This window comes from Nocardia sp. NPDC003726 (assembly GCF_053586955.1).
Genome location: NZ_JBSFNF010000014.1, coordinates 1 through 55,440 on the forward strand (window position 1 = coordinate 1; position 55,440 = coordinate 55,440).

The window sequence follows — 55,440 nt, forward strand, 5'->3', positions numbered from 1 at the left end:
CTCGGCCACCGCCTCCAACGCATCCTCACCACCATCGCCACCAACCCCCACACCCCCATCGGCGACATCGACATCCTCGACGACACCGAACGGGAAATGGGAAGGGCCGCAACGGTTGCCACCCCATCGCCGAGCGCGGCGGCGACCGCGGGCACCACACTCACCCAAGCGCTCGTCGCCGCGGTCGAGGACGACCCCGACGCCCCCGCCATCCTGTCCGACGACGAGCTGTCCTACCACGATCTGGAGACCCGCTCCTCGCGTTTGGCGCGGGTGCTCATCGCGCGTGGTTGCGGCCCCGGCGCGGGCGTGGCGCTGCGCTTGGACCGCGGCATCCAGGCCGTCGTCGCCACCTGGGCCGTGCTCAAGACCGGCGCCGCCGTCGTCCCCGTCCCCACTGACGACGCCGCACTACCCGACCACCTCGAGATCAAGACCGGCCTGACCGCCGGCGGTGCGTTCCCGACCGCCACGGTCGACTGGCTGGCCCTCGACGACCCCGCCCTGACCGCCGAAATCGCCGCCGAATCACCACGACCGGTCACCTACGCCCACCGCACCCGCCCACTGCGCGGCAGCGACCCGGCATTCGCCGGACAACAGGTCCTCAGCTACGACGACCTCGCCGCGGCAGCCGCGCGATTGCGCGACCGGGACGAACTCACCTACGAATCCGAGATCCCCTACCGCGACGAAGCGAGATCCTCCGAGGGTGTGATCGCGCTGGTCGCCGCCGGGATGGTCGGCGCTGCGGTCGTCCTCGACGCCGAGGGCGAGGTGCTCACCGGCGAAGACGTGACCGGTTGATCGTCGCGGCCGGGCAGCGCTCAGCTGAAGTGGACCACCGAGAGCGTGCCCGCCGCAATGCAGTACGTGGCGAACGGCAGTAGGGTCCGAGTCTGGAAGTAGCGCTCCAGGAACCGTACTGCCAGCCACGACGACACCCCGGAAACCACGGCGCCGAACAGCACCGGTCCACGGATGCCTTCGGTCTCCGGGCCGACCAGTTCCGGTAGCTCCAGCACTCCGGCGCCGAGAATCGCCGGAGTGGCCAGCAGGAACGCGAATTTGGCCGCGTGCTCGCGCGCGAGCCCGCGCCACAAGCCGCCGACCATGGTCAGGCCCGCCCGGCTGAAACCGGTCAGCAGCGCACCGGCTTGGGCGAAGCCGATACCGAGGGCGTCGGCCGTCCCCAGGGCGGCCAGCGGCCGGTCGGACTGGCGGGGAGTCCGCGCCACGGCGGTGACGGTGCCTCTGCGCGCTTCCTGCCGAGCGAACCGCCGGCCGTATTCGGCCAGCGACGGCTCGTTCCGCCTGCGCAGACCCTCACCGATGATCAGCACGACACCGTTGAGCGCGAGGAAGATTCCGGCGTAGAACGGCGTGCCGAACAGCGCGTGCAGCGGATGTTCCAGCAGGAAGCCGAGCACGCCGACCGGAATGGTGGCGATCACGATCAACCATGCCAGCCGCTGCGGGATGGTGTCGAGGCGCCCGGTGCGCAGCGTGGTGAAGAAGCCCGCCACGATGACGCACCAGTCGCGCCAGTAGTACCCGAGCAGCGCCAGCGCGGTGGCCACGTGCAGCGCCACCACGAACGCCAGATACGGTGTGCCGGAATCGGCTTCGCCCTGGCCGGTCAATCTCTCCCAATCGCCTCCGAGCCATGCCGCGACCAGCACGGAGTGCCCCAGGCTGGAAATCGGGAACAGTTCGGTGACCCCTTGTACCGCCCCGATCACAGTCGCTTGAAAGTATGTGAGCATCGTTGCGAGTCTCGCACGCGCGCAACGCAACTGTGTGCGGGCCTCTCCCGGCAGTCGCCGCGACGGTTCCGACGCGGCGAGGAGGGGTGATGACCGGGACACGCGAGTCGGCCTCGCCGACGGTGAAAACCACTGTCGGCGAGGTCGATGCCGCTCAGGCGGTGGCGCCGGAGGATTCGGCGAGCATGTCCAGGGCGATGTCCACGATGAGATCCTCTTGTCCCCCGACCAACCCCCGACGTCCCACTTCGAGCAGGATCGTGCGCACGTCGATGCCGTAGCGCCGGGACGCGGTTTCGGCGTGCCGCAGGAAGGACGAGTAGACCCCGGCGTAGCCGAGCGTGAGTGTTTCGCGGTCCACGCGCACCGGGCGGTCCTGTAGCGGGCGCACCAGATCGTCGGCCGCGTCCTGCAGCGCGAACAGATCGCAGTTGTGTTTCCAGCCGTGCAGGTCGGCGACGGCGACGAAAGGTTCGATCGGGCAGTTGCCCGCGCCGGCGCCGTGGCCGGCGAGCGAGGCGTCGACCCGGGTGACGCCTTCTTCGACCGCTACCACGGAATTGGCCACCGACAGGGAGAGATTCTCGTGCGCGTGGATGCCGATCTCGGTGCCGGGGTCGAGCGCATCCCGGTAGGCGCGGACCCGGTCACGGACGCCGTTCATGGTCAGCCGGCCGCCGGAGTCGGTGACGTAGACGCACTGCGCCCCATAGGATTCCATCAGTTTCGCTTGTTCGGCCAGGCGAGCGGGTTCGGCCATGTGCGACATCATCAGGAATCCGGAGACGTCCATGCCGAGTTCCCGCGCGGTCGCGATGTGCTGGGCGGACACGTCGGCTTCGGTGCAGTGGGTGGCCACGCGCACCGATCGCACGCCCAGCCGGTAGGCGTGCTTCAGTTCTCGAATGGTGCCGATGCCGGGCAGCAGCAGCGTGGTCAGCCGGGCGTGGGTGAGGTTGGCGGCGGCGGCTTCGATCCACTCCCAGTCGGTGTTGCTCCCGGGACCGTAGTTCAGGCTGCCGCCGGCGAGACCGTCGCCGTGGGCGACTTCGATGCCGTCGACACCGGCCGCGTCGAGCGCCGCCACGATCCGGCCGACGTCGGCGGGAGTGACGCGGTGGCGCACCGCGTGCATGCCGTCGCGGAGGGTGACGTCTTGGATGAACAGTCGGGTGGTCATCGCAGCGCTTCCTGTCCCGCCGGGGCCGCGGCGATCGTGTCGGCGATGGATTCGGCGTAGCGCACCGCCGCCGAGGTCATGATGTCCAGATTTCCCGCGTAGGCCGGGAGGTAGTGGGCGGCGCCTTCGACCTCGAGGAACACCGTGACCTGATGGGTGGGCGCCGCGGCCGTGCCCGGCGCCAGGAGGGTGTGCACCGGCTGGTCTCGCGGGACGGCCGTGATCTGGACTTGTTGCTTGAGGCGGTAGCCGGGGACATAGGTGGCCACGTCGGCGATCATCTGCTCCACGGATTCCCGGATCGCCGCGTGCACGCCGGGATCCGGCGTGGTGATCAGGCACAGCACCGTATCGCGCATGATCAGCGGCGGATCGGCCGGATTGAGGATGATGACGGCCTTGCCGCGCGCCGCGCCGCCCACCGTTTCGATCGCGTGCGCGGTGGTCTCGGTGAACTCGTCGATATTCGCGCGCGTGCCGGGACCGGCGGACTTCGAGGCGATGGACGCGACGATCTCGGCGTAGGCCACCGGTGCGACGCGGGAGATGGCCGCGACGATCGGGATGGTGGCCTGCCCGCCGCAGGTGACCATGTTGACGTTGGGCGCGTGGCGGTGCTCGTCGAGGTTCACCGCGGGGACGACGAATGGTCCGAGCGCGGCGGGTGTCAGATCGATCAGGCGTTTGCCGAGTGGTTGGAGCACCGCGGCGTGGGCGGCGTGGGCTTTGGCGGAAGTCGCGTCGAAGACCACGTCGATCTCGTCGAAGTTCGGCAGTTCCAGCAGGCCCTGGACGCCGTCGGACGTGGTGGGGACGCCGAGTCTGCGCGCGCGGGCCAGACCGTCGGATTCCGGGTCGATGCCGACCATCGCGCCCATCTCCAGGACGGTCGAGTGCCGGATCACTTTGATCATCAGATCGGTGCCGATGTTGCCCGATCCGATCACCGCGACTTCGAGGGTGGCGGGGTTGTCGTTCATGGTCTCACTCCCGAATGAAGGTCGCGGTCACCGAACCGAGTCCGGTGATGTCCGCGGTGACGGTTCCAGGGCCCTCGATCGGGGCCATCGGTCCGAGCGCTCCGGAGAGCACGATCTGCCCGGCGCGCAGCGGACGACCGAACTCGCGCGTGGTCCGCGCCAGCCAGGCCAGGGCGTGCAGGGGATCGCCGAGGCAGGCCGCGCCGGTTCCCGTCGAGACTTCGACGTCGTCGATCGACATCCGCATCCTGGTGGAAACGGGCTCGAAGGAATCGAGGGTGCGGCGTTCGTCGCCGAGGACGAACAAACCGCTGGAAGCGTTGTCGGCGACGGTGTCGCCGAAGGTGATGTCCCAACCGGCGATGCGGCTGTCGACGATCTCGAGCGCGGCCACGGCGTAGTCGACCGCGCCGCGGACCTGCTGGTCGTCGAGTGGTCCGTCGGCCAGGTCCGCGCCGAGCACGAACGCGATCTCGGCTTCGGCCTTCGGCTGCAGCAACCGGCTCAGCGGCACGGGCGTGTCCTGCCGGTAGCGCATGTCGTCGAACAGCACTCCGAAGTCCGGTTGATCGACACCGAGCTGCCGCTGCACCGCCGGGGAGGTCAAGCCGATCTTGCGGCCGACCACCTCGGCGCCCGCCGCGATGCGCTCGGCGGTCAGCAATTCCTGCACCGCGTAGGCGGCGGCCACGTCGCCGGAACCGATCAGATCGCGTACCGGGGCGCACGGGGTGCCGGAGCGGGCGGCCGCGCCGAGCAGGTCGGCGGCGGCGATCGTGGCGGTGTCCGCGGAGCGTTGGTCGAGGTCTGGAGGTAGCGGCATCGGAAGTCCCGGCTCTCGTGAGAAGTGAACGGTGACCTCACTGTCGCCGCGGAAGGAATCCGTCCGCCAGCATCGCGTTCCACTGAGCCGAACGCCGCCGCGATAGAGTCGGCGCGGCGAAGGAGGTGAGCGGTGCCATCCGCGTTCACTGGCCGTGCGGTAGACGGTTCGACCGTGCTGGGCAAGATCATGGCCGTACTCGAGGCGTACTCGATCGACGACACCACCTTGACCCTGGCCGAGCTGGGGCGGCGGACCGGCATTCCGAAGGGGACCCTGCACCGGGTCCTCGCCGACATGGTGAGCGTCCGGCTGCTGGACCGGACCGACGCCGGGTATCGGCTCGGCGGGTACCTGTTCGAACTCGGGATGCGCGCCTCGGTGGAGCGAAGTCTGCTCGAGGTGGCCATTCCGTTCCTGGAGGAACTCAACGCACGGATCCACGAGACCGTGCATCTGGGCGTGCTCGACGGCACGGATGTCGTGTATCTGACGAAGATCGGCGGACGCAGGCAGGCCAGCGCCCCCTCCCGCATCGGTGGCCGCATGCCGGTGCACTGCACCGCCATCGGCAAAGTGCTCCTCGCCAACGCCGACGCGGCGCTTCGTGACCAGGTGCTGGCCGGACCGCTGCGCCGCTACACCCCGCGCACGATGGCCCAGCCGGGCACGCTGCGCAACCAGCTCGATCGGATCGCGGCCGACGGCGTCGCCTTCGAATTCGAGGAATCCGCGCCCGGCATCGTCTGCGTGGCCGCCCCGGTTCGCGAGTCGGAGGACGTGGTCGCCGCGATCAGCGTGGCAGGCCCGTCCCATCGGTTCCAGCCCGAGACCCACGCGGCATCGGTCCGCGCGGCCGCCGACGGCATCGGAGCCACCCTGACCCGGCGGGCCCGGTTGTTGTCCGCGCCTCCTTCCTGAGCCACGAGGAAGGCCCCGCCCGGCACGGATGCCGGACGGGGCCGGGTGAGCGAACGCTCGCCGGGGTTGCTCCCCCACTACCTACTTGGCCGGTGCGATCGGCGGCTGATTGACAGTGGCGAAGTACTGGATGGCGGCGCCCAGCGCCACCGGAGCCGTGACCAGGATCTGACCGGCGAGGGTGCCCAGCGCGCCGACGGCGATGATGCCGCCGAGGCAGCCGATGGCCGCGGCCGGGATGAACGCGCCGAACAGGCCGACGATCGTGGAGGCCGCGACCGTCGCGCCCGCGATGCCACCCAGGATGCAGCCGACGGCGCCGCCGCCGAGACCGCCGACCAGGGTGCCGAGGGTGGCGCCCATGGTGATGGTGCTGGTCATGCGGGTCCAGGCCGCCTGCTCACGGTCGTAGTCGGTCTTCCAGGGCGCCTTGTCCTCGAACGGAAGGGCGACCGGCTTGTAGGTGGCGTGCGCCAGGTCGAACTGCGGGGTCAGGGTGGCGGTGTGGTCCGCGATCTCGGCAGCGATCGGGAACTCGAAGTCATCGACCCGGAAGGTCAGCGGCATGCCGGTGAGCACCGTGCCGTTGGCGGCCTTGACCTTGAACACGCCATCCTCGACGACCATGGAACCGGCATCGGTCGTGATGATGGACTGGGTATCGGTGGCGCGAGCCGTGAAACCGACCGCGTCCTCCGCTTCGGGCTGGGCGCCGGCCGAGCCGGAAGCGATCCCGACCGCGGCGACGAGACCCGCGGCCACCGTGACGATTTTCCTCATCCTTGTTTTCTTTCCTCTCGGCTCTTCCTGGGTGTCGGCGCGCCGAGTGCACCGGATGCCGAGCGCGGACAGCGCCCGGCAGGTTGTTGATGATGTGCTGTGTGGTGTCGGTGCGACCCACGTCACTTCCGTGTGGGAAGTAGTGGAACGGTGCCTGAGCGCGTCAGGCCAGGTCAACCGATTCGGTCCACTCAGCTGACCAACCGATCGAAAAATTCGCGAGATCTTCGCCGCGGATTTGCTAATCCGGGGCACGCCTCGACTCTTCGGTATGCGTCCGCCGCGCGCTATGCCGAACGCGCGAGTGTCCGGTTGATCCCCATGGCCGCGGACTTCAGCGGGCCGGACATCCGGTCGAGGTTCATCCGAGCGGTGGTCGTGGACATCCCGACCGCCCCGATCAGAACCGACTGCGGCCCGAACACGGGCACCGCCGCGCTCACCACGCCGAGGGACATCTCCTCGGCTTCCACCGCCAGCCTGTTCTGCCGGACGATGTCCAGTTGGCGGTACAGATGCGCCGCCGAGGCGACCGTTCGTCGGGTGAACGCCGACAGCCCGTTCTCCACCACCTGCGCGACCACATCGGTCGCGGAGAACGCGAGAATCGCCTTGCCCGTCGCGGTCGCGTACAGCGGCAGCCGTCCCGCGACCCGGGACGGTATCTCGACCGCGCCGTGGCCGGAGAGCTTGTCGATGTAGAGCACGTCGAGACCGTCGCGGATGGCGAAATGGACCGTCGCGGACGTCGCGGCATGGAGTTCCTGCAGGTACGGCAGCGCCGCATCGCGCAGAACCCGTTGCGTCGGCACCAGTTGCCCGAGCTCGAACAGGCGCAGGCCGAGGCGGTATTTCGTCCCCGAGCGTTCGAGGACACCCCACTCCACCAGGGCGTTCGCCAGCCGGTACGTCGTCGCCTTGGCGACTCCGCTGCGGCGGGACAGTTCGGTGAGCGACAACGCCACCGACTCGGCGTCGAAGGCTTCCAGCAGCAACCTTGCCTTGCCGAGTACCGATTGCATAGTCGAGCGCCTCCAACTAACCAGGCGGTCCACAGGCCGGACCAAAATCTGCAACACCATACCGTTGCGTATTTTTCGCTGAACCGCGGCCGCCCACCCGCCGCGCACCCCGGAAAGCAGGCGTGGGCAGGCGGAAATCCCGGCTGATTGCCGTTCGCTGACGGGTTCCCAGCGAGTATATCCATCTGTTACATTACCGATGCGGAGCCTATATAAAGCCGTGCTGCTCCCCATCCGGACGACAACGCAGTCAGCGGACATCCGTCCCGACAAAGACGTCGGCAGGCCGACAACGGCGTCGGCCGCAAACGGATCCACACATCACGAATCGCCGCGAGCCCGCCCGTGCCTCGCATGCGACGGCCCGAGATCGGTCGACGTCCGCCCGCCCGGTCGTCCGATATCCGGGCCGATTCGCGCCGCGCGGCACGCCGGAACACTCGTGGCGACGCCCCGCCCCGATCGGACTTTTCAGCTGGAGGAACCCATCGACATGCCGATCAATTTCCTGAGCGGGCTCGATCTGATCGCCGCACTGGATGTGCGCAATGTCGAAGCTCATCTCGCCGATGCCGTCGAGAACTGCTCGGCTTGCGCCACCACCGCCAATCCGGGGCCCGGCTGCCCCGCCGGCCTCGCCGCCCGGATTCGCGCCGCCGCCGCGGGCAGCACCGCATCGGCTCCGCTGACGGCGATCGAGATCGTCGACAAGCTCCTCGCGCTGCGCAGGACACCCCAGCCCGACAGCGCGTAGCGCACGGTCACGACGCGACACCTCAGCGGCGTGATCGGCGCATCCGGACTACCCTCCGCTGACCGGTGCGATCGTGCGCGGAGAGGGGGATCAACTCGATGTGGCCTGGGTTCGGGGGAAGCGGTGACCCATGACATCCGCCCACCATGCGCTCAAACGGGACTCGGGCCAAATGATCCGGTCTCGATCCTCGTCGTCGGTGCTGGGCATGTTCGCGTCCTCGATCACGATGTAGTTCCTTTGCGCCGTCCAACCTCGGAATGGGGCCCTCGTCCTCGGGTGCGGCGCAAGCTATTCATGACATCGTTGTCCAACCGGCCGGTGGTCGAGCAGCGGGGATACCCCGAATCGCGTACCGGCACGACCGCGCTGTCGAGCCGATACGTGCACCGGGTACCACTCGCGACCATAAACAAACCGTTCTTTCGGTACCGCTTCGCGGAACATGCCGCGCCGTTCGCGCGCGGCCGAGTTCTCGGTGCCGACACGGCCGCGATCCGGCCGGGCGCAGGCTACTCGTGGACCTGGGCGTCGATTGTGGGATGCGCGGCGCCGCTGTCCGCACCAAGGCCGGCGAGCAGGCGCAGCCCGTCCTCGGCGGGGCTGCCGGGGGCCGCCGACAGCACCAGCAGCTCCATGCCCGAGGCGTCCGGTAGGGCGAAGTTCTCCTGGTGCAGTTCCAGCAGTCCGACCAGCGGGTGCCGGTACGCCTTGCGTCCATGGGTGCGGGCGCGCACGTCCGCGCGAGCCCACAGCCGGCGGAAGCGCTCGCTGCCCATCGCCAGCTCGCCGATGAGTGAGGCAAGCCGGGGATCCTCGGGGTACTTGCCCGCGGCCAGGCGCAGGTGCCCCACCACGTCGAGGGTGCAGGTCTCCCAGTCCGCGTAGAGGCCGCGCTCGGCCTCCTCGAGAAAGATGTGCCTGGCGGTGTTCAGCCCCGGCATGGGCCGGCCGTAGAGCAGGCCGGCGAGGCGGTTCCCCGCGCGCACGTCCAAGCGATGGTCCATGATCAGCGCGGGCGCGTCGGTGACCAGGTCCAGCACGCGCAACAGTTCCGGCCGGATTCGCCCGCCCGGCGCCTTCGCCCGGCGGCGGCGCTGGCGGGCCAGCCGGTAGAGATGCTCGCGTTCGGTGTCGTCGAGACCCAGGACGCGGGCGAGCGCGTCGAGGACCTGTTCGGACGGCTCGGTCGCGCGGCCCTGCTCCAGGCGTACGTAGTAGTCGACGCTGACCCCGGACAGGTGCGCGACCTCTTCGCGGCGCAGCCCTTCGACCCGGCGGCGCCTGTCGGTGGGGATGCCGACGGTCGCCGGATCGACCCGGGAACGCCGGGTTCGCAAGAAGCCCGCGAGATCGTCCATGCCCCCAGTATGGCTGCGGCCGTGCCCGTGAAGGTGGTCCTGCTGTTACCAGGAAGTCCCGTCCGACGGAAGCGGAGCCCCTGAACGCCGGGCGCCGTGCCGCCCAGGATCGAAGGCACCCGATCCCGAGGAGTTCTGATGAAGACATTGATCGTCTACGCCCATCCCGAGCCGAAGTCGCTCAACGGGTCGCTGAAGGATCTCGCGGTGTCCGCCTTGGAGGCCGCGGGGCACGAGGTGCGGGTGAGCGATCTGTACGCGATGCAGTGGAAGGCGGTCGTGGACGCCACGGACTACGGCCCCGGAGCCTCGAGTCCGCTACGGGTCGCCCGTGACTCGGGGCGGGCCTTCGACGCGGGGACGCTCACCCCGGATGTGCGCGCCGAGCAGGAGAAGCTGCTGTGGGCCGACACGATCATCTTCCAGTTCCCGCTCTGGTGGTACACGATGCCCGCGATCCTCAAGGGCTGGGTGGACCGGGTGTTCACCTACCACTTCGCCTACGGCGTCGGCGAGCACAGCGACACCAGGTACGGCGAGCGCTTCGGCGAAGGCACTCTCACGGGCCGGAAGGCTCTGCTGTCGGTGACCGTAGGCGGCCCGGAGCCGCATTACGCCGCGCGCGGGATCAACGGGCCCATCGAGGATCTGCTGTTCCCGATCCACCATGGCATCCTGTTCTACCCCGGCATCGAAGTGCTGCCGCCGTTCGTGCTGTATGGCACCGACCGGATGACCGGCGAGGACTACGCGGACGTCGCCAAGGCTTGGGAGCAGCGCCTGCTCACCTTGGAGTCGACCGAGCCGATCGCCTTTCGCCGGCAGAACTTCGGCGACTACGAGATCCCCTCGCTGCAACTGAAGGAGGGATTGGAGTCCGCAGGCCGCACGGGTTTCGGCCTGCACGTGCGGAGTTGACCCCGGTTCGTGTCCGTCTGTACGGGCAAGGGTCGCCAGGTCCATGGCGGAGCGTGTCGAGTGATACCCGAAGTCCTACGCCTTCTCGGGCTGCCCGATCTGCGCGGGCTCGTCGCGGACCCACGCATCGGTCTGGGTCAGCCAGAACAGGTAGGCCAGAGCGGGCAGCACCGTGACGGCGGCGACGGCGACGACGGTCAGCAGCCCGATCAGGGTCGAGCGTGCCCCTGCCGCGTCGGCGATGAGCGTCTCGTCGACGAGGATCCACGGCGTCTGCGCGACCGCCCATCCGATGACGATCGCGGCGACCGCGATCACCGCGGGGACGCGCGCCCACGCGAAGCGGCGACGGTACACCATGATCAGGGTGAGCACGCCCGCGGCGGCCGAGAGCGCGATCAGCGGCAGGGCACGCCCGAGTAGTCCGGCGCCCAGGGTCGGTGCGTCGTGACGGATCGGGGCGATCGCCGCGATCGCGACCGCCCCGGTCACGCCGCCGACGATCAGCGTGCGGATGCGCAGGTATCCCGCCAGCGCGTCGTCGCCCGAGCGCGCGGCGTCCGCGGTGAGGAAGACTCCGGCCAGGAACGCCGAGGTCCCGACGGCCAGCGTGCCGCCGATCAGCGAGGTCGGATTCAGCCATGACCCCACCCGGTCGCCGTACCCCTCGGCGGGCACTCGCCCGGACGCGATCGCGCCGGCCACGGTGCCGAAGAAGAACGGCGTGATGAGCGACGCGCCGGCGAACAACGCGCCGAACAGGCGCGCCTGGCGCAGGGTCGCGGAGTACTTGCGGAACGCGAAGTTCGCGCCGCGCAGCACGATTCCCAGCAGCGCGAGGCTCATCGGGATGAACAAGGTGGTCATCACGGCGGCGAACACCGCAGGGTAGGCGGTCCAGAGGAAGACCAGGATGTAGATCAACCAGACGTGATTGGCTTCCCACACCGGTCCGATGCTGTGATCGATGAGCACCCGCAGGCGGCTGCCGCGCCGCGCACCGCCCGCGGTCAGGTCCCAGAATCCGGAGCCGAAATCCGCGCCACCGAACAGCCCGTAGAGGACAACCCCGGTGAACATCGCCGTCGCCACCACGTCGGAGAGATCCATCGGTCACGGCTTTCCGACGCTGCGGGCCCGCTGCGCCTGGTCGACCGGCGATGCTCCCGGTCCGTAGGGGGCGGTGATGGTCGCGGCGCCGGCGCGCCAACGGCGAGCCATGGAACGCAAGACGACGATCGCACCCACCGTCATCCCGACGTACACCAGCAATACGCTGGCATAGCTCCACCACAGGCCGGTGCTCGTGCTGGCGGCGTCGGTGGTGCGCAGCACCTGCCACACCGTCCACGGCTGACGGCCCACTTCGGTGGCGATCCAGCCGCATTCCAGCGCGAGGATCGCCAGCGGGCCCGCGGCGACCGACGCGCCCAGGAACCAGCGTTCGGTCAGCGGGTCACGGCGCCGCCAGCGCAGCAGCCAGAACACGATCACCAGGAGCGCGAGCAGGGTGCCGATGGCCACCATGCCCTGGAAAGCGAGATGGGTGACGTTGACCGGCGGCCGGTCCCCGATGGGCACCGAGTCCAGACCGGGGACAGGTGCGGTCAGGGAATTGCGGGCGATGATCGAACCCAGCCGGGGGATCTCGAGCGCTCCCTTGACTTCGCCGTCGACCAGGACGCCGCCCAGTCGCAGCGGGGCAGGCCCTTCGGTGGTGGCGGCCAGCTCGAACGCCGCCAACTTGGCCGGCTGCGTGTCGTGCACCCGCATGCCGAGCACATGCCCGATGAGCGGTTGCGCGAGCGCCGCGACCGTGGCGAAGACGAACGGAACGGTGAATCCGAGCCGGTGGTTGGCGTCGCGGCGGCCGCGCAGCAGACCGGCCGCGTAGACACCGGACACCAGGAAGCCGACGACCATGAAAGCGCCGACCCACATGTGCGCGAACTGCAGGTAGACACCGTCGTTGAACATGGCTCGCCACGGATCGACGTCGGTCACCTCCCCGTCGACGAGGCGGAAGCCGGTCGGGTTGTTCATCCACGCGTTGACACTGACCACACAGAAGGTGCCGACCACCCCCGCCACGCCCATCGGGATGAGCATCGCCAGGTGCCTGCGCGGCGCCATGCGACCCCACCCGTAGAGGTAGATGCCGAGAAAGATCGCCTCGATGAAGAACGACAGCCCTTCGAAGGCGAACGGCAGGCCGAGCACGTCACCGTAGCGGCCCATCAGCCCCGGCCACAGCAGGCCCATCTCGAAGCTGAGCACCGTCCCGGAGACCGCGCCGATGGCGAACAGGATCGCCGATACCGTCGCCCACCGCTTGGCCAGCGCCGAGGCGACCGGGTCGGTGCGGACGATGCCGCGGCGATGCACGACGTAGATCATGGCGGGAAAGGCCACCCCGAAACAGGCGAGCACGATGTGCCAGCCCAGCGAGAACGCCATCTGCTGGCGCGCGGGAAGCAGACCGGGTGGCCCCTCCGCCGACGCCTGGGACAGCGCCGCGAGCGTGCTCGACACCATGGCAGCCCCTTCCTGCGGTCTCGGGAGCCGCATGCCTGCGCCGCACGTCGGCTCTCGAGCGGGGTATCCCCTTTGCGCCGCGCCAACCAGGGCGCCACCGGCGCTGCCGCCGCGGCGGAGCTGTCATGCGCCCGGACACGTGGGTGCCGGTCTCAGCCCGACGGGCGAAAGCGTGTCGAGTTCGCTCGTTCCGGTCACCTCACCAGGTGAGCACCGGTTTGACGACCGTGCCCGCCCGCTGCTCCGCGAGCGCGGCATTGATCTCGGTATGCGGATACCTCGTGATCAGCCGGTCGATGGGGAATCGTCCGGCGGCATGCAGCTCCAGCAGCTGGGGGATGAAAGTCGCGGGCACCGCGTCGCCTTCGAGGCAGCCGCGAATCGCTTTGCCGCCCAGGACGATATCCCGCAGATCGATCTCGGGGACCCCGGCACCCAGACCGACCGCGACCACGGTGCCTCCGATCGCCGATGCGGCGGCCGCGGTGGCGAGCACACGCGACGATCCCGTGGTGTCGATGGCGTGGGTGGCCCCGCCGTCGGTCAGCTTCCGGATCGCGGGCACGATGTCGTCTGCCGCGGGATCGAGGGCCGCGGTGGCGCCCAGTTCCAGCGCCAGTGCCCGTCGCGCCGGTGACGGTTCCACCACGACCAGCTCGGCGACCTCGCGCACCAGTGCCGCCAGCACACCCGCCATGCCGACCGCGCCCGCGCCGTAGACCGCCACGCGGGCGTCCCGGTCCGGCCGCAGCACATTGAGCACCGCCCCGGCTCCGGTGAGGAAACCGCAGCCCAGTGGGGCGAGGACGGCCGGATCGACCTCGGTGTCGACGACCACCGTGTTGTCGGCGGTGGTCAAGGCGTACGCGGCGAAGCTGGACTGACCGAAGAAACCGTCCCGCACCGGAGTGCCCGCGACGGTGACCCGAGCCGATCCGTCGGCCCGAGCGCCGAACTGATTGAGTTTCGCCGCTCGCAGGCAATACGCCGGGCGCTCCGCCCGGCAGTTGCGGCATGTTCCGCAGTGCCGGAAGGTCAACACCACCCGATCGCCTGGCCGCACGCCGGTCACCGCCGCGCCGACAACCTCCACCACGCCGGCGCCCTCGTGCCCGAGCAGGACCGGACGATCGGCGGCGCCCGCCGCCCGGGTGACCAGATCGGTGTGGCAGATGCCGGTGGCCTGGACCCGGACCAGGATCTCATCCGCACGCGGGCCGTCGATCTCGACCGCTTCGACGGTGAACGCAGCGGCGGGGTCGCGCGACAGCACGGCGGTGGTGGTCACCATCGCTCAGCTCCGCTCGAGCAGGAAATAGAAGTACTCGCCATCTGCCAGCACCAGTTCCGGCCTGCCGTTCATGATGCCCATCAGCGTGTTCTCATCGAGCCATTTGAAGTGGTCGAAGACCGGTCGCTTGTCGTAGACCATGGTGGCGGTCACCTCACCGCGGAACTCGATGTTCCACAGCGTCGCTTCCCCGCCGCCGCCGAGTTCGACGTTGGAGAACAGCGATCCGTCCTCGGCGCGGCAGATCAACGGCTTGGCGTCCAGCACGCTGTGGAACGTCTTGCCGTGCCAGCGGCTCGCCGACAGCGCTTTGCGCAGCGGATGCCGGGTGGGGAACGCCGCGCCCTTCCATTCGCCCAGGATGTCCTCGGCGCGCGCCACGGGCAGACCGGCCCACAGCGCATCCAGCTCCGCCGCCGTCACCCCGCCTTCCCGTGCGAGGAATTCTCGCCAGCCAGTCCCCACAGCGCCCATGACCATCCTCGTTTCCGATGCGGTTTCCAGAACCTTTTGGTTCGGCAACTGTATATCCGAACCAAAAGGTTCGGCAAGATAGGATGCGGCCATGCGCGCAGCAGGTCAGGCCACCCGCGAACGAATACTCGTCGCGGCCAAAGCGGAGTTCGCCAGGTACGGCATCGCGGGAGCGCGCATCAATCGCATCGCCGACGCGGCCAAGGCCAGTAAGGACCGGCTATACGCGTATTTCGCGAGCAAGGACGAGTTGTACGCCGCGGTCACCGAGGAGTGGGTCGCCCAGACCACGGAGGAGACCGCCCTCGACGCCGCGGACCTGCCCGGTTACGTGGGCCGGCTCTTCGACCACTACATCGCCCATCCCGACAACGCCCGGTTGCAGGCGTGGGCCGAGATCGAGCAGACCCACATCGCCGCCGCCGAGGACGCCATCCGCCGGATCATCGCGGGAAAGCTCGCCGAGATCCGCCGCGGCCAGGAGCAGGGATTGATCACCGAGGCGTTCGCGCCCATCACCCTGATCGTCATGCTGACCGACCTCGCCCGCACCGCGGCCATGCACGCCACCCGCACCACCCAGCACAACATCACCGAACGCCGCGCCGCGACCGTTCTGGCCGCCCGGCGGCTGGTCAGCCCGGAGGCGTCCGCCGCCGAAGCCGGTCGTTAGCTCGCAGGGCTTGCCGAGCCGGCCCACCAGGTGGTGGGCTGGTGGCAGCGTTGCATCTCACGCCTCGATACCGCGCACAGTGTTCCCCCGAAGAAAGGCGGCGCAGCAGGTACTCGCCGGTGCACGGCCACCGGCCGGTAAGCCCCGAGACGACGACGGAGAAACGCATGGACGAGATCGATTGCACGCCGCGGCTCACGGCCTTCCCGCGCATCGACGATTACGGGTTCATCTCCGATTGCGAGGTCACCGCTCTGATCGCGCCCAGCGGAGCCATCGAGTGGATGTGCCTGCCGCGCATGGACTCCCCCAGCGTCTTCGCCGCGATACTCGATCGCTCCGCGGGTTCGTTCCGGTTCGCTCCCGCCGACTTCGTGGTGCCCACCGATCGCCGCTACATCCCGGGCACGATGGTCATGGAGACGAGCTGGCGCAGCGGCGAGGGCTGGGCGACGGTCCGTGACGTGCTGCTGGTCGGGCCGTGGCGGCACCAGAAACCCGGCCGCAGCGCGCACCGGCGGACGCCGACGGACTACGACGCCGAGCACATCCTGCTGCGCACGGTGCACTGCGAGACCGGCCAGATCCAGTTCGGGCTCGATTGCCAACCGGCCTTCGACTACGGCAGGCATCGCGCGCGATGGGAGTACCTCGGCAGTTATCACCTCGCGCAGGCCTGCGCCGACGGGATCGATCTGCAACTGACCTTGAGCACGGACATGCGCTTGGGGCTGGAGGGCACGCACGCGGTCGCCCGGACCCTGCTGAAGAAGGGCGACACCCGGTTCTGCGCGCTGGCCTGGGGCAGTCGGGACGCGCCCGGCGACGTCGCGGAGGCCGAAGAGCGACTGCTGCGCACGATCCACCACTGGCGGCACTGGCTGGCCGGCGGGCGATTCCCGGACCATCCGTGGACCGCGGAACTCACCCGCAGCGCCCTCACCCTCAAGGGATTGACCTTCGCCCCCACCGGCGCCGTCGCTGCCGCCGCCACCACCTCGCTACCGGAAACCCCTGGCGGGGAGCGCAATTGGGACTATCGCTATTCGTGGATCCGCGACTCCGCCTTCGCCCTGTGGGGCCTGTACACGCTGGGGTTCACCTGGGAGGCGAACGACTTCTTCTCCTACATCCTCGACCTGACCGAGGAAGCCGGGGACATGCAGATCGTCTACGGCATCGGCGGCGAGACCGACCTCGCCGAACAGACCCTTCCCCACCTGCGCGGCTACGACAACGCGGGCCCGGTGCGCATCGGTAACGAGGCGTACCGGCAGCGGCAGCACGATGTCTGGGGCGCGGCGCTGGACGCGGTCTATCTCTACGGCCGTCATCAAGATCAGATCGATGCGCGGGCATGGCCGCTGCTCGGCCGTGCGGTCAAGAGCGCCCTGACCTACTGGCGCGAGCCCGACCACGGCATCTGGGAGGTGCGCGGGCAGCCCCGGCACTTCACCTCGAGCAAGGTGATGTGCTGGGTCGCCGCCGACCGCGGCGCCCGGCTGGCCCGTATCCACCAGGACTTCGCCCGCGCGCACCGGTGGCAACAGGCCGCCGACGAGATCCACGCCGACATCTGCGCACACGCGGTCGATTCCCGGCGGGTGTTCACCCAGTACTACGGCAGCACGTCGCTGGACGCTTCGACCCTGCTCATCCCGCTCGTGCGTTTCCTGCCACCCGACGACGACCGGGTACGCAACACCGTGCTGGCCATCGCAGAGGAACTGACCGAAGACGGCCTCGTCTTGCGGTACCGCGTCGCGGAGACCGACGACGGATGCGCTGGTGAGGAAGGCGCTTTCACGATCTGCTCGTTCTGGCTGGTGTCGGCGCTGTCGGAGATCGGCGAGAAGAAGAAGGCCAAACAGTTGTGCGAGAAACTTCTCGGCTACGCCAGCCCGCTCGGCCTCTACGCCGAGGAGATCGATCCCCGCACCGGCAGGCACTGGGGCAACTATCCGCAGGCGTTCACCCACCTCGCCTTGATCAATGCCGTCATGCACGTCATCCAGGACGAGCAAGCGCTCCTGCGGCAGGCACTCGGCGGTGAATCGATCGCCCCGCGGCTCGACGACGCACCGCTCACTCGCGGGTACATCCACCGCTGACCCGGCCGGTGAAATCCACTGCACCCCAACGGTGGGCGCCCTTTCGTGCCGCCGCGGAGGCGGACTCAGTACTATCGCCTTCGACTGTTAACAGGACTAAGGATTTCATTGAAGGGCTCGACGATGGCGATGCTCGGCATCGCCGCGACCGCGGCATTCGGCCTGACGGCCGCCCCCGCGACCGCTGATCCGGTGGCAGACAAGTCTCGCGTGGTCGACACCGAGGACGGCTGGCAGTTGCGGATCAGCAAGACCGCCGAAGACGTGCAGCGCGTGCCCAATCTGGCCGCGACGCCGTTCACCAGGGAAGGGTTCGTCACGCTGTCGGCGGCGGCCGACATCGCCGGCGAGGGCCGGGAGGCGGTGAACTCGGGGACGCTGCAGCTGGGATACCAGATCGGCTGCCAGGGGGACGTTTCCAACGGCCTGACCATGGGCCTGTCCGCCGCCATCGGCCCGAACGCCATGGTGACCGTCGCCCCGTCGCCCGGCCTCGCCGTCGGCGGCAGCGCGCTGGCCCTGCCGAGCATGTCGACGACCATCAAGCCGGGCACCATCAACAGCATCACGCTGGGGACCAAACCGCTTGCCGGGCCGCACGGCTCGATCTCCGTCGATCAGATCCAGATCAAGATCGATGCGTGTGCGGGCGCGGTGAGCCTGCGCTCGTTCGCGATCGTATCGATATCCACCGCGACGGCCGACAATTCCGTCGCGGTCTACGGTGATCCGATATGGCTGTGATCCCCGCGCCTGCGCTGCGACGCTGGCTGGCGCCGATCGGGGTGTCGGCCGCACTGATCATCGCCGCCCCCACCACCTGCGCCGAGCCGATCGTGCCGGTCGGACCGAGCTGCGGCGAGACACCCTCCCCCGCAACGGCTTGCGGCGACGACAAGCCCGCGACGCGCGGCGCGCCCGCCGCGCCACCTGCACTGCCGTTGCAAGTGCTCGCGCCCCCGCCCGGGAGGTCGGCTCCCAATACCGGCACACCCGCCGGTGCACTGGTTCCTCCCGCGCCGGGACCGGGCTCCGGCAAGCCGATCGTGCCGATCCGATAACGATCAGTCGGGGGCCGCTCGCCCCGCGAGCGGCCCATCGATTCCAGCGCGAGCAGTGATCGCCTCGGCGCGTGTGCTCGCATCAGCTCCTATCGTTCGCTTCCTCGCGCAGCGGCGCGATTCCACTGCCTGCGGCCCGCGACGGGAAGTCTCGGCCTCTAAGTCCACCCGCGCACCGGTATCGCGACAGGCGCATCGGCCGTCGCTGGAATCTGGATGAATTTATGTCTCATCACAGCGCATCACCGCAGTTCAGGGCCGGTTCCTCAGGGTGAATGGCGCGGGCGGCGAAGGACTTACGGCGCCGGGTGCGGTCGATAATTTCGGTGCCCGACGGCTGGCCGACCCGCCAGCCGGGTGATTCGCCCGTTGATCACGCCCACCGAACAGGATTCAGCGCCGATGAGTTCCGAATTCCTTTGGTACATCCCGAATCAGGTCACGCCTGGACATCGCGGTGACACCGTCGTGGCCGATCACAACAGCCTGGACACCCTGACCGCCCAGGCGAAGGCACTCGAGGAACACGGCTGGCAGGGCGCTCTGCTCGGCACCGGGTGGGGCCGCCCGGACACCCTCACCGTCGCCACGGCTCTCGCCGCGAGGACCACGACGTTCGAGCCGCTGGTCGCCATCAGGCCGGGCTACTGGCGTCCGGCGAACTTCGCATCGGCGGCGGCGACCCTCGACCACCTCTCCGGCGGCCGGGTGCGGGTGAACATCGTGTCGGGCAAGGACGATCTCGCGGCCTATGGCGAGACCGAGAGCGATCAGGCCGAGCGTTACGCCCGCACCAAAGAGTTCCTGCAACTCGTCCGCCGGCTGTGGACGGAGGAGAACGTCACCTATCGGGGCCAGTACTACCAGGTCATCGATTCCACCGCGCTGCCGAGGATCGTCGCGCGCGGCGAGCGCCGCCATCCGAAGCTCTACTTCGGCGGTGCCTCGGAGGCCGCGGAGCGGGTGGCGGCGACCGAGGCCGATGTCCAGCTCTTCTGGGGCGAGCCCCTGTCGGGCGTCAGGGAACGGATCGAGCGCCTGCGGTCGCTGAGTGAGGAACTCGGCCGCGAGCACCCGCCACTGGAGTTCGGCCTGCGGGTCACCACCTTCGTCCGGGACACCACCGAGCAGGCCTGGGCGGAGGCGGAGGCGAAGGTCGCGGCGATGGCCGACCACCACCACGCGCCCGTGCCGAACCCGCATCGCCGAACGGCGGTGGGCCAGCAGCGATTGCTGGAGCTGGCCGCGCAGGGCGAGGTGCTCGACGACAACCTGTACACCACGCCGGGGAAGTTCGGCGGCGGTGGGGCAGGGACGACCTGGCTGGTCGGCTCCCCCGACGACGTCGCCAAATCGCTGCGCAAGTATCAGGACCTGGGCATCACGCATTTCGTGCTGTCCGACACCCCGTATCTGACCGAGATCGAGCGTCAAGGCAAGCAGCTGCTGCCGTTGCTGCGGGAGTGAGACGGGCAGCGCGTGCGCTGCCCCTCCCGATCCGCGTGGCGCGGGCTCAGAGTTTCAGGCCGGTCCCGTGCACGCCGTGCTCGTCGATGAGGGCGAGTTCGTCGTCGGTGAGGGCGGGGAAGCTCAGCGCCGCGATGTTGTGATCGAGCTGTGCGGTGGAACTCGCGCCGATCAGCGCCGAGGTGACCTCCTGGCGCCGCAGCACCCATTGCAGCGCCAGCTGCGCGAGCGACTGGCCGCGCGCTTCGGCGATCTTGTTCAGCGCGGCGGTGCGCTGCCGGTAGGTCTCGTCGATGACATCCGGCGACAGGAAGCTGCTGTTCTGCGCCCGCGCCCCGTCGGGAATCGTCTCCAGGTACTTGTCGGTCAGCAGGCCCTGCGCCAGCGGCGAGTAGACGATCACGCCGAAGCCGTCCTCGCGGGCGGTCTCCAGCAGGCCGCCGCGCTCGGGGCTGCGGTCGTAAATCGAGTAGCGGGCCTGGTGGATCAACAGCGGAACGCCCGCCTGCCGGAGCAGCTCGGCGGCCTCGTGAGTGCGGTCGGGCGCGTAATTGGACAGGCCGATGTAGAGCGCCTTGCCCTGTTGCACGGCGCTGACCAGCGCGCCGACCGACTCCTCCAACGGCGTGCTCGGATCCGGGCTGTGATGGTAGAAGATATCGACGTAGTCGGTGCCGAGGTCGCGCAGGCTGTGCTCGAGCGAGGTGAGGATCGACTTGCGCGAACCGCCCCGGAGATAGGGGCTCGGCCCGATGGGGTTGCCCGCCTTGGTCGAGAGGATGAGTTCGTCACGGTAGGGAGCGAGGTCCTTGCCGAGCACCGCGCCGAAGTTCTTCTGGGCGGCGCGATGCGGCGGTCCGTAGCGGTCGGCGTTGTCGAAGTGCGTGATGCCGAGATCGAAAGCGCGCAGGATGATCTCGCGTTGCGTCGCGAACGGGTAATCGGTGCCGAACTTCTGCCACAAGCCGAACGAGAAGGCAGGAAGGTCGAGGCCGGAGTTACCGGTGCGGCGGTACGGGACTTTTTCGTACCGGTCCGCCGCGGCAGCATAGGTCGGATCGAAGGGGCCATAACTCATCTGTGCGTGTCTTCCTTTCGCTGCGTGATCACCGAGAGTGCACCACTTCGGCCCCCTCCGGTGCGACCGGTCGGCTCACGCTGATCGAAACCCGTCGTGCCATGCCGCCCCCCGCGTGCCGCGCCTCCCGCCGGACCGATCAGCCTCGGCTCTCCGCGCTCGAAGCTGTCGCACTCACCGGGGGCCGATCGTCCTTCCGTGCCGCCACGATGACAAGCGCCCCGGAAACGATTCCGACGAAGAATGGCGACGGCACGAGCAGGACACCGCCCAGCAAGCACCATGCCGCGAGGCCCCAGCCGATTACAGCGGGCACGGCCACCCCGCGTCCGGCGAGGTGCCAGATCAGCAGACCCAACAGCATCAACGGCACGGCGAAGCTGCCCGGGCCGGCCCAGAACGTCAGCTTGTTCTCCAAGGACTCCGCCGTCTGCACGATGTCTTCATCTCCGAGCGTGAGCGGGACGGCCGCCCATATACCGCGCTCGGCCCAGCCGGTGATGTTTCCCCCGGAGGAGAGTGCCAGCAGGATCAGGTGCCCTGCGCCCAGCACGAGCAGGATCGCACCGGACCAGCGGAGCAATCGCTTTCTGTCCTTCATCTCGTGACCTTTCCTGTTCCGACGAAGTTCCGGCGTCGTCACGGTTCCGCCGGGGCCCCTCACGCTGGGGTCGACGATCGCGAGGTCGACTTCCCGTATCGCGGCGCGACATTCGCTTTTATACGATTCCGTACAATTGATCTATACGGTAACGTACAGAATCAGTCCGATCAATGGAGGTGGCCAGATTCCTGCCGTGCCCCGCACCACCCGCGACCGCTGGATCGAGGCGGGTCTGGAAGCACTCGCCCGCGGTGGACCCGATGCCGTCCGCGTGGAGACGCTCGCCGCCCAGCTCGGCGTGACGAAGGGCGGGTTCTACGGCTACTTCGACGGCCGTCCCGCGCTGCTCACGGAAATGCTGGACGAGTGGGAACGCCGCTGCACGACAGCCGTCCTCGCCCAGGCCGAAGCCGAAGGCGGCGACGCCGCCGACCGGATCCGGCGCGCCGGACGATTGACCTTCACCGAGGACCTGCACCGCATCGATCTCGCGGTGCGCGCTTGGGCCCGCCACGACGAATCGGTGGCCACGCGCCTGCGGCGCATCGACAACGAGCGGATGACTTTCCTGCGCAAAATGTTCGGGGCCTTCATCACCGACCCCGACGAGGTCGAGGCACGCAGCACCCTGACCTTCGCCCTCGCGATCGGCCGTCACTTCATCGTCGCCGACCACCCCGGCTACACCACTCGCGAAGCCGTCGAACTCGCCGGAGAATACCTTCTGCGTCCGCCGCGCTGAACGCTGCGCACGTTCGGCAGGCCGGGCTTTCGCGTGAGAGCTCGGCCCCGTTCCGGGCCGCAGCACACCGGTCGCGCCGCCGTATTTCCCATCGATCGAGCTGATCTGAATCGTTGACACTCCGCGTGCGATGGCGAGCGTGTGCGCACATTCTCCGCCGTGGCCACGCGTTATTCCTTCCCGGTCCGTCGAGCCCGGTGACACAGCCCGTCTTCGGCCGTGCTCGCAGCCCCCGTCCGGTCCGTCGCAGAGCGGTTTCGGGCGTTGCACCGCACGATATTCGCGCATGGAGAGAAACGGGAGACGATGGCACCGAACCCACTGCATATCGGCGTCGCGCTCGACGGGGCAGGCTGGCATCCGGCCGCGTGGCGGGAGCCCAACTCCCGTCCTGCCGAACTGTTCGGCCCCGGCTACTGGACCGACCTGATCCGGACCGCGGAGCGGGCACTGCTCGATTTCGTGAGCATCGAAGACAGTCTGCGGATCCCCGGTGGAGGGCACGCACCGTCCGACGACGCCGTCGATCAGGTCAGGGCCAGGATCGACGCGCATCTGATCGCCGCACGGATCGCCCCGGTCACCCGGCGTATCGGTCTCATTCCGACCGTGACGACCACGCACACCGAGCCGTTCCACGTCTCCAAGTCGATCGCCACCCTCGACTACACCTCGGGTGGCCGGGCGGGTTGGCAAGCGCGGGTGTCCGGTACCGCCGAGGAGGCCGCCCACTTCGGACGCCGTGCGGTGCACGACCTGACTCCCGCCGAACTCGCCGAAGCCCTCGCCTCCGGCGTCTTCCCCGACCGGGTGCGCGATCTCTTCGACGAAGCCGCCGACGCCGTCGAGGTGGTGCGGCGGCTATGGGACAGCTGGGAGGACGACGCGGAGATCCGCGATGTGGCCACTCGCCGGTTCATCGATCGCGACAAACTGCACTACATCGACTTCGAGGGCCGCTTCTTCAGCGTCCGCGGGCCATCGATCACGCCGCGTCCGCCGCAAGGGCAGCCGGTGGTGGCGGCTCTTGCGCACGGCCCCTTGATCTACGAATTCACCGCCCGCGGTGCCGATCTGGTCTTCGTCACGCCCACCCGCGACGAGGGCCCCGGCCCGATCCTGAAACAAGTCGCGTCCGCCGCGGCGCGGGTGGGACGCGCCGGTGAGCCGCTGCGAGTCTATGCCGACATCACCGTTTTCCTCGATACCGACGAGCAGTCCGGTCCGCAGCGTCTGTCCCGGCTGAGCGAACTCGCGGGTGCCGAATTCGGTTCCGACGCCGCCGTCTTCGCGGGAAGCGCCGACGAGCTCGCCGATCTGCTCACCGACTGGAGCGAGCAGGGGGTCGACGGGTTCCGATTGCGGCCCGGCGTCGCGGTCGACGACTTGGCGGCAGTGGCCGACCGGCTCGTCCCCGCGCTGCAACGCCGCGGTGTGTTCCGCACCGGCTACCCGGACGGCTCGCTGCGCGCGCTGCTCGGCCTGCCCACCGACGTCCCCAACCGCTACGCGACTGCCTGAGCGAGGTCACCATGAGCACCCCCCGTAAGCAGGTCATCCTTGGCGCCTACCTCGGCGGCGTCAACCATCACACCGCCTGGTGGCATCCCGAGGCGGGCAGCCAGATCGATTTCAGCAGTTTCGAGCACACCGCCCGCACCGCCGAACGCGGCAAGTTCGACTTCTTCTTCCTCGCCGAAGGGCTCGTCCTGCGCGAACGCGCGGGCCAGATCTTCGATCAGGACATCATCGGCCGCCCCGACACCTTCACCGTGCTGGCCTCGATCGCCGCGGTCACCGAGCATCTCGGGCTCGCGGGCACCATCAACGCCACCTTCAACGAGCCCTACGAACTGGCCAGGCAGTTTGCCAGCCTGGACCATCTCTCCGGCGGCCGCGCCGCGTGGAACGTCGTGACCTCGTTCGACGCCTTCACCGGCCGGAACTTCCGGCGCGGCGGATTCCTCGATCCCGCCGACCGCTATGCGCGCGCCGAGGAGACGCTGAACGCCGTTCGGGCGCTGTGGGATTCCTGGGACGCGGCCGACATCGTCGCCGACAAGGACTCCGGGCGGTTTCTGGCCAGGCCGGACGCCGGCGCTTTCGCCTTCCACGGCAGCCAGTTCGACATCTCCGGTCGCTTCACCGTGCCGCGCAGCCCTCAGGGCAGGCCGGTGATCCTCCAGGCGGGCGTGTCACCACAGGGACGCGCTTTCGCCGCGGCCAACGCCGATGCCATCTTCTCCCCGTACGGCAAATTGCCGGAGGCCGCGGACTTCTACCGCGACATCAAGTCGCGCGCTGTGGCGGCGGGGCGGGCCGCCGAGGACATCAAGATCCTGCCGTCGGCCAGTTTCGTGCTCGGCGACACCGAGGCCGAGGCGATCGAGAAATACCACGCCATCCGCGACGAGCAGGTCACCGGGCAGACCGCGCTGATTCTGCTGGAACAGATCTGGAACCGCGATCTGTCCGGCTACGACCCGGAAGGGCCGGTCCCCGACATCGATCCCGACCCCGACGCCCCGCCGATCATCCAGGGTCGCGCCTTCGTCCACCAGGACCGCTTCGCCACCGCCGAACGTCTGCGCCAGGTCGCCGAGACGAAGAAGCTCTCGCTGCGCGAGGTGGTGATCGACCAGTTCGAACGCGGCCCCCTGGTCGGAACCCCCGCGCAGGTCGCGGAGCAGATCGACGCTTTCGTGCAGAACGACGGCTCCGACGGTTTCATCCTCGGTTCCCACCTGGTGCCGTGGGGCCTGGACGAATTCGTCGACAAGGTGGTGCCGCTGTTACAGGATCGCGGTGCGCTGCGCACCGAGTACGCGGGGACCACCCTGCGCGACAATCTCGGCCTGCCGGATGTGCGCTCGGCGAAGGCGGTGCCGGCCGACGCCTGAGTTCGGCCGCGGTCGTCCGCACGTCCTATCGACCGGCGTCCGCTGCCGGGCCCACTGGCCCTCCCGGCAGCGGATGCCGGTCGATGCCTGTGTGGCGGGCGGCCGGGTGGCCTTGTTGTCGAGACGAGTCCGGCCGCGAAGCCGGGATCAGACAGGGCCGGAGATGAGTTCGAGCAGGGTCGCGAGAGCGTTCTCGAGGGTGGTGACGTAGGGGACCTCGGGCGGCAGCGCAACGGCGGACCAGCCCGGCCCGGCCACCAGCACCCGCACCGTCGGCTGCCGCACGGCCCGAAGGGTTTCCGGCGTGGCGCTCGGCGGCAACTGCGACCAGAGCACGAGCGAGCAATGCTCGTCGTAATGCGCCAAGGCGTCGCTCAGCGCCGAGTCGGGCACCGCCGCACCCAGCAGCACGGCGACGACGCCCTGCTCGGCCAGCGCGGCCCGCAACACCTCCAGGGGAAGCACATGGTTCTCCCCCGCCGTGCACGCCAGGAGAACCGGCGGCTGGCCGCGCGGCCGCCGGACCGGTGGGAACATCCGATGCAACCCCGCGATCACCGCCCAGGACAACAGGTGTTCCACTTCGACCAGGCCGCCGCCATCGGCCTGCTCCGCAACGATGGTCGCGAAGGCCGGCCGGCACAAACCGTTCCACGTCGCCACCACACCGTCGCGCGCGAGCCGCGCCATGATCAGCGTGAGCGCGACATCGGGTTCGAGCCGGTCGGCGGCGACCAAGAGCGCGCTGCGGCCTTCTGACGCGCGCGCAGCCTGGGCGAGCGCCTGGCGCGCGGCTCCCGCCGGCGCCGCGCCCGCCGCGATGAAGTCGATCATGCGCCGCAGAGTCGCGATGTCTGATTCGCTGTAGCGGCGGTGCGCACCCCGCTGCCTGCGCGGCGGGCCGATCCCGTAGCGCTGGTTCCAGCTGCGCAGCGTGGCGACCGGAATGCCCAGCCGCCTCGCCACCGCGCCCACCGGGTATCGGCCGGACTCCTCGTCAACCATCGTCGGACCGCATCCGGCACACGAGTTCCACTCCTTCGAAAAAGCTCGAGCTGATGCATCGATTTTGCATCATTACTGGCGTAGCGTGAAGCCTGACAAGCCGAACTTCCCGAGGAGGACGCGCCATGAACCGACGCACTTTCACCCGATCACTCGGGCTGACGACCACCGTCGGCGCGGCATGGCTGGGCATGTGGTTCACCGCACCAGCCGCCACCGCCGCTCCGGCGGCGTGCCCCGCACCCGGCCCCGCCGCCACCCAGAGCACCGACGGCACGGCATCGTGCGCGGCGCGCAGCGACACGGGAGGCGCTGCGGCCGCCTACGGCATCGAGGCGGCAGCCAGCGCAGACGCAGCTCCGAGCAGCCTTTCCCTGGCGATCGCGCAGGGCGGCGGCGTCGCCACCTCGAACTCGACGTTCCTGTCGGGTCCGGCCGCGATAGCCGTCGGACCCGACGCGAGAGTCACGACCAGCGGCGTGCGCCCGGGACTGTCGATCGGCATCGCCGGCCCTGGCGCGACGGTCGCGGTCACCGGCGTCACCGCGCCGACCTGCGGCGGCGGATTCGGGTTCGCGGGCGATTTCCAGACAGGCCAGGCCTGCTTCTCGCCTCGATAATGCATCGTTATGTGCAGCATGTCAGACGTGCGGGTGGCTGCCCGAGGCGTGGAAGGAAAGCGCGAATGAACATCGTGTGGTCGGAATCGATAGTGCGCGAACCGGCCGGTGACCTGCCGGCCCTCGCAACCACCCCCATCTCGCTGTGGCGGGAGACGGTGCGGAAGGCGGTGCTCGCCGAGTTGGGCGATTTCGTCCCGCGAGCCTGCCCCGCGCCGCTTCGCCGCCTGGGCGCGGAGGACATTCTGCGGCAATACGCCATGGGCGGGAAGTGCCTGCGATCGACGTTCATGTACCTGGGCTGGCGGTGCGGCGCGCCGGACGATCAGGCGGCGCTGCGCGCGGCCGCAGGCCTGGAACTGCTGCACGCGTTCGCGCTGCTCCAAGACGACGTCATGGACCGGTCCGCGACGCGCCGCGGCGCACCGGCGGCGCATGTCCGGTTCGCCAGGGCCCACCGCGACATCGGGGCGCCCGGCTCCGCCGCCAGGTACGGCGAGTCCGCCGCGATCCTGCTCGGGGACATGTGTCTGGTGTGGGCCGAGCAGATGCTCCGGGACAGCGGGCTCGCCGAAACCGCGCTCGCGCGGGCGTGGCCGCGCTACGACACCATGCGGGTGGAACTGGCGACCGGCCAGTTCGCGGATCTGCTCAACGACGCGCGCACCGAGCCCGCGCTGGCCTCGGTGCTGGCGATCGCGCGGATCAAGTCCGGCAACTACACGGTGCGATGCCCCTTGGAGATGGGGGCCGCGATGGCAGGCTGTCCCGCGACCGTCCTGGACGCGCTGGGCCGGTACGGCGCCGCGGTGGGCGAGGCCTTCCAGTTGCGGGACGACATACTCGGCATCTTCGGGTCGCAGGCCGTGACCGGCAAACCCGCCGACGGCGACCTCGCGGAACGCACCGCGACCAGCGTGGTGGTCCTCGCGCGGGAGATGGCGACCCACTCGGCGCGGGCCGAATTGTCCTTCCTGCTGCATCGCCCCCGGCTGCGCCCCGTGGAGATCGACCGCGCCAGAACCCTGATCATCGAGTCCGGGGCGCCCGACCGGATCGAGACGATGATCGCCGACTTGGTCGCCCGCGCGGTGGACGCCCTGAGCACCGCCGATCTCACCGCACCGCTGCGCGCCGCCTTGGCGCACATGGCCTTCGCCTGCACCGGACGCGTCGCATGACCAGGAGGTTGCACATGCGCATCGTCGAAGGAGCGACCGACCGGGTGGTGGTGGTCGGAGCCGGACTCGCGGGGTTGTCCGCGGCCGCGCATCTGGCGGGCCGCTCTCGCGAAGTGATCGTCGTGGAACGCGAAGCGGTACCGGGCGGCCGAGCCGGGTACGCCGATCCGGCGGGCTATCGCCTCGACACCGGCCCGACGGTTTTGACCATGCCCGACATCGTCGACGATGTCTTCGCGGCCGCGGGCGCACGCACCGCCGACCACTTGCGGCTCGAGCCGGTGGAACCGGCGTATCGGGCGCATTTCACCGGCGGGCGCACGCTCGAGGTGCACGCCGATGCCGAGCGCATGGAAGAGGAGATCCGCCGGTTCTGCGGCCCTGAGCAGGCGGACGGCTATCGTCGCCTGCGGCATTGGCTGACGCGCTTGTACCGAGTGGAGATGGACCGGTTCATCGCCGCGAATTTCGACTCACCGCTGTCCATGGTGACGCCGGCGCTCGCCCGGCTGATCGCCCTCGGTGGTTTCGGGCGATGGGATCGCGCCGTCGCGCGCTACATTCGCGACCCCGAACTGCGGCGGGTCTTCACGTTCCAATCGCTGTACGCGGGTGTGGCGCCCAGCCGGGCCCTCGCCGCCTATGCGGTCATCGCCTACATGGACACCATCGGCGGTGTGTTCTTCCCGCGCGGTGGGATGCGCGCGCTCCCGGCAGCGCTGGCCGACGCGGCGACCGGGGCCGGTGTCCGATTCCGCTACGGCGCCGCCGTGACCGCGCTGGAGCGCGCCGGTTCGCGGATCACCGCGGTGCACACCACGGACGGCGATCGCATCCCGTGCGACACGGTGGTGCTGACGACGGAGCTGCACGAGACCTATCGCCTGGTCACGCGCACACCCCGGCGTCCGGCGCCGCTGACCGCCGCGCCGTCGGCGGTGATCGCCCATCTCGGCTGCGCGCCGACGATCGAGATGTCGCATCACAGCCTGCTGTTCGGCGGCGCGTGGGAGGAGTCGTTCCGCGACATCATCGTCCGCGGCCAGGTGATGCGCGATCCCTCGCTGCTGGTCACCCGGCCCACGGCTACCGACCCGTCGCTGGCGCCAGCGGGACGGGACCTGCTGTCCGTGCTCGCGCCGGCGCCGAACCTCGAGCGCGGCCGCATCGATTGGGATCGGTCGGGAACCGGCTATGCCGCGCGGATGCTGGAGGTCGCTCAGGATCGTCTCGGCGCACGATTCGGCGAAGTCGAGATCCTGCGCGTGGACACACCCGCCGACTGGGCGCGCCGGGGCATGCTCGCCGGGAGCCCGTTCGCGCTGGCGCACACGTTTTCCCAAACCGGTCCGTTCCGACCGGCCAACATGCTTCGCGGCATCGACAATGTGGTCTTGGCCGGTGGCTCGACCGTGCCGGGAGTGGGAATCCCCCCGGTGCTGATCTCCGGCCGATTGGCCGCGGATCGCGTCACGGGCCCGCGCCCCGCGCGCCCGCGCCGCATCGTCTCCGCGCTCGCCACCAGCCGCATCGATGAACGACTGTGATGGGAATCCAGATGGCCCGCACCGACCTCGACACCACCCGGCCCGGCGACGAGCGATTGCACCGGTCCTACCGGTACTGCCGCCGGCTCAACGCCAGCCACGGGAAGACCTTCTTCCTGGCGACCCGCCTGCTCGCGCCGGATCAGCGCCCCGCGGTACACGCCCTGTACGGATTCGCCCGCCGCGCCGACGACATCCTCGACGAGTTCGACCCGGGTCGCGATGTGGCCGAACGGTCCCTGCGACTGGAGGCGCTCGCCGGGCATTTCCGCGACCGCGCCGCCGACGCCGACGCCGTTCTCCCCGCGGTGCTGGACACCGCCGATCGCTATCGCATACCCGCGGTGCTGTTCGACGCGTTCCTCGCATCGATGCGAATGGACCTGACCGTGACCGACTATCCCGATCGCGCCGCGCTCGACGTTTATGTTCACGGGTCGGCCGAAGTGATCGGACTGCAATTGCTGCCGATCCTGGGCGCCGCTCGCGCCGAGGAGGCCGCGCCGTACGCCGCCGCGCTCGGCAAAGCGTTCCAACTGACCAACTTCCTGCGGGACATCGGCGAAGACCTGCTGCGCGACCGGGTGTATCTGCCCGCCGACGAACTCGCCGCCTTCGACGTCGACCGCGATCTCCTGCGCTGGTGCGCGGCCCGACGGCGCACCGAGCCCAGGGTACGCAGAGCCCTGGCAGCGCAAATCGCCCGCACCCGCGACATCTACCGCTTCGCGGACGCGGGAATCGCGCTGCTGCAACGCCGTTCGCGACCGTGCGTCACGACGGCGAAGACACTGTACTCGGAGATCCTCGACCGCATCGAGGCCAGCGACTACGCCGTCTTCGATCACCGCGCGACCGTGCCGAACCGGCGGCGAGCACGGGTCGGCGCGGCCGGACTGGTCCAGGCGTGGCGGGCGCGCCGACCGGATCGGTGATCGTCACGGCGACAGTGCCGCGTCCCGCGCCGGAGGTCCGATGCCCAGCGCACCGCACCTGCGCCGCAGGCGGATTCGTCATCCCGGGCGGCGCGGCTCGTCGTCAGTATCCTGATGTCGTGATTACGCTCAGAAAAGAAGACGGTGCCGCGGACCTCGCCGGTATCACGAAATTGAGTGTCGGAGTGAGCTGGGATCCGTCGTCCGGAACGAGCGGCGGCGCGCTCGGCTGGGCACGCCGCAAACGCGGTGTCGACCTCGATCTGATCGCCGTCCTCATGCAGGGCAACGATCCCGTGCGCTTCGCGGGACTCGATTCGCTCGACCCGTTGGGCAACGGCGCGGTCGCGCACACCGGCGACGAACAGACCGGCGCCGCCTCCGGCGACGACGAGACCATCCACGTCACCTTCGCCGACGTCCCCACCGCGATCGACGCCATCATCTTCGTGGCGGCCGCTTTCAAGAAGGGCTCCTCTTTCGACAAGGCGAACAACATCTCCTTCAAGATCTACGACGCCACCGGCGGAAACAGCCAGCAAGTCGCCGACATCTGGCCATCGCTGCTCGGCACCGACAACGCCAACGCGGTCGCTCGCGCCTTCCGCAACGGCGCTCAGTGGCAACTGGAAGTGCTCAATCGCCAAGGCAAGATCAAGCAGGGCGACATGCAAGCGCTGCTGCGCTTCGCCATGCAGTAGCGCCCGCTGTGCCACCCGACGCGGCCTGCGTCGGCCGACCGCGCACTCGCGTCTTCGAATCGCTGCGATACGCGGATTCCGGTCATCGGCGCAGGGCCCCCGGTTACTCTGGGCCAATGCGATCTCGGTTCCGTCGGTCCGTCCTGGCCGCGCTCGCCGCCGCGGCATCCACGCTGCTGCTCGCCGCGCAATCCGCGGCCACCCCGCCGATACAGCCGGTCGCGGGCCTACCTGCGCTGGGCGGCGACTTCCTGTGGGGCGTATCGACCTCCGGCTTCCAGTCCGAAGGCCATGCGCCCGACAGCAATTGGACGCGATACGTCGGCTCCACCCCCGGCTACGACGGGCTCGGCGATTCGGTCGACTTCTACGGCCGCTACGCTTCCGACATCCAGCTCGCGGCGGACCTCGGTGTCCAGGTGTTCCGGATCGGGATCGAGTGGGCCCGAGTGCAACCCGCGCCTGGGGTGTGGGACGAGGGCGCGTTCCGTTTCTACGACGCGGTCGTCTCCAGCGTCGAACAGGCCGGCATGCGACCGATGATCACGCTCGACCACTGGGTGTACCCCGGCTGGGCCGTCGACCGCGGGGGCTGGCGCAATCCGCGCATGGTCGACGATTGGCTGACCAATATGCGCGCCGTCGTCGACCGCTACGCGGCGCGCAACCCGTTGTGGGTCACCGTGAACGAGCCCGTCGCCTACATCATGCACGAGGTCCGCCGGGGCGCCGCGGACGCGGGCGAGATGCTCGACCGGGTCGCGCAGGCGCACAACGCCATCTACGACTACATCCACCAGAAGCAGCCGGGCGCACAGGTGACCAGCAACATGGGTTACGTCGCCGGTTCGGAGGCGCAGGTCAACGGCCCGCTGATGGACCGCATCGCCGATCGGCTCGACTACGTGGGCGTCGACTACTACTTCGCCTTCGACCCGGCGCAGTCGCTGCTCGAGTCGATCGTGCGCGCCAGCGGCTCGGCGATGCCGACACTGCCCGGGCCGCGCATCTGGGAACTGCCGTTGCGCACCGAGGGCATCTACTATGCGCTGCAGTATTATTCGCGCCGGTTGCCCGGTAAGCCGCTCTACGTCGTCGAGAACGGGATGCCGACCGAGGACGGCCGTCCGCGCGCCGACGGCTATCTGCGCGGTGATCACCTGCGCGACACCGTCTATTGGCTCCAGCGCGCCAAGGCCGACGGCATGAACGTCATGGGCTACAACTACTGGAGCCTCACCGACAACTACGAATGGGGAAGCTACACGCCCCGGTTCGGCCTCTACACCGTGGACGTCCGCACCGACCCCTCGCTCACCCGCCGCCCCACCGACGCCGTCGGCGCCTACACGCAGATCATCGCCGCGGGCGGAGTGCCCGACGGCTACCGTCCCACCCGCGGCCCGGCCCTGTGCGTGTTCGTCGATCCACCGGCCAGCTGCCTGACTCCGGTGTCGGAACGGTAGGCGCTGCCCGCGCCGGCCTGGTCACGGCGTGCGCCATTTCTCGTCGGTCAGCAGGGTGCTGGCCTGCGGGCCCATCAGGAGCATGCCGCCGTCCACCAGGTACGACGCCCCGGTGACATAGCCAGCCTCCGGCGAGGCGAGGAACGCGACCACGGCGGCGACTTCCTTCGCGTGCCCCGTTCGACCCAGCGGCACCCCGGGACGGGACTGCTCACGGGGATCGACGTCTTCCTGCCCGGTCATCGGCGTGGAGATCTCGCCCGGCGCCACCGAATTCACGGTGATGTCGTGTTCGGCGAGTTCCAGCGCCAGCACTTTCGTCAGTGCGCCGAGCCCCGCCTTTGCCGCGCAGTACGGTGCGGCGCCCACCCGGGGAACGTGCTCGTGCACGCTGGTGATGTTGATGATCCTGCCACCGGCACCGGCTGCGATCATGTGCGCCGCGGCGCGCTGGGAGCAGACGAACGCCCCGTCCAAGTCCACCGACAGCACGTGCCGCCAGGTGTCGAAGTCCATGTCCATCGCCTTCTGCGCCGAGCCGGTTCCGGCGCAGTTCACCAGCACGTCGAGGCCACCCAGTTCGCCGGCGAGTTCATCGATCACCGGACCGGCGGACGACGGGTCCGCCAAGTCGAGACGGCGCACCGCGGCGGTCCTGCCCTGGTCGCGTACCTGCGCGGCGGTGTCCTCCGCACCGCTGCGGTCGCTGTGGAACGTCAGCCCGACATCGGCGCCGCCCGCGGCGAGGGTGACGGCGATCGCGGCGCCGATACCGGAGTCTCCCCCGGTCACCACGGCTCGGCGCGGAGTTCCCGCTCGTTCTTCCGGAAGTGGAGCTGTAGTAGCCATGTCCCGCGACTACCCGGGCGGCCCCGGACCACACCCCGCTCATTGCCGCCCCGGACGTGACCATTTCCCCCACCTTCGCATCGCCGATCCGGCGTTACGCACTCGACCAGCCCGAACCCACATTCTTTCCCGGTGCGGGGGTACTCGCGCCGTGGGAAGGAGGTGGCCATGCCCGACGTACGCGACGACGATTCGGCGGTGCCGACGGCCGAGCAGTTCGCGCGGGCCGTCCTGCGCGCCGCCGCGAAGCCCGAACGCATCGCCTCGGTGGTGGAACTGGTCGTGGGCGACCGCATCGAGGCGGGACCGATCAGGGTGGGTCCGGCGCGGCTCGCGGTCGCGGCCGTGGAGGGACGTCCCGGGATCGTGCGTGCCGCCCCCTGCGAAGCCGACGGCTGGGATGTCGGCGTGGAGGTGCCGGTCATGCTCCGGCTGCGGATCAGCATGATCGGTGTCGTCGCCCGTTTCGCGGGCGCCGTCGCCGTTCGCCTGCGTTTCGCCTTGCTGCCGGAGGACGCGTGCACGCTGCTGGTGTACACCGAGGACGTGGGAACCGAACACGTCGACGTGGAGATTCTTCCGCTGGACCGGGCCGCCAAGGTGATCGATCGCTTCGGCGACGTCCGCGCCGTGGTGGCCGACCACATCGTCGCGTACCTGCGTGAGCTGCTCGCCAGCCAGGAGGTGCAACAGATCCGGCGCATCGACGTCGGCGAACTGATCGAGCGCGCGTGGGACAGCGGCCTGCTCATCCCGCCGCCCCTCTCCGGTCGCGACGGAACCGAGCGGCGCGGCGCATGAAGGTGGTGATCACCGGCGCGAGCGGCAACGTCGGGACGGCGTTGTTGCGGGCCCTGCGTGCAGACGACTGCGAACTCGTCGGCATCGCCCGTCGCACACCGGACCGGACCAGGGAACCCTACGCGGGGGTCCGGTGGGTGTCCTGCGATATCGGCGCCGCCGACGCGGTCGAGACCCTGCGGGCCGCCTGTACGGGCGCCGACGTGCTCGTGCATCTGGCGTGGGCGATCCATCCGCGCCGCGGTGACCCGCCGATGCGCAGGACCAACCTGCTCGGCACCGAGAACGTGCTGCGCGCCGCGGCGCGGTCGGCGATGCCCCAGCTCATCGCCGCCTCCTCCTGCGCCGCCTACACCCCCGCGGAGCGATGGCGGCGGGTATCGGAGGAATGGCGGCTGTCCGGCGTGCCCGGTAGCGCGTACAGCTCGGGCAAGGCGGAGCTGGAAGCACAGCTGGACACCTTCGCGGCGGGCCACCCGGAAATCCGCACGGCGCGAATCCGTCCGTGCGGCATCGCGCAAGCCGAGGCCGCGGCGGAACTGGCGGACTGGATCCTGCCGCCGTGGCTGCCGCGACGGCTGGTCGGCGGACGCCTGGCCCCCGTGCCGTTGTGGCGCGAGTTGCGGCTGCAACTGGTGCACAGCGCGGATGTGGCTGCGGCGATCCGGCGGATCGCGCACCAGCGTGCGACCGGGGCGTTCAATCTCGCCGCCGAACCGTGCCTGGGCGCGGACGCGCTCGCGGGAATGTTCGGCGGCTTCCGTCTGCCCGCGCCTCGGCGCGCGCTTCATGCCGCCGCATGGACCGGATGGCGTGCCGGGCTGCTGCCGTTGCATCCGGCGTGGCTGACCCTGGCCGACCGAGCGTGCCTGATCGACTCGTCCAAAGCCCGTCGCGAACTCGGCTGGGCGCCTCGCTTCGCCGCGCACGAGACCGGCGCGGAGCTGGTCTCCGCCATGCGCGCCGCCAGGACCGGTTACAGCCCGCCGCTGGCCCCCGACCGGAAGATACGGCTCGGGCGTCCTTCCCACCAGGATCAGCGGCCCGGTGGCGAGCACCGGCGCTGACCGCCGGAAACCGGGGATGACAAGGGGTTATCGCCTCTGGCCGCAGCTCGTGTCGCTGCGAGCGACCGGTGATGCGAACCCGTATCGTCGCCAGCGAACAAGCAACGCGTCTCTTGCTCGTCATGCGCTGGGTTAGGCAGTGAAAGCCATTTCGGACAGCCGACCATATTGGTAAGGAGAGCGATGTTCACCCATAACAAGGATCTCCAGTTCGAAGTCCGCGTGGACCGTCCGGATCCGCGCTTCGCGACCCTGTTGCAGGAACAATTTGGCGGCGCCAACGGGGAATTGAAGGCCGCCATGCAGTATTTCAACCAGGCGTTCATGCTGCGTGGCAAACATCCGAAAACCTACGACCTGTTCATGGACATCGCCACCGAGGAACTCAGCCATCTCGAGATCGTCGGCGCGATGATCACCATGCTGCTCGACGGGCTCAACGACGATCTGAAGCAGGCCAACGAGCGGTGCGACTGGATGCCGATGGTGTCGAGCTCCGCTGGACGCGATCAGGTCATCCACCAGGTCGCGGTGAACCCGCTGTATTTCTCGCTCAGCGGCGGCGGCCCCGTGGTGAAGGACTCCGCGGGCGTGCCGTGGTCGGGCAACTACGTCGACGCCAACGGTGAGCCTTCGGTCGATCTGCGCAGCAATCTCGCGGCGGAGTCACGAGCCAAGATCGTCTACGAATATCTCAAGCAGTTCACCGACGATCCCGGTGTGCAGGACACGCTTTCGTTCTTGATGACCCGCGAGGTCGCCCACTTCCAGCAGTTCACCGCCGCGCTGAACGAATTGCCGGTCAATTTCCCGCCCGGTGTGCTGCCCGGCGACGATCGGTTCCAGAACGTGGCGTTCAACATGTCCAACGGCGCGGCGAGCGCCCGCGGTCCCTGGAACGAAGGGCAGGGCCCGTGGCCGTCGGGCACGGAGTGGCGCTATATCGACAATCCGGTCACCGAATGGCTCGACTCCGACGAGCGCGTCAATCACGGCGCGGAGACCAACCCGCAAGGCGAGCCCGCGGTTCAGGGCACCAAACCGTTCACCCACGAGTCGCACATCCCGGACTGACCTCTCCAGCGCCTGCGGCCGCGGCGAACCGGCGGCCGCTCGGACGCACAGCGACGCGGCGCGCGGCAACTGATGCCGCGCGCCGCGCTCACTGTCCGGATCAATGCCGCGGCTTGCTGATCATGTCTTTGGCGCGATCCATCATCGCGGCGAACGGACCGACGAGGACATTCGCGGTGGCCGATTCCACGCCGGGATGCGGCCGGGTCGGCGCCATCGTCTCGGCCAGTTCGACGGTTCTACGCAACCTCCGCAGGGTCTCGTCGTCGAGTTCCGCGCGCAGCCGGTTGAATTCCTCCCGTTCTTCGTGGTCGGCGTGCGCCAGCACCGCTTCGCGCAGTTCGGCCGACCTGGAATTCCACCGAGCTGATGTCCAGCGACTCCATCTCGGCGAGCTGCTTTTTCGCCTTGTTCTCCTCTTCCAGCCGCGCATCCGCGATGGACGCGCCGTCCCAAGCTCACGCCGGGCGCGCGGGTGGATGATCTCTTCCTCGGCGGTCTCGTGCACCGCGAGCAGGCGCCGCAACTCGAAGAACTTGCTTTCGCGTTCGACGGGGTCGGAGGTGTCGGCGGTCTCGGCGAACAATTGCCGGATCCGGCCGGACGCGAAACCGCCCGGCAGGCCGGTTACGTGCTCACCCTGCCCGCGATGGGAGCCGGATATATCGAGGTCGGCACGCTGTGCCGCCAGGGGCGGTGAATCTCCGAACCCGGCAGGGAAGCCAGTTCCGGAATCCAGCGCCGCACGTAGTTGCCCTCGGGGTCGTAGCGTTCCGCGGTGCCGACGGCTCCCGGGTCGAGACGTCCCGCCTGCTGCCAGGTGAAGCGGTCGCTCGCCGCGTCGTCGAGCAGCCACCGGCGGAAGTGTTCGGCCCCGACCCGCCAGTCCACCCGCAGCGTCGTGGTGAGGAAACCAGCGGCGATCACCCGCGCGCGCTCCGGCATCCATCCCTGCGCGGCCAGCTGCCGCATCCCCGCGTCGACGATCGGGTAACCGGTGCGTCCGTCGCGCCAGGCGCCCACCACGACCGGATCGTGCGCCTGCCGCTCGCCGGGACCTTCACCGGACCGTGCGATGTCGGCCCGCGCGACGAGGAACTGCAGATGGAAGTCGCGCCGAGCGAGCTGGCGAAGGAAAGCGCGCCCGTCCGTGGTCGCCATGTCGGTGTGGTACACCATCTCGGCGGCGGACAGGCACCCGAAATACAGATACGGCGACAATCGGTCGCAGCCCTCCCGCGTGAGCTCACCGGTGGCCCGGCCGCGTGGTTGCCGCCGGTCGGCGACGCAGCCCCGCCACAGCGCACGGCCGGTGATCTCGCCACCGACCGCCAGCTGCGGTGAGATGGCCGCGTCGCCGAGTTCGTCGAATCTCGGCACGGGATCGCTGTCGACGCGGGGAACGATCAGCTCCGTCGGCTCGGCCAGCGGCCGCCGCTTCGGCGCCGACAACCATCGGCGGAAGTAGGTCGCGAAATCCGGAACCTCGTCGTCGGGCCGGTACGGGCCGCAGTCGGCGGGATCCACGGCGGTCAGGGTGGCCGGATGGGTGTGCAGCAGGCAACTGCGCCGCGCCAGCCGTTCGCTCAGTGCCCGTAGGCGGCATCGGCCGTACCAGGTGGCGTCCTCGGCGATGTGGACGCTGTCGGCGTGCACCTGTGCCGCCACCCGGTCCACCGCTTCGACGTAATCACCGTGGCGAACCACCAGTTGGCCACCGGCACAGCGAAGTTCGGCGTCGAGTTCGGCGAGCGCGGCGGAGAGGAAACGGAGTTTGTTCCCAGCGGGCTTCGCGCTGCCGACGAGACGGTCGTCGACGACGTAGAGCGGAACCACCGCCGCGCCCTCGCGTACCGCGGCCACCAGGGCCGGGTTGTCGTGGACGCGAAGGTCGCGGGTGAAGAGTGCGATTGTTACGGCCATTCGGAATTCTCGACGACAGGCCTCCGTCGCGTGGATCGGCGACGGCGGTATCGGACATTCGGCGGCGTGCCACGCCGATTCGGAGCGGTATCGGAGTAAGGGGCTTTACGCCAATGCTGCGCGACCGGGGCTGTCATGTCAAGTTGCGCCCGCGGTCACGTACCGGAACGGCGCTGGCGGAACAGATCGGTGAGCCAGGGCTCCAGGTCGGCGCTCAACGCGGTCAGATCCGGCTCCTGCGACTCGTCGAGCGCGTCGGCGGTCAGTTGCCGCACGGCGTAGACGACGCCCATGTACGCGGCGACCGAGAGCAGTGGCTGCCGATCGGCGGTCGCCTTCTGCACCAGAGCGCGGATGTACTCGGCGAACAAGCGGATCGACTTTCGCCTGCGCCGCCGGGCGGCAGGCCCGAGCCCGTCGATCTCCACCTGGTAGGCACGGGCCACGACCAGGTCGTTCTGCAGGGAGCCGAGGTACTGGCCGAGCGCGTCGGCGACGATGGATCTGCGGTCTCGGCCCTTGATGTCCGCGCCCGTCAGCTGCGTCAGCAGCACCTGGATGAAGCGGTCGTAACCGGCGAAGATGCACTCGTCCTTGTTGGCGAAGGCGTCGTAGAAGGCCGCCAGCGAGACGCCGGCGCGCTTGGCGACATCGGTGGGGCCGAATCCGGCGTAACCGCGGGCCGCGAGCAATTCGGTCGCGGCGACCAGCAGCCGTTCCCGCTGTGCGGCCATCACCTGCTCACGCCCCAGATTGTGCCGCCCCCGCGGCAGCGCGGCGGGAAGTGTGAAGAACACTCCGTCTCGCACCGGAACGATCGGTGCGTCGGCGTCGGCGGGCGCGGCGGACACTCCTGCAGACTACCGAGCCGCCCATTCGGGTATGGGCGCGGCCGCAGTGGGTAGCCGCAGCACATGACCGACAGACCACTCGCCCTAGTCACCGGAGCATCCAGCGGTATCGGTTTCGAACTGGCCCGGCAGTTCATCGCACACGGCTACGACGTCGTGATCGCGGCGGAAGACGAGGCCGTCAAGACCGCCGCGGCCGCGCTGCACGACCCGCGGTACGACGTGCGGCCGGTGCAGGTCGACCTGCGTACCGCCGACGGTGTGGAACAGCTCTATCGGGCGGCCACCGAGAACGACCAGATGCCGGACGCCGTGGCCCTCAACGCCGGAATCGGGCGCGGGGGCGCCTTCGTGGAGACCGACCTCGACGACGAACTGGCCGTCATCGACCTCGATATCCGCTCGACCGTTCATCTGACCAAGCTCGTCCTGCGCGACATGGTCGAACGCAACGACGGCAAACTGCTGTTCACCTCCTCCATCGCCGCCACGATGCCGGGCGCCCGCCAAGCGGTGTACAACGCGTCGAAATCCTTCATCCAGTCGTTCGCGAAGGCGCTGCGCGAAGAACTGCGCGACACGGAGGTCACCGTGACGGCCCTGCTGCCCGGCCCGACCGACACCGACTTCTTCCGTCGCGCCGGAATGCTCGCCACTCGCATCGGCCGGTTGCCCAAGGACGATCCCGCCGATGTGGCGCGCCAAGGCGTCGATGCACTGCTCAGCGGGCGACAGCAGGTCTTCGCCGCCTCGCTGCTGACCAAGGCCTTCGGCCTCGCCAACCACGTGCTGCCCGACGCGGTCAAGGCCAAAGTCAACCGCATCATCTCCGAACCGGCCCGGCCCGGCACGCGGTGAACTCGGTGGGGCATCACCGTTCTCGACCACGGCGTGGCCCGGCCCGGTCGCCGGTTCCGGGCCACGCGCGGGAATCAGCCGAGCGGTAGCTCCAGGCGGGACGGGGCGCCGTCCGGCGCGCTGATGGTGATCGTCGAACCCACCTTGTTGGCGCTGGAATACAGCGGATCCATGCCGTCGACCACCAGCATCAGCCGATGGCCGTCCGGCACGTCGTAGGCGGCCGCCTGCAGCTCCCACGAAACGGTGGCGGGCAGGGCCGACTCGGTGGTCTTCGGTTCGTGCGTGATGATCCGGGCGGCGCCGTTCTCGTCGACGTCGAGCAGATAGGCGATCACCGTCGCGGACTCGTCGCTGCTGTCGATGGTCACCTGCACCCGGGGAATGCCGCGGATCTGCCTGGCGACGCCGCCGCGCGCCGCCAGCAGCGGCCCCGTCGACCAGACGAGGGCATGGCCGCGGTCGATCTCATCGATCCGATAGATCTTGGGATTGCCGGACCACTCCTGCTGCCCCGTCGTCATGAGCCTGTCCATCGCGACGACCTCCGGCTGGTCGCCCACCGTGAAACTGCGCTCCCATCCGGTCGCGGGATCGGAAGTCAGCGCGCCGTCGCCGCCCTCGCGCACATCGGTCAAGGTCAGCACTTCGGTGCCGGTGGTGACGTCGGCCCACGACGCCTTCTCCTCGCGCCGCGCCGGTTCGACGATCACGTTCTGGCCGTCCCCGGCTCCGGGCGTGGTCACGTAGGTGAACATGACCTGGTTGCTGATCTCCGGCCACGCGTCGACGCCGTTGTCCTCGCCCTTGAGGTGGTAATCGAGCCAGGCGTACGCTTCGCGCAGCGGCTGGTTGGGTCCCGCACCCGGCATGGGCGGCGCGATCAAGCCGGGGCCCTCCGGGGCCGCGTGATCGCCGATCCACATGTTCAGCCGTTTCGGCCGAGGCAGCTTCTCGAAGGTCTCCAGCACCTGGTTCACCGGGAAAAGGCCCTCGTGCCAGGTATTGGAGAAGAAGGTGGGGATCTCGCGGGAGCCGACATAGCTCTCCGGCGCCCGTTCGGCGCCCCAGTCGACGACCGGGTCCATGTCCACGCCCTCGTCGAACTTGGCCAGAATCTCCAGCGCCGCTTCGTCGAACTTCTCCGCCTGCTCGCCGCCGGTCAAGCCGATCAGTCCCTCGACGGCCTTCATATGGCGAGTGCCGTTGTCGTACAAGCTGGTGGCGAGGTTGCCCCAGGTGCTGAGGGCGACGACGACGGCGACCCGCTCGTCGTGCGCGGCCACGAGCTGACTGATGCCCGAGCCGTAGGACTCACCCATGAAGGCGATGCCGCTGGGATCGAGCGCGTCCAGCGCGTAGTCGAGCACCTTCTTGCCATCGGCCCGGTCACATGGACCGGCGACGTCGACGGTGCCTTCGGACGTGCCGAACCACGGCATGTCCGTTCCCGGTATGGCGGTCCACCCGATTCCGCGCGGCGTGTAGGCCAGCACGTGGTAGCCCTTCGACGCGAGGGTGAGATAGGCGTACTCGAACAACGGCCACCCGACGGGTGTCCACCCGGCGGGGAAGACCACCAGCGGGCACGGCCGGGTGGTGGTCTGCCGCAGCAGGTGCGCCGACAGCCCGACCCCGCCCGCCCCTTCGATGCGCGGGAACGTCGGCACGGCGACGTTCAGCGCCCGGTCCACGAGATCGGCCACCTCGCCGGGCACCAGCCCCCTGCCGCTGCGCTTCTGCACGGCGCTGACCAAGTTCGACGCGAACTGCACTGCTTCCGGGCGCACCTGCCCCTCGGCGTCCCATGGCCCCTGGAGCGCGATCCTCGCGAGCTGCTCGGACGTGGTCCCGACGATCGGATCTGCTTGCGACATCGGCGTCATCGATCCTTCCTGCCAGTTGCTGCGGAACTGCGGACCGCAGCAGCCTGACACGGCACGCACCGCGATCCGTCCGGATCCGACGATGCGTATCCCGTTCGCAATAGTTCGTTGACCAGCGCAAACGTTGCAAGATTCGACTATCCGCCCCGAGCGTCGCCGACCTCAGGGCGACCTCAGCGCATAGTCGCGAGCCAGGCGAACGTGCGTCGAGTGCGCACCGGGCGGGCCGAACCCGCCCAGCGAGCGGCGACTGAGCTGCGGTGACGAAGCCTGCGAGCGCCGCCCGCCGCGTCGGTGACCCTCACTGTTTTTCCGAGCCCAGTTTCACCGGAATCGACAGCGGGCCGACGGTGAAGAACGACGGCGAGTACGGGATGTTCGCCGGGTCGATGGCGAGTTCGAGGTTCGGCAGCCGGCGGTAGAGCGAGGCGAGCGCGAGACGACCCTCCAAGCGCGCCAAGCCCGCGCCGATGCAGTACCGCGGCCCGTGACCGAAGCCGAGATGTCCGCCGCGCTGCTCCCTGGTGATATCGAACTCGTTCGCGGTCTCGCCGTACTCGGCCGGGTCGATACCGCAGGCCTGGTAGGCGACGCCCACCGCTTGCCCCTTGGGGATGGCGACTCCGGCCACGGTCACGTCCGTCAGGGTGAATCGCCAGCTCGTCATCATCACCGAATGGCGGTACCGGACGGTCTCTTCGACCACGTCGGCCCACCGGTCTTCCGCCTTGGCGAGCGCGAGCTGCTCGGGATGTTGCGACAGCGCCAGGATGGCGTAGCCGAGCAGGTGCACCGTGGTCTCGTGACCGGCCACCAGCATGATCCACAGAACGGCGACCAGTTCGTCGGCGGTGAGCTTGTCGTCCTGGTCACGAGCTTGGACCAAGCCGGTGGTGAGGTCGTCGCCGGGCTGCTCCTGTTTCCGGTCCGCCAGTTCGTACAGGTACGTCATCAGCGAGTTCTGCGTCGCGAACGCCTCCTGCGGCGGTGTGGTGTGCGCCAGGAGGGTGGCGGTCCAGCGGCGCAGCCGTTCCCGGTCCGGCTCCGGCACCCCGAACAGTTCGCAGATCACCGCCATGGGCAGCGCCTCGGTGAAGGTGGGCACCAGATCGACGCCGTCACCCGCGGCCACGACCTCGTCCAGCAATCGGTCGATGATCGCCTGGACGCGCGGCTCCAGCGCCTGCACCCGGCCCGGGGTGAACGCCTTGCTGATCAGGCCGCGCAGCCGCCGGTGGTCGTCGCCGTCCTTGGTGGACAGGTGATCGCCCTGCACCACGGCACGCAGCGGCCAGTCCGCCGGGATCGAACCGTCGTGCAGCGCGGGCCAGTGCTTCGGATCCCGGGCGAAGGTCTTGTTGTCCCCGGCGAGGATCTCGCGCACCGCCTCGTGCGTCAGGGCCAGGTAGGCGGGCACGCCGCCGGGGAACTCCACCTCGACCACCGGCGCGATCTCCCGGAGCCGGATGCAGGTGTCCAGCAGATCCTCGTTCGCCGCGGGGAATGCGGGCAGGCTGGTTGTCATCGGTTTCCCTTCTGCGCATTTGCCCTCCGACCGCCGTGACGACGGTCGTGCACGAGTATCGAGGCGAGACCGCCCGCGCCACCGCCCGATCGGCGATTCGTGCCTCCAACCCGAAACTCGGCGGCGCAAAACGACAATCCGGTGACCGTGCCCGGCCCAGCGCCGCGGGCGCGCGGCCCCGGCAGGCGTTAGGGTGGCGGTGTTCGATGTCCGTGGGCGGCCGGGAGGAAATGGTGGAACCGAAGACGGTGCTGGGGCGTGGCGTGCGCGCAGTGAACGCCGGGGTGGTCGCCCTGCTGAGCGCGCCGGTGCTCGGCAGCCTGCTGGGCAGGGGATTCGTGGTGATCACCTATGTAGGCCGCCGGTCCGGGCGGACGTTCAGCACACCGGTCAACTACCGGCGAAAGGGAGACGAACTCGTCATCGGCGTCGCTATGCCGGACAAGAAGTCCTGGTGGCGTAACTTCCTCGGTGCGGGCGGCCCGATCACCCTGCACCTGAACGGCGCCGACCGGCACGGGCATGCGGTGGCGCAGCGCGACGAGCGCGGCCGCGTCCTGGTCACAGTGCGGCTCGACGACGCGAGCTGATCCGCCTCTTCCCTTCTCGCGTCGGCGCGCCGAAAGCGACGGAGGCGCTGTCGCCTTCCGAGCACGCGGCGACGTGGGGGCGCCTGATCGAACACCCCGTCCCTCGAAGGCCGAGCGCCGCCGCTGATGCGAATGCCGAGGCGGGCCCGTAAGGGCGAGTCTCGACAGCGGATTTCGGCGGGAAGCCTTAGACGCTCGCCGACGGCTTCATCTGGGCGACGATCGCGGCCCCCATCCACCGGCGTAGATACCGACGCAAATCGTCTTCCCCGCGCGGTGGATTCCCCGGGGAGACGAAGAACGACTGCATCGTGCGCAGGACGTATTCGACCAGCTCGTGCAGCGACTCGTCGTCGTATCCGTAACGCTCCCAATCGACGTCGAAGCGCTTGATCATCGTCATGCCGAAGGCCTGCGCCTCTTCGGAGGTCAGGCTCTCGGGATGGACGTTCGAGTACGTGCTCGACAGCAGAATGCCGAGATGAGGCGTGCGGCGAACCTCGGCGAGGGTGTACACCACTGCCTCGGTCATCGCTTCCACGGCGTCCTCGATCCCGCTGACGTGCTCGGTCAGCCGGTCCAGGAACCCGTCGACCGACGCTATCGCCGCCGCGGTCATCAGCGCGTCGGCACTGGGAAAGTACCGGTAGACCGTCTGCCGGATGACGCCGAGCGATTCCGCGACGTCGGCGATGCTGATCTCCGAACCCGTCCGCCCGATCAGTTCGACCGCGGCGGCGACGATGCGACGCGAGGCTTCCTCGTCGTCCTTCGGCGGGCTCCCGCCCCACCCACGCCTTCCTGCCACTGCCCGCTTCCTCGACTCGAAGCCTGTCGCTTGCGAACCCCTGACGGAAAGCCTGCCGACTATCCAGGTCAGGGGCTCGACCGTATCACAACGTTGCCTGTTCTCGGTTCCAGCGCCGATTCTGATCATACACTTGGACAGTTGTGTGTATGATCGCTGCGACATGGCCCGGTGCGCCGGAATGCGTTGCCGGACCGGTTCGTTTCGGAAAGTCGAGGTTCAGCCCAGTGACCGATCTTCAAGTCCGGAAGATGCGCTTCGCATTCGCCGACTACGACGTGCCCTTCTTGTGGAACGAGGAGAATCCGGCCTTCTCCTCGATGGCCAACGCGGTGTCCTTCCTGGCGATCGGCTTCGAGAAGATGATCGTCAACATGATCCGCGAGGCCATGCCCTTGATCACCGATCCCGCGGTGGCCGAGGAGGCCGACGCGTTCGTGCGCCAGGAGGGGCAGCATTCCACCGCCCACCGCCAGCACGCCAACGCCCTGATCCGGCGCTACCCGGGGTTGCAAGAAACGCTCAACGAAGTGATCGCGGAATTCGACCGCCTCACCGTGCATACTCCGGTCGAATACCGGCTGGCCTACACCGCCGATCTCGAGGCGACGTTCACCCCGGTGTTCAAACTGATGCTCGACAACGACTCGACCTTGTTCCGGCCGGGCGACGACCGGGTGGCGTCGCTGTTCATCTGGCACTTCGTCGAAGAGGTCGAGCATCGCAGCTCCGCGCTGATCATTTTCGACTCCGTCGTGGGCAGCGATGTGTACCGGATGCGCATGGCGCCGTCGATCTTTCGTCACGTGATGAAGGTGATCCGGCTGGCCTGCGCGGGCTTCAACGAGCATGTCCCGCTGGAGGAGCGGAAGATCGACGCGCTGTCGATGTTCGCGAATCACCGGCGCAGGCAGAAACTGCGCAAGTGGTTGCCGTTCCTGCACGCCGAGGACAACGGCCCGATGCCCCGCGCGTTCGACCACCTGCCGCTCCGTGAGCAGCTCGTCGCGCTCGTGGGCGTCGTCCGCAGTCAGTTGCCCAAGCACAATCCGGACCACGAGAAGCTGCCCGCGCTGGCCGATGTGTGGTTCGAGCGCTACGAGGCCGGCTACGACGTCTCGCACTGGTACACCGCCGAGACGGCCGCACGTTAGGAGCCGGACCGATGGCTGATCATTGCGCCCCCACCTTCGACCGGCTCGCGACGGCGCTCGGCTTCTCGTGCGAGGAGGCAGGCGGACCGGTCGAAGTACGGAACCCTTTCGCGTTGGAGAACTGGACGCTGCCCGTCCTCGAGTGCACGATCGTCCTCGGCGCGGTGCTCGCCTTGGTCTACGCGATCGTGCGGCTGCGCCGGCACGGCGACCCCACCAACCTGGTGGTCTGGTTCGGGGCGACCGCGTACCTGTTCATCATCGAACCCCCGCTGTACTTCCCTGCGGCGTTCGGCATCGACGCGCACGTCGACACGATGTTCGCGCACAACCTGTTCACCGTGGAATTCCTCTGGGGCCGATTACCGCTCTACATCGTCGCGATCTACCCGTTCATGGCCACGCTCGCGTTCGAAATGGTCAGGATTCTCGGCGTGTTCCGGCAATACGGGGTTCTCGCCGGATCGGCGTGCGTCGGCTTCGTCCACCACGCCTTCTACGAGATCTTCGACCATCTCGGCCCGCAGCTGCGGTGGTGGGAATGGTCGGTGGACAACCCGATCAATCAGCCGATGTTCGATTCGGTGCCGCTGCCGAGCGTGGTGGTCTTCGCCGCGCTGTGGCCGATGTCCCTCGCGTTCTGCGTCCAACTGTTCGTCGGCCGCCACGTCGCCCAGGGGCGGACCTTCTCCGGATGGCAACTGGCCGGGCGCACGATCCTCGTCGGCGTACTCGCGTCGCTGGGCACCGCCGTGCTGCCCATCCCCGCGACGGTCTTCGGCATGGGCAGCACCACGGTGCGCGGCGTGCTCTACGCCGCCGAACTGGTCGTCGTCTCTGTCGCCGCGGTGCTGATCCTCACCCGCCAGTGGTCGCGGCTGCGGCGCGGCGACTCGGCTGCGCCTTACACCAACGACTTCGTCCGCGTTTACGGCGGGGTGTATCTGGGGGTGATGGCGTTGCTCTGGGCGACCGCGTTGCCCGATTACTTCGGCGCCGTCGACGGCGTGACCAGCGCAGGCGACCCCATCGGGAATCTCTGGTACGCGATCGCGTGCTTCGTTGTCGCGATCTTGTGCCTGGTCGCCGTGTGGACGGTACCCCGGAGGAAAGCGACGGTAAGCGCTACCTCTCCGGCGCCGGAATCGGCGGTGAACTCCACGGCCTAGCGGCACGCCGAGCGCTTTCGCCAGCGCAGGGCGGCGGTTGCCGGCCGGGGTGTGACGCCCCGCTCGCTCGGGACTTTCCGGGCCGGTGTCCAGGTTGTACGAGGGGCCGATATGAGGAGGTCATGTGGCACGGGAGTACAACCGGAATCCCGCGGCGATCGCCGCCCTGTCGCCTGAGCAGTACCACGTCACTCAGGAGAACGGGACCGAGCGGGCGTTCACCGACGGCCCCCGCGCGGCGGGCGGCCTGCGGTACTGCATCAATTCGAAGGCGCTGCGGTTCATCCACCTCGACGACCTCGATGCGGAAGGCTATGGGCAGTACAAGACTCTCTTCGTGAAGGAGGAGGCGTGACCGACACGCGCAAGGCGATTCTGGCCGGTGGATGCTTCTGGGGCATGCAGGACCTGATCCGCAAGCAGCCGGGGGTGGTGTCGACCCGCGTCGGCTACACCGGTGGACGCAACGACCACCCCACCTACCGCAACCACCCTGGCCACGCGGAGGCGATCGAGATCGTCTACGACCCGGCCCGGACGGACTACCGGCAGCTGCTGGAATTCTTCTTCCAGATCCACGATCCGACCACGAAGGACCGCCAGGGCAACGACATCGGAACCAGCTACCGTTCGGCGATCTTCTACCTCGATGACGACCAGAAGCGCGTCGCCTTGGACACCATCGCCGATGTGGACGCCTCCGGTCTGTGGCCGGGCAAGGTGGTCACCGAGGTGACCCCGGCGAGCGCCTTCTGGGAGGCCGAGCCGGAGCATCAGGACTACCTGCTGCGTTACCCGGACGGGTACACCTGCCACTTCCCCCGGCCGGGTTGGAAGCTGCCGAAGCGGCAGACCACCGCTCAGTAGCAGCCGCCGAGTTCGGCGGGGTCGCGTTCCGGCCCCGCCGAGCCGGGCAACACACACGACTGCGCCGCCGCACCCGGGTGGCGCAGTCGTCGCGTTTCCACGACCTCCCACCGTCGTTGCCGGTCGTCCAGCCGGGGCCGCCTGCGACTCCGTACGCAAACTGCATGCGGCAGAAACCAATTCGGCCCGTTTCCGGCCACCGGGGACTCCCCGTCGTGGGGAGAACGCGTGATCGAGCGCCTATATGATCGTCGACGCTTGGAGCTCCTGGCCGGTCGACCCGAGGTAGGCAGATGACGCGCTACGGCACGAAGGTTCTGGACGTGGTGGGCAGCCGCCGGATGGCGGTGGCGACGCTGGCCACCATCACCGGCTTCTACTACCTGTTCGTCGCGTTCACCAATTGCGTCGACACCGACACCAACCGCAACGGTGTGGCCGCGGTGCTGTCGATGAAGGCGACGATCCACAATCCGGGCACGGACTGGCGCGCGATCACCAATGGCAATGTCGCGCTCGTCGCCTACATCCTCGTGGTGATCTGGGAATTCCTCATCGCCTTCGTGCTGCTCGCCGCGGGAGCCGCGTGGGGCAGGGTGCTGACCGGACGGCCGCGCGGGCTGCGATCCGGGCCGGAGTTGGCCGTGAAACTGTCCAGCCTGGGCTGGACCATGGCGGTGCTGCTGTTCGCGGGCGGGTTCCTGACCATCGGCGGCGAATGGTTCCGCATGTGGGCCAACGACGACGTGAACGCTTCGTCGGCCGCGTTGCAGAACTTCCTGATCGCGGGCGTCGGCCTGATTCTCGTCCACCTGCCGGACCCGCAGCGTGATTTCGGCACCGAGAATTCCGCGGCGGAATCGAGCTAGGCGCAGCCGCGAGCGTCAGCGACCGGTGCGATCGAGTTCGCTCAGCTGCTTCTGCAGACGTTCCAGCGCCGCGCGGATCTCGTCGATCTGCGCGTTGAGTTCGGCGATCTTCGCTTGATCCACCGGCGGCGCCTGCGCCGGTGGTTGCGCGGCCGGCGGCGCGGTGGGCTGCTGGCCCGGCGGCAGCGGAGCGCCGGGACCGCCGCCTGGCGGCGTGGCGAGTCTGCCGGTGGCCGCGCCGAACACCTGCTCGAGCGCTTCGGCGAGGGTCGGCGCGTAGCCGACCAGGACACCACCGGTGCCGGGATCGCGGTAACTGACCAGCACCCGCGCCAACTGCGGGAACGTCGAGGAGTTCGGCGCCGTCGAGATCCGTTCGGTGAACAGCGGTTCGGCGTAGAGCACGCCGCCGTCGGCGATCGGCAGGGTGAGGAGATTCCCGTATTGGATCCGGTTCGAGCGCTCGAGCAAGGTCCGCTCGGAGGCCACTCTGGTGTCGGAGATCATCGAGTTCTGGATCTGCTGCGGCCCCTGGGTGAGGGTGTCGGTGGGCAGCTGCGAGACGGTGATCTTGCCGTAGCCCTCCGGGTCGGAGCGGGCGGAGACGTAAGCGGAGAGGAATTCCCTGTTGTAGCCGACCATGGCGCTCGCGAGCCGGAACGATGGTTCGGCGCTGGTCTGGTCGCCGACCAGGACGTAGAACGGGGGCTGATGCGGATTGGCTTCCACGGTGGGGTCGCTGGGCACCGACCAGAAAGCGTTGGTGGTGAAGAATTCGCGCGGTTCGTCGACGTGGTATTTGGCCAGCATCTCGCGCTGGATCGTGAACAGGTCCTCGGGGTACCGGAAGTGGGCCCGCAACTCCGGGGTGATCGACTCCTCGGGGCGCACCGTGCCGGGAAAGACCTTCATCCAGGCCGCCAGGACCGGGTCCTGCCGGTCGACCTGGTAGAGGGTGACCGTGCCGTCGTACGCGTCGACGGTGGCTTTGATGGAGTTGCGCACGTAGGAGATCTCCCGGGGCGATCCACGCTCGGTGTCCTCGCCCGGAGCGAGGGCTTCCAGCGAGCTGCGCTTGGCGTAGGGGTAGCCGTCGATCGAGGTGTACGCGTCGACGATCCAGACGATGCGGCCGTTCACGACCGCGGGATAGGGGTCGTTGTCGGTGGTCAACCACGGTGCGACGAGTTCGACGCGATGGCGGGGATCGCGGTTGAAGATGATCTTCGACTCGGCGCCGATCGCTTTGGAGAAGACGATGTTGCGCTCGGTGTAGGTCACCGCGAAGGCCAAGCGGTTGAGCCAGTTGCCGATCGGGACGCCGCCCGCGCCGGCGTAGGTGTATGTGGTGGTGTCGGTGTCGTACTCGCGCGGCTGGGGGCCGCCGCCGACGATGGCGTAGTCCGGGCTCGCATGGGCGATCACTTCGCCGAAGTAGACGCGCGGCTGATCCACTCGGATCACCTGGTGGCCGGAGGCCTGGGAGGCGATGTCGCCGACCGCGTAGATCGGATATCCGCTGTTGCTGCTCGCGGCGTCGCCCGCCGCTTCGCGGACCGCCGCGTTCACCCGGTTGGCCGGCGCCGCCACGAACCCGTTGCCGTGCGTGTAGACGGTGTGCCGGTTGACCCAATGGCGCTGGTTGCCGCTCAGCGCGCTCGGGGTCAGCTCGCGCGCCGCCACCACGTAGTCGCGCAATTGCCCACCGACGCGGTAGCGATCGAGGTCCAGATGCGGTGGGAAACTGTAGAAATTCTTCAGCTGTTGCTGCTGGGTGAACGTCCGCGACAGCACGTTCGGATCGAGCAGGCGGACGTCGGCGATCGTGGTGACGTCGGCGGGGACCTCGGGCGGCGGCTTGGTGCCGACGCCGGAATACGGCTGGTACTCGACCCGGTCGCTGCCGATCCCGTACGCCTGCCGGGTGGCCGCGATGTTGCGCTGGATGTAGACCCGCTCCATGTCGGCGGCGTTCGGACGGACGGAGAACTGCTCGACGGCCAACGGCCAGACGGCCCCGACGAGAATCGACGACAACAGCAGCAGCGCCGCCGCCATCGCCGGAATCCGCAGATCGCGCACGACGACGGCGGCGAAGACCGCCACGGCGCAGATCAGGGCGATCGCGAAGAGAATGAGGCGGGCGGGAAGCACCGCGTTGATGTCGGTATAGCCGGGGCCCGCGAACGTGGGCTCCTTGCTGTCACTCGACAGCAAGGAATATCGGTCGAGCCAATAGGCGGCGGCCTTCAGGAGGATGAACGCCCCGGCCAGTATCGCGAGCTGGACGCGGGCCGCGTGCGTCAGGCCGCCCGCCTTTCTGGACAGCCGCAGCCCGCCGAGCAGGTAGTGCGTGGCCAGGTTCGCGAGGAAGGCGAGGACCACCGCGATGAACAGCCAGTTGAGGACGGAACGGTAGAAGGGCAGGTCGAAGACGAAGAACCCGACGTCGTGCCCGAACTGCGGATCGGCCACGCCGAAGGATCCGCCGTGGAGGAACAGTTGGACCGTCATCCAGTTCGACTGCGCGGCGAGGCCGCAGACCAGCCCCACCACGGTGGCGACGCCGAGACCGAACCGCACCGGATGCCGCAGCACCGCCGTCCGATACGGCCGGAGGCTGTCTTCTTCCTCGGACTCGGGAAAGAAGAGCGGACGGAACCTGAAGGCCAGCCACATCACGGCGAGAAGGACGCCACCGATGATCAGCGCGATCGCGGCGAACAGCGTGAGCCGGGTGAACAGCACGGTCAGCCAGACACCGCGGAACCCGACCTCACCGAACCACAGCCAGCTGACATAGCCCCTGACCAGCCGGGGCACGATCAGCAACGACACGACGAATACCGTGGCGGCGACCACCAGCACCCGGGTGCTGCGATGCAACCGCCGCGGGCCGGGGCCGACGCGCGCGCTCATCTTGCACTCCCGTGGCTGCCGCCCGGCACAACGGTGGACGGCCGAGGCGCAACCAAGCTCGATACTACCGGGGTTGGTCGACGCGCCGAGGAGCGCTCGATCGGCTCCCGCGGCTACGGTGGGCCGCCTGCGTCCACAGGCCGTCGAAGCGGCCGGGCTCGGTGAGCAGGCCAGCATACTGTGTGCGGTAACGGTCCCCACCCGAGGAGCCTCGATGACGAGCACGCCCGACCTCACCGATCTGGCACCGCAGCAGCGCGCCGCCCTCGGCAGCGGCGCCGACTTCTGGACCACCAAGGCGATCGGTTCGGTCACCGCTGTGACCATGACCGACGGCCCGCACGGGGTGCGCAGGCAGGCGGGGGCCACCGACCACCTGGGCTCGGCCGAGAGCCTGCCCGCCACCTGCTTCCCGCCCGCGGTCGGGCTCGCGCAGAGCTGGGACGTCGATCTGGTCCGCCGCGTGGGCGAGGCGCTGGGCCGGGAGGCGCGCGCGCTGGGCGTGGACGTGTTGCTCGGGCCGGGAGTCAACATCAAGCGGGATCCGCGCGGCGGCCGCAATTTCGAGTACTACTCGGAGGACCCGTCACTCACCGGTCTGCTCGGCGCGGCATGGGTGACGGGTGTGCAGAGCACCGGAGTGGGGGCTTCGCTCAAACATTTCGCCGCCAACAACGCCGAGCACGACCGGATGCGGTCGAGTTCCGACGTCGACCCCCGTCCGCTGCGGGAGATCTACCTGCGCGCGTTCGCCCATATCGTGCGCACCGCCCGGCCGTGGACGGTGATGTGCTCCTACAACCGGATCAACGGCGTGCACGCCGCGCAGAATCGCTGGCTGCTGACCGACGTGCTGCGCGGCGAATGGGGTTTCGACGGCGCGGTGATCTCCGACTGGGGCGCCGTGGCCGACCGGCCCGCCTCCGTGACGGCCGGACTGGATCTGGAGATGCCGGGCGGCAGCGGCATCTCCGACGCACAGGTACTGGCGGCCATGGCCGCGGGCACGCTGGATCCGGCGGACGTCGACCGCGCCGCCAGGAACGTGGCGACGCTGGCGGCGAAGGTCGTCGCCGGACGCGAACTCGGTCGTGCCGTCGACACCACCGACGAGCACCATCGCCTGGCCCGCGCGGTGGCCGCGCGGTGCGTCGTCCTGTTGCGCAACGACCGCGGCCTGCTGCCGCTCACGCCCGGGCGCTCGCTGGCGGTGATCGGTGAATTCGCGGCCGAGCCGCGCTACCAGGGCGGGGGCAGTTCGCACGTCAACCCGACCCGCCTCGATGTGCCGCTGGAGGAGATCCGCGCGCTCGCCGGCGCCGCGCCGGTCTCCTACAGCCGAGGGTTCGCCACGGCCGATACCGGCGTCGGCGCGGACGCGTTGCGCGCCGAGGCCGTCGCCGCCGCACGCCACGCGGACGTGGCCGTGGTGTTCCTCGGCTCGGCCGCCGCGCAGGAATCCGAGGGCTTCGACCGTCAGCACATCGAGTTGCCCGCCGAGCAGGTGGAGTTGCTGGCGGCGGTGGTGCGGGCGCAACCGGAGACGGTGGTGGTGCTCGCGCACGGCGGCGTGGTGCGGCTGGCCCCGGTGGCCGCCCTGGCCCCCGCGATTCTGGACGGCGGGCTGCTCGGCCAAGCCGGGGGCGGCGCGCTCGCCGACGTGCTGTTCGGTGTCGTGAACCCGTCCGGGCGACTGGCGGAGACAGTGCCGGTCCGGTTGCAGGACACCCCGGCCTATCTCGGCTTCCCCGGCGAGAATTCGCATGTGCGCTATGGCGAGGGCCTGTATGTGGGCTACCGCTGGTACGACAGTCGGGATATGGACGTCACCTACCCGTTCGGACACGGCTTGTCCTACACCACCTTCGAATACTCCGATCTGGCGCTCGCGGCCGAACCGGCGGGCATCGCGGTGCGCGCCCGCGTCACCAACACCGGTTCCCGCGTGGGCCGGGAGGTGGTGCAGGTGTACACGGCGCTGCCCGGCTCCGCTGTCTCACGTCCCGTTCGTGAGCTGAAGGCGGTCGCGGTCACCGCCGAACTGGAACCCGGTGCGAGCGAAGAAGTCTCGCTGCTGCTCCGGCGCGACGACCTGGCCTACTGGGAGACGCGGGTCGATCGCTGGATCGTGGAGGGCGGCACTTATCAGGTGTGGGCAGGTGCTTCGAGCCGGGATCTGCGCATCGGCGGGCAGGTTCAGCTCGCCGGAGACGACCTGCGCATCCCGATCACGGCGGAATCGACCCTCGGCGAGGCCATGGCCGATCCGGCGGCGGCGGCCGCGCTCGCGGAGGTGTTCGGCGGCATGTCCGAGAGCATGGGCGACGCGACGGCACTCGGCGTGGACATGATGCGGATGATCGCCTCCATCCCGCTCAACCGCCTCACCGGTTTCGGCGTCGACCCGGAGAAGCTGGACGCGCTACTGGCCCGAGGAGACGACTGATCGGCATCCGGCGGTTGCGCTGGCGCGACGGCGGCTTCAGCGAGCTACGGCGGGCATCCCGATGACCGACGCGTTCTCGGTGGGAGCCGACGCCCGGTGCAGGCCGCGGCGGTCATAGGCGTAAGTCGCGGTCGCCCCGAGCAGCAGGCCGATGCCGAGGCCGAGCACCGTCATCCACAAGCCGTGGGCGAAACCCGCTTCGGCGTGGGCGTCGAAGAACAGGATGGCGCGCACGGCGAGGTAGATCTGGTGCATCGGTTCGAAGGCGGCCAGATTCGCGATGTAGGCGGGCGTCGCCTCCAGCGGCACCGTCGCGGCCGACGAGGGCAGGCCGAGGACGACGAACAGGATCAGATTGACCAGCAGCCCCGCGGTGCCGAAGGTGGCGAGCACGGCGAGCGCGGTCACACCGACCGCGACGATGGCCAAAGTGCCGTAGAGCCACAACAGCAGCGGGCTGCCCAGCGGGACGCTCAACGCCGTGGCGACGGCGAGGAAGATGCCCGACAGCACCGGAGCCGCGGTGACGACGACCGCCCATTTCACCAGTAGCGTGCGGAAGCGAGAGATCCCGGTGGCCGGCGGGTGCACGAACCACGGGCCGTATTCGGTCGGCGTGAAACCGAGCACCGAGTCGACGAGCGTGTGGATGATCATCGCGCCGGTGAAGCCGGCCAGCAGCAGGATCAAGGTGTAGAAGAAGGCGACGAGGCCCTGTCCGGCGCCGTCGTCCATCGGCCGGTAGGGCGCGGTGACGATCTGCACCGGATCGGTGAGCATCAACCGGGCCGCGCCGCTCGGCTCGACCGGCGCGCCGGGCCCGGCGGCCAGGGCGGCGTTCACCTGATCGGTCAGGCTCTTGCCGACGGTCTCGTCCACTTGGCGCAA

52 protein-coding genes (1 of these 52 only partly in view) are annotated in these 55,440 nt (G+C 69.0%); 29 read left to right on the top strand and 23 right to left on the bottom strand.

Annotation, left to right across the window (positions count from 1 at the left end; translation table 11 throughout):
- Window positions 1–807 (top strand): AMP-binding protein (locus ACWDMM_RS19380; protein ID WP_357102743.1); only part of this gene is annotated, 807 nt, incomplete at its 5' end.
- Between the two features lie 20 nt (window positions 808–827).
- Here ACWDMM_RS19380 and ACWDMM_RS19385 read toward each other — a convergent pair.
- From ACWDMM_RS19385 to ACWDMM_RS19400, 4 genes are all read right to left on the bottom strand, one after another.
- Window positions 828–1,766, bottom strand: coding sequence for an undecaprenyl-diphosphate phosphatase (locus ACWDMM_RS19385; RefSeq protein ID WP_357102745.1), 939 nt, complete (start codon window positions 1,764–1,766; stop codon window positions 828–830).
- 154 nt (window positions 1,767–1,920) lie between these two features.
- Window positions 1,921–2,946, bottom strand: coding sequence for a 4-hydroxy-2-oxovalerate aldolase (gene dmpG, locus ACWDMM_RS19390; protein ID WP_449938723.1), 1,026 nt, complete (start codon window positions 2,944–2,946; stop codon window positions 1,921–1,923).
- Entirely contained in the window at window positions 2,943–3,926 is a 984-nt protein-coding gene (locus ACWDMM_RS19395) for an acetaldehyde dehydrogenase (acetylating) (RefSeq protein WP_449938725.1), read from the bottom strand. Before ACWDMM_RS19395 ends, dmpG begins: the two co-directional genes overlap by 4 nt.
- A gap of 4 nt (window positions 3,927–3,930) precedes the next feature.
- On the bottom strand, window positions 3,931–4,749 hold the full coding sequence (locus tag ACWDMM_RS19400) for a 2-keto-4-pentenoate hydratase (RefSeq protein WP_195079405.1): 819 nt from the start codon (window positions 4,747–4,749) through the stop codon (window positions 3,931–3,933).
- Between the two features lie 189 nt (window positions 4,750–4,938).
- On the opposite strand from ACWDMM_RS19400, the gene ACWDMM_RS19405 reads away from it, so the two are divergent.
- On the top strand, window positions 4,939–5,670 hold the full coding sequence (locus tag ACWDMM_RS19405; RefSeq protein WP_195079472.1) for an IclR family transcriptional regulator: 732 nt from the start codon (window positions 4,939–4,941) through the stop codon (window positions 5,668–5,670).
- An 81-nt stretch (window positions 5,671–5,751) separates the two neighbouring features.
- Here the strand turns inward: ACWDMM_RS19405 and ACWDMM_RS19410 are convergent, their stop codons facing one another.
- Together ACWDMM_RS19410 and ACWDMM_RS19415 are read right to left on the bottom strand one after the other, a co-directional pair.
- Window positions 5,752–6,450, bottom strand: a complete 699-nt coding sequence (locus ACWDMM_RS19410; protein ID WP_357102750.1) for a hypothetical protein — start codon at window positions 6,448–6,450, stop codon at window positions 5,752–5,754.
- Between the two features lie 287 nt (window positions 6,451–6,737).
- The gene (locus ACWDMM_RS19415; RefSeq protein WP_195079471.1) at window positions 6,738–7,472 is read right to left on the bottom strand and encodes an IclR family transcriptional regulator; all 735 of its coding nucleotides are present in this window, start codon (window positions 7,470–7,472) and stop codon (window positions 6,738–6,740) included.
- 493 nt (window positions 7,473–7,965) lie between these two features.
- Between ACWDMM_RS19415 and ACWDMM_RS19420 the strand changes: the two genes are divergently transcribed.
- Entirely contained in the window at window positions 7,966–8,226 is a 261-nt protein-coding gene (locus tag ACWDMM_RS19420) for a hypothetical protein (protein ID WP_357102753.1), read from the top strand.
- Between the two features lie 512 nt (window positions 8,227–8,738).
- On the opposite strand, the gene ACWDMM_RS19425 is transcribed toward ACWDMM_RS19420, so the two are convergent.
- The gene (locus ACWDMM_RS19425; protein ID WP_195079402.1) at window positions 8,739–9,587 is read right to left on the bottom strand and encodes a helix-turn-helix transcriptional regulator; all 849 of its coding nucleotides are present in this window, start codon (window positions 9,585–9,587) and stop codon (window positions 8,739–8,741) included.
- Between the two features lie 138 nt (window positions 9,588–9,725).
- Between ACWDMM_RS19425 and ACWDMM_RS19430 the strand changes: the two genes are divergently transcribed.
- Window positions 9,726–10,505: an NAD(P)H-dependent oxidoreductase gene (locus ACWDMM_RS19430; protein ID WP_195079401.1), complete on the top strand. Its 780-nt coding sequence runs from the start codon at window positions 9,726–9,728 to the stop codon at window positions 10,503–10,505.
- A 75-nt stretch (window positions 10,506–10,580) separates the two neighbouring features.
- Here ACWDMM_RS19430 and ACWDMM_RS19435 read toward each other — a convergent pair whose 3' ends face one another.
- From ACWDMM_RS19435 to ACWDMM_RS19450, 4 genes are all read right to left on the bottom strand, one after another.
- Window positions 10,581–11,615, bottom strand: a complete 1,035-nt coding sequence (locus tag ACWDMM_RS19435; protein ID WP_357102757.1) for a cytochrome d ubiquinol oxidase subunit II — start codon at window positions 11,613–11,615, stop codon at window positions 10,581–10,583.
- Between the two features lie 3 nt (window positions 11,616–11,618).
- Complete coding sequence (locus tag ACWDMM_RS19440) at window positions 11,619–13,040, bottom strand: cytochrome ubiquinol oxidase subunit I (protein ID WP_195079399.1); 1,422 nt, start codon at window positions 13,038–13,040, stop codon at window positions 11,619–11,621.
- A gap of 199 nt (window positions 13,041–13,239) precedes the next feature.
- Window positions 13,240–14,328 (bottom strand): NAD(P)-dependent alcohol dehydrogenase, encoded by a 1,089-nt coding sequence (locus ACWDMM_RS19445; protein ID WP_195079470.1) that lies wholly within the window; start codon window positions 14,326–14,328, stop codon window positions 13,240–13,242.
- 6 nt (window positions 14,329–14,334) lie between these two features.
- Window positions 14,335–14,805 carry a DUF4334 domain-containing protein gene (locus tag ACWDMM_RS19450; RefSeq protein ID WP_195079398.1) on the bottom strand — a complete coding sequence of 157 codons (471 nt, stop codon included), beginning with the start codon at window positions 14,803–14,805 and terminating at the stop codon, window positions 14,335–14,337.
- A gap of 91 nt (window positions 14,806–14,896) precedes the next feature.
- Between ACWDMM_RS19450 and ACWDMM_RS19455 the strand changes: the two genes are divergently transcribed.
- The 5 genes from ACWDMM_RS19455 (at window position 14,897) to ACWDMM_RS19475 (ending at window position 20,117) form a co-directional block, all read left to right on the top strand.
- The gene (locus ACWDMM_RS19455; protein ID WP_357102761.1) at window positions 14,897–15,478 is read left to right on the top strand and encodes a TetR family transcriptional regulator; all 582 of its coding nucleotides are present in this window, start codon (window positions 14,897–14,899) and stop codon (window positions 15,476–15,478) included.
- A gap of 167 nt (window positions 15,479–15,645) precedes the next feature.
- Window positions 15,646–17,589, top strand: coding sequence for a glycoside hydrolase family 15 protein (locus ACWDMM_RS19460; RefSeq protein WP_195079396.1), 1,944 nt, complete (start codon window positions 15,646–15,648; stop codon window positions 17,587–17,589).
- A gap of 108 nt (window positions 17,590–17,697) precedes the next feature.
- On the top strand, window positions 17,698–18,333 hold the full coding sequence (locus ACWDMM_RS19465; protein ID WP_357102764.1) for an MspA family porin: 636 nt from the start codon (window positions 17,698–17,700) through the stop codon (window positions 18,331–18,333).
- Window positions 18,324–18,650 carry a hypothetical protein gene (locus ACWDMM_RS19470; protein ID WP_449938730.1) on the top strand — a complete coding sequence of 109 codons (327 nt, stop codon included), beginning with the start codon at window positions 18,324–18,326 and terminating at the stop codon, window positions 18,648–18,650. Before ACWDMM_RS19465 ends, ACWDMM_RS19470 begins: the two co-directional genes overlap by 10 nt.
- Before the next feature lie 402 nt (window positions 18,651–19,052).
- The gene (locus ACWDMM_RS19475; RefSeq protein ID WP_357102770.1) at window positions 19,053–20,117 is read left to right on the top strand and encodes an LLM class flavin-dependent oxidoreductase; all 1,065 of its coding nucleotides are present in this window, start codon (window positions 19,053–19,055) and stop codon (window positions 20,115–20,117) included.
- Window positions 20,118–20,163: 46 nt separating this feature from the next.
- Here the strand turns inward: ACWDMM_RS19475 and ACWDMM_RS19480 are convergent, their stop codons facing one another.
- On the bottom strand, window positions 20,164–21,195 hold the full coding sequence (locus ACWDMM_RS19480; RefSeq protein WP_357102773.1) for an aldo/keto reductase: 1,032 nt from the start codon (window positions 21,193–21,195) through the stop codon (window positions 20,164–20,166).
- A gap of 139 nt (window positions 21,196–21,334) precedes the next feature.
- Entirely contained in the window at window positions 21,335–21,796 is a 462-nt protein-coding gene (locus ACWDMM_RS19485; protein ID WP_357102776.1) for a DUF6463 family protein, read from the bottom strand.
- 160 nt (window positions 21,797–21,956) lie between these two features.
- Between ACWDMM_RS19485 and ACWDMM_RS19490 the strand changes: the two genes are divergently transcribed.
- The 3 genes from ACWDMM_RS19490 to ACWDMM_RS19500 all read left to right on the top strand — a co-directional run bounded on the left by ACWDMM_RS19490 (window position 21,957) and on the right by ACWDMM_RS19500 (window position 25,441).
- Window positions 21,957–22,541, top strand: coding sequence for a TetR/AcrR family transcriptional regulator (locus tag ACWDMM_RS19490; RefSeq protein ID WP_195079468.1), 585 nt, complete (start codon window positions 21,957–21,959; stop codon window positions 22,539–22,541).
- Between the two features lie 306 nt (window positions 22,542–22,847).
- Window positions 22,848–24,062 carry an LLM class flavin-dependent oxidoreductase gene (locus tag ACWDMM_RS19495; protein WP_449938734.1) on the top strand — a complete coding sequence of 405 codons (1,215 nt, stop codon included), beginning with the start codon at window positions 22,848–22,850 and terminating at the stop codon, window positions 24,060–24,062.
- Between the two features lie 11 nt (window positions 24,063–24,073).
- Window positions 24,074–25,441, top strand: coding sequence for an NtaA/DmoA family FMN-dependent monooxygenase (locus tag ACWDMM_RS19500; protein WP_449938736.1), 1,368 nt, complete (start codon window positions 24,074–24,076; stop codon window positions 25,439–25,441).
- A 147-nt stretch (window positions 25,442–25,588) separates the two neighbouring features.
- On the opposite strand, the gene ACWDMM_RS19505 is transcribed toward ACWDMM_RS19500, so the two are convergent.
- Window positions 25,589–26,446 (bottom strand): MerR family transcriptional regulator, encoded by an 858-nt coding sequence (locus ACWDMM_RS19505; protein WP_357102784.1) that lies wholly within the window; start codon window positions 26,444–26,446, stop codon window positions 25,589–25,591.
- 125 nt (window positions 26,447–26,571) lie between these two features.
- On the opposite strand from ACWDMM_RS19505, the gene ACWDMM_RS19510 reads away from it, so the two are divergent.
- The 6 genes from ACWDMM_RS19510 (at window position 26,572) to ACWDMM_RS19535 (ending at window position 32,896) form a co-directional block, all read left to right on the top strand.
- A complete protein-coding gene (locus tag ACWDMM_RS19510) occupies window positions 26,572–27,066 on the top strand; it encodes a DUF6764 family protein (protein ID WP_357102787.1) in 495 nt (164 codons plus the stop codon).
- Window positions 27,067–27,131: 65 nt separating this feature from the next.
- Window positions 27,132–28,247 carry a polyprenyl synthetase family protein gene (locus ACWDMM_RS19515; protein WP_357102789.1) on the top strand — a complete coding sequence of 372 codons (1,116 nt, stop codon included), beginning with the start codon at window positions 27,132–27,134 and terminating at the stop codon, window positions 28,245–28,247.
- 14 nt (window positions 28,248–28,261) lie between these two features.
- A complete protein-coding gene (gene crtI, locus ACWDMM_RS19520; RefSeq protein ID WP_449938739.1) occupies window positions 28,262–29,794 on the top strand; it encodes a phytoene desaturase family protein in 1,533 nt (510 codons plus the stop codon).
- Window positions 29,795–29,805: 11 nt separating this feature from the next.
- Window positions 29,806–30,729, top strand: a complete 924-nt coding sequence (locus tag ACWDMM_RS19525) for a phytoene/squalene synthase family protein (RefSeq protein WP_357103536.1) — start codon at window positions 29,806–29,808, stop codon at window positions 30,727–30,729.
- A gap of 119 nt (window positions 30,730–30,848) precedes the next feature.
- Window positions 30,849–31,430, top strand: a complete 582-nt coding sequence (locus tag ACWDMM_RS19530) for a TerD family protein (RefSeq protein WP_067798617.1) — start codon at window positions 30,849–30,851, stop codon at window positions 31,428–31,430.
- A gap of 116 nt (window positions 31,431–31,546) precedes the next feature.
- Complete coding sequence (locus tag ACWDMM_RS19535) at window positions 31,547–32,896, top strand: family 1 glycosylhydrolase (protein WP_357102797.1); 1,350 nt, start codon at window positions 31,547–31,549, stop codon at window positions 32,894–32,896.
- A 21-nt stretch (window positions 32,897–32,917) separates the two neighbouring features.
- Here the strand turns inward: ACWDMM_RS19535 and ACWDMM_RS19540 are convergent, their stop codons facing one another.
- A complete protein-coding gene (locus ACWDMM_RS19540) occupies window positions 32,918–33,745 on the bottom strand; it encodes an SDR family oxidoreductase (protein ID WP_195079383.1) in 828 nt (275 codons plus the stop codon).
- Window positions 33,746–33,913: 168 nt separating this feature from the next.
- On the opposite strand from ACWDMM_RS19540, the gene ACWDMM_RS19545 reads away from it, so the two are divergent.
- The 3 genes from ACWDMM_RS19545 (at window position 33,914) to ACWDMM_RS19555 (ending at window position 36,687) form a co-directional block, all read left to right on the top strand.
- On the top strand, window positions 33,914–34,546 hold the full coding sequence (locus ACWDMM_RS19545) for a hypothetical protein (protein ID WP_195079382.1): 633 nt from the start codon (window positions 33,914–33,916) through the stop codon (window positions 34,544–34,546).
- Window positions 34,543–35,613 (top strand): NAD-dependent epimerase/dehydratase family protein, encoded by a 1,071-nt coding sequence (locus ACWDMM_RS19550; protein WP_449938741.1) that lies wholly within the window; start codon window positions 34,543–34,545, stop codon window positions 35,611–35,613. Before ACWDMM_RS19545 ends, ACWDMM_RS19550 begins: the two co-directional genes overlap by 4 nt.
- Before the next feature lie 183 nt (window positions 35,614–35,796).
- Window positions 35,797–36,687, top strand: coding sequence for a manganese catalase family protein (locus ACWDMM_RS19555; protein ID WP_195079380.1), 891 nt, complete (start codon window positions 35,797–35,799; stop codon window positions 36,685–36,687).
- Between the two features lie 100 nt (window positions 36,688–36,787).
- On the opposite strand, the gene ACWDMM_RS19560 is transcribed toward ACWDMM_RS19555, so the two are convergent.
- The 3 genes from ACWDMM_RS19560 to ACWDMM_RS19570 all read right to left on the bottom strand — a co-directional run bounded on the left by ACWDMM_RS19560 (window position 36,788) and on the right by ACWDMM_RS19570 (window position 39,461).
- Window positions 36,788–37,273: a hemerythrin domain-containing protein gene (locus ACWDMM_RS19560; protein WP_357102804.1), complete on the bottom strand. Its 486-nt coding sequence runs from the start codon at window positions 37,271–37,273 to the stop codon at window positions 36,788–36,790.
- Window positions 37,274–37,314: 41 nt separating this feature from the next.
- Entirely contained in the window at window positions 37,315–38,610 is a 1,296-nt protein-coding gene (locus ACWDMM_RS19565; protein ID WP_357102807.1) for an FAD-binding domain-containing protein, read from the bottom strand.
- Window positions 38,611–38,765: 155 nt separating this feature from the next.
- On the bottom strand, window positions 38,766–39,461 hold the full coding sequence (locus ACWDMM_RS19570; protein ID WP_323124043.1) for a TetR/AcrR family transcriptional regulator: 696 nt from the start codon (window positions 39,459–39,461) through the stop codon (window positions 38,766–38,768).
- A 63-nt stretch (window positions 39,462–39,524) separates the two neighbouring features.
- On the opposite strand from ACWDMM_RS19570, the gene ACWDMM_RS19575 reads away from it, so the two are divergent.
- Window positions 39,525–40,319: an SDR family NAD(P)-dependent oxidoreductase gene (locus tag ACWDMM_RS19575; RefSeq protein ID WP_449938747.1), complete on the top strand. Its 795-nt coding sequence runs from the start codon at window positions 39,525–39,527 to the stop codon at window positions 40,317–40,319.
- Between the two features lie 74 nt (window positions 40,320–40,393).
- Here ACWDMM_RS19575 and ACWDMM_RS19580 read toward each other — a convergent pair whose 3' ends face one another.
- Both ACWDMM_RS19580 and ACWDMM_RS19585 read right to left on the bottom strand, forming a co-directional pair.
- Window positions 40,394–42,196: an alpha/beta fold hydrolase gene (locus ACWDMM_RS19580; protein ID WP_357102813.1), complete on the bottom strand. Its 1,803-nt coding sequence runs from the start codon at window positions 42,194–42,196 to the stop codon at window positions 40,394–40,396.
- 310 nt (window positions 42,197–42,506) lie between these two features.
- A complete protein-coding gene (locus ACWDMM_RS19585; protein ID WP_195079376.1) occupies window positions 42,507–43,730 on the bottom strand; it encodes a cytochrome P450 family protein in 1,224 nt (407 codons plus the stop codon).
- Between the two features lie 230 nt (window positions 43,731–43,960).
- Here ACWDMM_RS19585 and ACWDMM_RS19590 point away from each other — a divergent pair, with 230 nt between their 5' ends.
- The gene (locus ACWDMM_RS19590; RefSeq protein ID WP_195079466.1) at window positions 43,961–44,320 is read left to right on the top strand and encodes a nitroreductase/quinone reductase family protein; all 360 of its coding nucleotides are present in this window, start codon (window positions 43,961–43,963) and stop codon (window positions 44,318–44,320) included.
- A gap of 187 nt (window positions 44,321–44,507) precedes the next feature.
- On the opposite strand, the gene ACWDMM_RS19595 is transcribed toward ACWDMM_RS19590, so the two are convergent.
- Window positions 44,508–45,128 carry a TetR/AcrR family transcriptional regulator gene (locus ACWDMM_RS19595; RefSeq protein WP_195079375.1) on the bottom strand — a complete coding sequence of 207 codons (621 nt, stop codon included), beginning with the start codon at window positions 45,126–45,128 and terminating at the stop codon, window positions 44,508–44,510.
- A 227-nt stretch (window positions 45,129–45,355) separates the two neighbouring features.
- Between ACWDMM_RS19595 and ACWDMM_RS19600 the strand changes: the two genes are divergently transcribed.
- From ACWDMM_RS19600 to ACWDMM_RS19620, 5 genes are all read left to right on the top strand, one after another.
- Window positions 45,356–46,282, top strand: a complete 927-nt coding sequence (locus ACWDMM_RS19600) for a metal-dependent hydrolase (protein ID WP_195079374.1) — start codon at window positions 45,356–45,358, stop codon at window positions 46,280–46,282.
- Between the two features lie 11 nt (window positions 46,283–46,293).
- Entirely contained in the window at window positions 46,294–47,451 is a 1,158-nt protein-coding gene (locus ACWDMM_RS19605; protein ID WP_357205494.1) for a DUF7802 domain-containing protein, read from the top strand.
- Between the two features lie 124 nt (window positions 47,452–47,575).
- Window positions 47,576–47,806 carry a hypothetical protein gene (locus ACWDMM_RS19610; protein ID WP_195079372.1) on the top strand — a complete coding sequence of 77 codons (231 nt, stop codon included), beginning with the start codon at window positions 47,576–47,578 and terminating at the stop codon, window positions 47,804–47,806.
- A 44-nt stretch (window positions 47,807–47,850) separates the two neighbouring features.
- Entirely contained in the window at window positions 47,851–48,318 is a 468-nt protein-coding gene (gene msrA, locus ACWDMM_RS19615) for a peptide-methionine (S)-S-oxide reductase MsrA (protein ID WP_397070399.1), read from the top strand.
- A gap of 293 nt (window positions 48,319–48,611) precedes the next feature.
- Window positions 48,612–49,187 carry a DUF2165 domain-containing protein gene (locus tag ACWDMM_RS19620; RefSeq protein WP_195079370.1) on the top strand — a complete coding sequence of 192 codons (576 nt, stop codon included), beginning with the start codon at window positions 48,612–48,614 and terminating at the stop codon, window positions 49,185–49,187.
- Window positions 49,188–49,202: 15 nt separating this feature from the next.
- Here ACWDMM_RS19620 and ACWDMM_RS19625 read toward each other — a convergent pair whose 3' ends face one another.
- Window positions 49,203–52,106, bottom strand: coding sequence for a UPF0182 family protein (locus ACWDMM_RS19625; protein ID WP_357102830.1), 2,904 nt, complete (start codon window positions 52,104–52,106; stop codon window positions 49,203–49,205).
- 214 nt (window positions 52,107–52,320) lie between these two features.
- Here ACWDMM_RS19625 and ACWDMM_RS19630 point away from each other — a divergent pair, with 214 nt between their 5' ends.
- Complete coding sequence (locus tag ACWDMM_RS19630; RefSeq protein WP_449938752.1) at window positions 52,321–54,552, top strand: glycoside hydrolase family 3 C-terminal domain-containing protein; 2,232 nt, start codon at window positions 52,321–52,323, stop codon at window positions 54,550–54,552.
- 36 nt (window positions 54,553–54,588) lie between these two features.
- Here the strand turns inward: ACWDMM_RS19630 and ACWDMM_RS19635 are convergent, their stop codons facing one another.
- Window positions 54,589–55,440 carry the 3' portion of a YhgE/Pip domain-containing protein gene (locus tag ACWDMM_RS19635; protein ID WP_195079367.1) on the bottom strand. Its footprint extends 447 nt past the window's final position, so 852 of the gene's 1,299 nt are visible here — the last part of the coding sequence; the start codon falls outside the window, past its right edge — the gene reads right to left on this strand; it ends in the stop codon at window positions 54,589–54,591.

What these genes read in the sequence shown, in the direction of transcription:
- ACWDMM_RS19385 (WP_357102745.1), bottom strand. Translation starts at nt 1,766, where the DNA reads ATGCTCACATACTTTCAAGCGACTGTGATCGGGGCGGTACAAGGGGTC.
- dmpG (WP_449938723.1), bottom strand. Translation starts at nt 2,946, where the DNA reads ATGACCACCCGACTGTTCATCCAAGACGTCACCCTCCGCGACGGCATG.
- ACWDMM_RS19395 (WP_449938725.1), bottom strand. Translation starts at nt 3,926, where the DNA reads ATGAACGACAACCCCGCCACCCTCGAAGTCGCGGTGATCGGATCGGGC.
- ACWDMM_RS19400 (WP_195079405.1), bottom strand. Translation starts at nt 4,749, where the DNA reads ATGCCGCTACCTCCAGACCTCGACCAACGCTCCGCGGACACCGCCACG.
- ACWDMM_RS19405 (WP_195079472.1), top strand. Translation starts at nt 4,939, where the DNA reads ATGGCCGTACTCGAGGCGTACTCGATCGACGACACCACCTTGACCCTG.
- ACWDMM_RS19410 (WP_357102750.1), bottom strand. Translation starts at nt 6,450, where the DNA reads ATGAGGAAAATCGTCACGGTGGCCGCGGGTCTCGTCGCCGCGGTCGGG.
- ACWDMM_RS19415 (WP_195079471.1), bottom strand. Translation starts at nt 7,472, where the DNA reads ATGCAATCGGTACTCGGCAAGGCAAGGTTGCTGCTGGAAGCCTTCGAC.
- ACWDMM_RS19420 (WP_357102753.1), top strand. Translation starts at nt 7,966, where the DNA reads ATGCCGATCAATTTCCTGAGCGGGCTCGATCTGATCGCCGCACTGGAT.
- ACWDMM_RS19425 (WP_195079402.1), bottom strand. Translation starts at nt 9,587, where the DNA reads ATGGACGATCTCGCGGGCTTCTTGCGAACCCGGCGTTCCCGGGTCGAT.
- ACWDMM_RS19430 (WP_195079401.1), top strand. Translation starts at nt 9,726, where the DNA reads ATGAAGACATTGATCGTCTACGCCCATCCCGAGCCGAAGTCGCTCAAC.
- ACWDMM_RS19435 (WP_357102757.1), bottom strand. Translation starts at nt 11,615, where the DNA reads ATGGATCTCTCCGACGTGGTGGCGACGGCGATGTTCACCGGGGTTGTC.
- ACWDMM_RS19440 (WP_195079399.1), bottom strand. Translation starts at nt 13,040, where the DNA reads ATGGTGTCGAGCACGCTCGCGGCGCTGTCCCAGGCGTCGGCGGAGGGG.
- ACWDMM_RS19450 (WP_195079398.1), bottom strand. Translation starts at nt 14,805, where the DNA reads ATGGGCGCTGTGGGGACTGGCTGGCGAGAATTCCTCGCACGGGAAGGC.
- ACWDMM_RS19455 (WP_357102761.1), top strand. Translation starts at nt 14,897, where the DNA reads ATGCGCGCAGCAGGTCAGGCCACCCGCGAACGAATACTCGTCGCGGCC.
- ACWDMM_RS19460 (WP_195079396.1), top strand. Translation starts at nt 15,646, where the DNA reads ATGGACGAGATCGATTGCACGCCGCGGCTCACGGCCTTCCCGCGCATC.
- ACWDMM_RS19470 (WP_449938730.1), top strand. Translation starts at nt 18,324, where the DNA reads ATGGCTGTGATCCCCGCGCCTGCGCTGCGACGCTGGCTGGCGCCGATC.
- ACWDMM_RS19475 (WP_357102770.1), top strand. Translation starts at nt 19,053, where the DNA reads ATGAGTTCCGAATTCCTTTGGTACATCCCGAATCAGGTCACGCCTGGA.
- ACWDMM_RS19480 (WP_357102773.1), bottom strand. Translation starts at nt 21,195, where the DNA reads ATGAGTTATGGCCCCTTCGATCCGACCTATGCTGCCGCGGCGGACCGG.
- ACWDMM_RS19485 (WP_357102776.1), bottom strand. Translation starts at nt 21,796, where the DNA reads ATGAAGGACAGAAAGCGATTGCTCCGCTGGTCCGGTGCGATCCTGCTC.
- ACWDMM_RS19495 (WP_449938734.1), top strand. Translation starts at nt 22,848, where the DNA reads ATGGCACCGAACCCACTGCATATCGGCGTCGCGCTCGACGGGGCAGGC.
- ACWDMM_RS19500 (WP_449938736.1), top strand. Translation starts at nt 24,074, where the DNA reads ATGAGCACCCCCCGTAAGCAGGTCATCCTTGGCGCCTACCTCGGCGGC.
- ACWDMM_RS19505 (WP_357102784.1), bottom strand. Translation starts at nt 26,446, where the DNA reads ATGGTTGACGAGGAGTCCGGCCGATACCCGGTGGGCGCGGTGGCGAGG.
- ACWDMM_RS19510 (WP_357102787.1), top strand. Translation starts at nt 26,572, where the DNA reads ATGAACCGACGCACTTTCACCCGATCACTCGGGCTGACGACCACCGTC.
- ACWDMM_RS19515 (WP_357102789.1), top strand. Translation starts at nt 27,132, where the DNA reads ATGAACATCGTGTGGTCGGAATCGATAGTGCGCGAACCGGCCGGTGAC.
- crtI (WP_449938739.1), top strand. Translation starts at nt 28,262, where the DNA reads ATGCGCATCGTCGAAGGAGCGACCGACCGGGTGGTGGTGGTCGGAGCC.
- ACWDMM_RS19525 (WP_357103536.1), top strand. Translation starts at nt 29,806, where the DNA reads ATGGCCCGCACCGACCTCGACACCACCCGGCCCGGCGACGAGCGATTG.
- ACWDMM_RS19535 (WP_357102797.1), top strand. Translation starts at nt 31,547, where the DNA reads ATGCGATCTCGGTTCCGTCGGTCCGTCCTGGCCGCGCTCGCCGCCGCG.
- ACWDMM_RS19540 (WP_195079383.1), bottom strand. Translation starts at nt 33,745, where the DNA reads ATGGCTACTACAGCTCCACTTCCGGAAGAACGAGCGGGAACTCCGCGC.
- ACWDMM_RS19545 (WP_195079382.1), top strand. Translation starts at nt 33,914, where the DNA reads ATGCCCGACGTACGCGACGACGATTCGGCGGTGCCGACGGCCGAGCAG.
- ACWDMM_RS19550 (WP_449938741.1), top strand. Translation starts at nt 34,543, where the DNA reads ATGAAGGTGGTGATCACCGGCGCGAGCGGCAACGTCGGGACGGCGTTG.
- ACWDMM_RS19555 (WP_195079380.1), top strand. Translation starts at nt 35,797, where the DNA reads ATGTTCACCCATAACAAGGATCTCCAGTTCGAAGTCCGCGTGGACCGT.
- ACWDMM_RS19565 (WP_357102807.1), bottom strand. Translation starts at nt 38,610, where the DNA reads ATGGCCGTAACAATCGCACTCTTCACCCGCGACCTTCGCGTCCACGAC.
- ACWDMM_RS19575 (WP_449938747.1), top strand. Translation starts at nt 39,525, where the DNA reads ATGACCGACAGACCACTCGCCCTAGTCACCGGAGCATCCAGCGGTATC.
- ACWDMM_RS19580 (WP_357102813.1), bottom strand. Translation starts at nt 42,196, where the DNA reads ATGTCGCAAGCAGATCCGATCGTCGGGACCACGTCCGAGCAGCTCGCG.
- ACWDMM_RS19585 (WP_195079376.1), bottom strand. Translation starts at nt 43,730, where the DNA reads ATGACAACCAGCCTGCCCGCATTCCCCGCGGCGAACGAGGATCTGCTG.
- ACWDMM_RS19590 (WP_195079466.1), top strand. Translation starts at nt 43,961, where the DNA reads ATGGTGGAACCGAAGACGGTGCTGGGGCGTGGCGTGCGCGCAGTGAAC.
- ACWDMM_RS19605 (WP_357205494.1), top strand. Translation starts at nt 46,294, where the DNA reads ATGGCTGATCATTGCGCCCCCACCTTCGACCGGCTCGCGACGGCGCTC.
- msrA (WP_397070399.1), top strand. Translation starts at nt 47,851, where the DNA reads ATGCAGGACCTGATCCGCAAGCAGCCGGGGGTGGTGTCGACCCGCGTC.
- ACWDMM_RS19620 (WP_195079370.1), top strand. Translation starts at nt 48,612, where the DNA reads ATGACGCGCTACGGCACGAAGGTTCTGGACGTGGTGGGCAGCCGCCGG.
- ACWDMM_RS19625 (WP_357102830.1), bottom strand. Translation starts at nt 52,106, where the DNA reads ATGAGCGCGCGCGTCGGCCCCGGCCCGCGGCGGTTGCATCGCAGCACC.
- ACWDMM_RS19630 (WP_449938752.1), top strand. Translation starts at nt 52,321, where the DNA reads ATGACGAGCACGCCCGACCTCACCGATCTGGCACCGCAGCAGCGCGCC.